Annotated in this window: 53 protein-coding genes and 1 tRNA gene; 16 read left to right on the forward strand and 38 right to left on the reverse strand. The window is 36.6% G+C overall.

From position 1 onward, the window contains the following. The 8 genes from AAC033_RS06540 to AAC033_RS06575 form a co-directional block, all read left to right on the forward strand. A partial coding sequence (locus AAC033_RS06540; protein ID WP_339736546.1) for a P-II family nitrogen regulator occupies positions 1–224 on the forward strand: 224 nt, incomplete at its 5' end. Beyond that, the gene (acpP, locus tag AAC033_RS06545; protein ID WP_339736547.1) at positions 224–466 is read left to right on the forward strand and encodes an acyl carrier protein; all 243 of its coding nucleotides are present in this window, start codon (positions 224–226) and stop codon (positions 464–466) included. The genes AAC033_RS06540 and acpP, both read left to right, overlap by 1 nt. Before the next feature lie 8 nt (positions 467–474). Then, on the forward strand, positions 475–1353 hold the full coding sequence (locus AAC033_RS06550) for a prohibitin family protein (RefSeq protein WP_339736548.1): 879 nt from the start codon (positions 475–477) through the stop codon (positions 1351–1353). 8 nt (positions 1354–1361) lie between these two features. Next, positions 1362–3542 carry a SulP family inorganic anion transporter gene (locus AAC033_RS06555; RefSeq protein ID WP_339736549.1) on the forward strand — a complete coding sequence of 727 codons (2181 nt, stop codon included), beginning with the start codon at positions 1362–1364 and terminating at the stop codon, positions 3540–3542. A 177-nt stretch (positions 3543–3719) separates the two neighbouring features. Further along, positions 3720–4136: a transcriptional repressor gene (locus AAC033_RS06560; RefSeq protein ID WP_339736550.1), complete on the forward strand. Its 417-nt coding sequence runs from the start codon at positions 3720–3722 to the stop codon at positions 4134–4136. A gap of 60 nt (positions 4137–4196) precedes the next feature. After that, positions 4197–5399, forward strand: a complete 1203-nt coding sequence (locus AAC033_RS06565) for an efflux RND transporter periplasmic adaptor subunit (protein ID WP_339736551.1) — start codon at positions 4197–4199, stop codon at positions 5397–5399. 25 nt (positions 5400–5424) lie between these two features. Next, entirely contained in the window at positions 5425–7365 is a 1941-nt protein-coding gene (locus AAC033_RS06570) for a cytochrome c/FTR1 family iron permease (RefSeq protein WP_339736552.1), read from the forward strand. Positions 7366–7377: 12 nt separating this feature from the next. Then, a complete protein-coding gene (locus AAC033_RS06575) occupies positions 7378–9303 on the forward strand; it encodes a heavy metal translocating P-type ATPase (RefSeq protein WP_339736553.1) in 1926 nt (641 codons plus the stop codon). Between the two features lie 98 nt (positions 9304–9401). Here the strand turns inward: AAC033_RS06575 and AAC033_RS06580 are convergent, their stop codons facing one another. From AAC033_RS06580 to AAC033_RS06645, 14 genes are all read right to left on the reverse strand, one after another. Beyond that, a complete protein-coding gene (locus AAC033_RS06580) occupies positions 9402–9575 on the reverse strand; it encodes a hypothetical protein (protein ID WP_339736554.1) in 174 nt (57 codons plus the stop codon). A gap of 10 nt (positions 9576–9585) precedes the next feature. Continuing rightward, entirely contained in the window at positions 9586–10044 is a 459-nt protein-coding gene (locus AAC033_RS06585) for a hypothetical protein (RefSeq protein ID WP_339736555.1), read from the reverse strand. A gap of 5 nt (positions 10045–10049) precedes the next feature. Beyond that, the gene (locus AAC033_RS06590) at positions 10050–10469 is read right to left on the reverse strand and encodes a hypothetical protein (RefSeq protein ID WP_339736556.1); all 420 of its coding nucleotides are present in this window, start codon (positions 10467–10469) and stop codon (positions 10050–10052) included. Beyond that, complete coding sequence (locus tag AAC033_RS06595; RefSeq protein ID WP_339736557.1) at positions 10469–11002, reverse strand: M15 family metallopeptidase; 534 nt, start codon at positions 11000–11002, stop codon at positions 10469–10471. Before AAC033_RS06595 ends, AAC033_RS06590 begins: the two co-directional genes overlap by 1 nt. A gap of 127 nt (positions 11003–11129) precedes the next feature. After that, entirely contained in the window at positions 11130–11483 is a 354-nt protein-coding gene (locus AAC033_RS06600) for a hypothetical protein (RefSeq protein WP_339736558.1), read from the reverse strand. 18 nt (positions 11484–11501) lie between these two features. Then, entirely contained in the window at positions 11502–12764 is a 1263-nt protein-coding gene (locus tag AAC033_RS06605) for a hypothetical protein (protein ID WP_339736559.1), read from the reverse strand. A 55-nt stretch (positions 12765–12819) separates the two neighbouring features. Further along, positions 12820–13245 carry a hypothetical protein gene (locus tag AAC033_RS06610; RefSeq protein WP_339736560.1) on the reverse strand — a complete coding sequence of 142 codons (426 nt, stop codon included), beginning with the start codon at positions 13243–13245 and terminating at the stop codon, positions 12820–12822. Between the two features lie 10 nt (positions 13246–13255). After that, positions 13256–13483, reverse strand: a complete 228-nt coding sequence (locus tag AAC033_RS06615) for a hypothetical protein (RefSeq protein WP_339736561.1) — start codon at positions 13481–13483, stop codon at positions 13256–13258. Between the two features lie 18 nt (positions 13484–13501). Continuing rightward, positions 13502–14050 (reverse strand): hypothetical protein, encoded by a 549-nt coding sequence (locus tag AAC033_RS06620; protein WP_339736562.1) that lies wholly within the window; start codon positions 14048–14050, stop codon positions 13502–13504. Positions 14051–14091: 41 nt separating this feature from the next. Next, positions 14092–14502, reverse strand: coding sequence for a hypothetical protein (locus AAC033_RS06625; RefSeq protein WP_339736563.1), 411 nt, complete (start codon positions 14500–14502; stop codon positions 14092–14094). 11 nt (positions 14503–14513) lie between these two features. Continuing rightward, a complete protein-coding gene (locus tag AAC033_RS06630; RefSeq protein WP_339736564.1) occupies positions 14514–15020 on the reverse strand; it encodes a hypothetical protein in 507 nt (168 codons plus the stop codon). Positions 15021–15120: 100 nt separating this feature from the next. Then, positions 15121–15762 carry a hypothetical protein gene (locus tag AAC033_RS06635; RefSeq protein WP_339736565.1) on the reverse strand — a complete coding sequence of 214 codons (642 nt, stop codon included), beginning with the start codon at positions 15760–15762 and terminating at the stop codon, positions 15121–15123. 136 nt (positions 15763–15898) lie between these two features. Continuing rightward, on the reverse strand, positions 15899–16771 hold the full coding sequence (locus AAC033_RS06640; RefSeq protein WP_339736566.1) for a hypothetical protein: 873 nt from the start codon (positions 16769–16771) through the stop codon (positions 15899–15901). A 60-nt stretch (positions 16772–16831) separates the two neighbouring features. After that, on the reverse strand, positions 16832–17005 hold the full coding sequence (locus tag AAC033_RS06645; RefSeq protein WP_339736567.1) for a hypothetical protein: 174 nt from the start codon (positions 17003–17005) through the stop codon (positions 16832–16834). Between the two features lie 435 nt (positions 17006–17440). Between AAC033_RS06645 and AAC033_RS06650 the strand changes: the two genes are divergently transcribed. After that, positions 17441–19885, forward strand: a complete 2445-nt coding sequence (locus tag AAC033_RS06650; protein WP_339736568.1) for a TonB-dependent receptor — start codon at positions 17441–17443, stop codon at positions 19883–19885. A 94-nt stretch (positions 19886–19979) separates the two neighbouring features. Here the strand turns inward: AAC033_RS06650 and AAC033_RS06655 are convergent, their stop codons facing one another. Further along, complete coding sequence (locus AAC033_RS06655; RefSeq protein ID WP_339736569.1) at positions 19980–20612, reverse strand: hypothetical protein; 633 nt, start codon at positions 20610–20612, stop codon at positions 19980–19982. A 40-nt stretch (positions 20613–20652) separates the two neighbouring features. Further along, entirely contained in the window at positions 20653–21501 is an 849-nt protein-coding gene (dcm, locus tag AAC033_RS06660; protein WP_339736570.1) for a DNA (cytosine-5-)-methyltransferase, read from the reverse strand. Between the two features lie 288 nt (positions 21502–21789). Between dcm and AAC033_RS06665 the strand changes: the two genes are divergently transcribed. From AAC033_RS06665 to AAC033_RS06675, 3 genes are read left to right on the forward strand one after another with little or no spacing between them, the layout of a single operon-like run. Further along, the gene (locus AAC033_RS06665; protein WP_339736571.1) at positions 21790–22560 is read left to right on the forward strand and encodes a DUF6577 family protein; all 771 of its coding nucleotides are present in this window, start codon (positions 21790–21792) and stop codon (positions 22558–22560) included. Continuing rightward, positions 22557–23639, forward strand: a complete 1083-nt coding sequence (locus tag AAC033_RS06670; RefSeq protein ID WP_339736572.1) for a nucleotidyl transferase AbiEii/AbiGii toxin family protein — start codon at positions 22557–22559, stop codon at positions 23637–23639. Before AAC033_RS06665 ends, AAC033_RS06670 begins: the two co-directional genes overlap by 4 nt. Positions 23640–23657: 18 nt before the next feature. Then, positions 23658–25199, forward strand: a complete 1542-nt coding sequence (locus AAC033_RS06675; RefSeq protein ID WP_339736573.1) for a hypothetical protein — start codon at positions 23658–23660, stop codon at positions 25197–25199. Positions 25200–25265: 66 nt separating this feature from the next. Here AAC033_RS06675 and AAC033_RS06680 read toward each other — a convergent pair whose 3' ends face one another. From AAC033_RS06680 to AAC033_RS06705, 6 genes are all read right to left on the reverse strand, one after another. Then, positions 25266–27545 (reverse strand): DEAD/DEAH box helicase, encoded by a 2280-nt coding sequence (locus AAC033_RS06680; RefSeq protein WP_339736574.1) that lies wholly within the window; start codon positions 27543–27545, stop codon positions 25266–25268. Between the two features lie 62 nt (positions 27546–27607). Continuing rightward, on the reverse strand, positions 27608–27811 hold the full coding sequence (locus AAC033_RS06685) for a hypothetical protein (RefSeq protein WP_339736575.1): 204 nt from the start codon (positions 27809–27811) through the stop codon (positions 27608–27610). Beyond that, positions 27808–28716: a DUF1837 domain-containing protein gene (locus tag AAC033_RS06690; protein WP_339736576.1), complete on the reverse strand. Its 909-nt coding sequence runs from the start codon at positions 28714–28716 to the stop codon at positions 27808–27810. Before AAC033_RS06690 ends, AAC033_RS06685 begins: the two co-directional genes overlap by 4 nt. 16 nt (positions 28717–28732) lie before the next feature. Beyond that, the gene (locus AAC033_RS06695) at positions 28733–28927 is read right to left on the reverse strand and encodes a helix-turn-helix transcriptional regulator (protein ID WP_339736577.1); all 195 of its coding nucleotides are present in this window, start codon (positions 28925–28927) and stop codon (positions 28733–28735) included. A 141-nt stretch (positions 28928–29068) separates the two neighbouring features. Continuing rightward, complete coding sequence (locus tag AAC033_RS06700) at positions 29069–29347, reverse strand: hypothetical protein (RefSeq protein WP_339736578.1); 279 nt, start codon at positions 29345–29347, stop codon at positions 29069–29071. Next, entirely contained in the window at positions 29348–29557 is a 210-nt protein-coding gene (locus AAC033_RS06705) for a hypothetical protein (RefSeq protein ID WP_339736579.1), read from the reverse strand. Between the two features lie 86 nt (positions 29558–29643). Between AAC033_RS06705 and AAC033_RS06710 the strand changes: the two genes are divergently transcribed. Beyond that, positions 29644–29991, forward strand: a complete 348-nt coding sequence (locus AAC033_RS06710; RefSeq protein ID WP_339736580.1) for a four helix bundle protein — start codon at positions 29644–29646, stop codon at positions 29989–29991. 31 nt (positions 29992–30022) lie between these two features. Here the strand turns inward: AAC033_RS06710 and AAC033_RS06715 are convergent, their stop codons facing one another. The 15 genes from AAC033_RS06715 to AAC033_RS06785 all read right to left on the reverse strand — a co-directional run bounded on the left by AAC033_RS06715 (position 30023) and on the right by AAC033_RS06785 (position 46711). After that, entirely contained in the window at positions 30023–30958 is a 936-nt protein-coding gene (locus AAC033_RS06715; protein WP_339736581.1) for a zonular occludens toxin domain-containing protein, read from the reverse strand. 15 nt (positions 30959–30973) lie between these two features. Then, on the reverse strand, positions 30974–31915 hold the full coding sequence (locus AAC033_RS06720) for a hypothetical protein (RefSeq protein WP_339736583.1): 942 nt from the start codon (positions 31913–31915) through the stop codon (positions 30974–30976). 7 nt (positions 31916–31922) lie between these two features. Beyond that, positions 31923–32387 (reverse strand): hypothetical protein, encoded by a 465-nt coding sequence (locus tag AAC033_RS06725; protein ID WP_339736584.1) that lies wholly within the window; start codon positions 32385–32387, stop codon positions 31923–31925. Positions 32388–32493: 106 nt separating this feature from the next. Further along, entirely contained in the window at positions 32494–33006 is a 513-nt protein-coding gene (locus AAC033_RS06730; RefSeq protein WP_339736585.1) for a hypothetical protein, read from the reverse strand. A 104-nt stretch (positions 33007–33110) separates the two neighbouring features. After that, positions 33111–33719 carry a hypothetical protein gene (locus AAC033_RS06735; protein ID WP_339736586.1) on the reverse strand — a complete coding sequence of 203 codons (609 nt, stop codon included), beginning with the start codon at positions 33717–33719 and terminating at the stop codon, positions 33111–33113. A gap of 29 nt (positions 33720–33748) precedes the next feature. Then, on the reverse strand, positions 33749–38098 hold the full coding sequence (locus AAC033_RS06740; protein ID WP_339736587.1) for an SNF2-related protein: 4350 nt from the start codon (positions 38096–38098) through the stop codon (positions 33749–33751). 49 nt (positions 38099–38147) lie between these two features. Continuing rightward, positions 38148–38432 (reverse strand): hypothetical protein, encoded by a 285-nt coding sequence (locus tag AAC033_RS06745; protein ID WP_339736588.1) that lies wholly within the window; start codon positions 38430–38432, stop codon positions 38148–38150. A gap of 149 nt (positions 38433–38581) precedes the next feature. Further along, positions 38582–42169 carry a DUF1249 domain-containing protein gene (locus AAC033_RS06750; RefSeq protein ID WP_339736589.1) on the reverse strand — a complete coding sequence of 1196 codons (3588 nt, stop codon included), beginning with the start codon at positions 42167–42169 and terminating at the stop codon, positions 38582–38584. 359 nt (positions 42170–42528) lie between these two features. Then, positions 42529–43698: a glycosyltransferase gene (locus AAC033_RS06755; protein ID WP_339736590.1), complete on the reverse strand. Its 1170-nt coding sequence runs from the start codon at positions 43696–43698 to the stop codon at positions 42529–42531. 10 nt (positions 43699–43708) lie between these two features. Continuing rightward, positions 43709–43993, reverse strand: a complete 285-nt coding sequence (locus AAC033_RS06760; RefSeq protein WP_339736591.1) for a hypothetical protein — start codon at positions 43991–43993, stop codon at positions 43709–43711. Further along, a complete protein-coding gene (locus AAC033_RS06765) occupies positions 43993–44478 on the reverse strand; it encodes a hypothetical protein (protein WP_339736592.1) in 486 nt (161 codons plus the stop codon). Before AAC033_RS06765 ends, AAC033_RS06760 begins: the two co-directional genes overlap by 1 nt. A gap of 10 nt (positions 44479–44488) precedes the next feature. After that, positions 44489–45781, reverse strand: coding sequence for a winged helix-turn-helix domain-containing protein (locus tag AAC033_RS06770; RefSeq protein WP_339736593.1), 1293 nt, complete (start codon positions 45779–45781; stop codon positions 44489–44491). A 7-nt stretch (positions 45782–45788) separates the two neighbouring features. Further along, a complete protein-coding gene (locus AAC033_RS06775) occupies positions 45789–46064 on the reverse strand; it encodes a hypothetical protein (RefSeq protein ID WP_339736594.1) in 276 nt (91 codons plus the stop codon). A gap of 153 nt (positions 46065–46217) precedes the next feature. Further along, positions 46218–46433, reverse strand: coding sequence for a hypothetical protein (locus tag AAC033_RS06780; RefSeq protein WP_339736595.1), 216 nt, complete (start codon positions 46431–46433; stop codon positions 46218–46220). 17 nt (positions 46434–46450) lie between these two features. Continuing rightward, complete coding sequence (locus AAC033_RS06785; protein ID WP_339736596.1) at positions 46451–46711, reverse strand: hypothetical protein; 261 nt, start codon at positions 46709–46711, stop codon at positions 46451–46453. A 146-nt stretch (positions 46712–46857) separates the two neighbouring features. On the opposite strand from AAC033_RS06785, the gene AAC033_RS06790 reads away from it, so the two are divergent. The 3 genes from AAC033_RS06790 (at position 46858) to AAC033_RS06800 (ending at position 48950) form a co-directional block, all read left to right on the forward strand. Further along, the gene (locus AAC033_RS06790; protein WP_339736597.1) at positions 46858–47454 is read left to right on the forward strand and encodes a hypothetical protein; all 597 of its coding nucleotides are present in this window, start codon (positions 46858–46860) and stop codon (positions 47452–47454) included. Positions 47455–47849: 395 nt separating this feature from the next. Then, positions 47850–48611: a hypothetical protein gene (locus tag AAC033_RS06795; protein ID WP_339736598.1), complete on the forward strand. Its 762-nt coding sequence runs from the start codon at positions 47850–47852 to the stop codon at positions 48609–48611. An 84-nt stretch (positions 48612–48695) separates the two neighbouring features. After that, on the forward strand, positions 48696–48950 hold the full coding sequence (locus AAC033_RS06800) for a hypothetical protein (protein ID WP_339736599.1): 255 nt from the start codon (positions 48696–48698) through the stop codon (positions 48948–48950). Positions 48951–50458: 1508 nt separating this feature from the next. Here AAC033_RS06800 and AAC033_RS06805 read toward each other — a convergent pair. Next, positions 50459–50535, reverse strand: a tRNA-Arg gene (locus AAC033_RS06805). Positions 50536–50598: the final 63 nt, after the last annotated feature.

The following is a 50598-nucleotide window of genomic DNA, read 5'->3' on the forward strand; positions in this document are numbered from 1 at the left end:
AAGCATCACCTTCCCTGCGGTTTCACATTACCGATAGCGAGCTTGTTAAGCTTGAGTTGGTTTGCAGAGCAAATGATGTGGACACCATCGTTCAAATTATTACACAAAACGGCAAAACAAATGAAGCGGGTGATGGAATTGTTTATGTATCCTCTGTAGAAAGGGCGATAAATATAAAAAATGGACAAGATGCCAGTTCCGATTTTAGTAAAAATACGGACTGATGGAAAATTTCAAAAAAACATTTGACAACCTCCTGATTAATACACTTGGTATTAGTCAGGAGGACATCAAATCCGAAACACATTTTACTAATGATTTAGGTGCTGATTCACTCGATTTGGTAGAATTAACGATTGAATTTGAAAAGGCATTTAATATAGTTATACCTGATAAAGATGTAGAACGGCTCCAAACAATTGGTGATGCTGAAAACTATTTAAAAAATAAGTTAAACATTAATTAGAAAAAATTATGAAAACTATAAAATTAATTTCGCTCATTGTAATAGCCAGTTGGTTATTGCAAAGCTGTGCTGTAATTCGTCCTGGAGAAGTGGGAGTTGATGTGCATTTTGGCAAAATAAAAGCAAAAACTCTTGACCCAGGTCCTCACCACTTTTTTGCTCTTTTTGGAAGAAAAATAGTGCGGTTTGACACCCGTGTTACCAATTATTCCAACAACATAAACTTTCATACCAAAGAAGGAATTGAGGTAACTTCTGAAATTACCTTACTCTATCATTTGGTTGCAAATGAAGTTGTTAATGTGTATAAAACCTTCGGAGAAAATTATCAGGAAAAAGTAGTAGAAGATAATCTTATTAGCATTCTTCGGCAAACAGGACTTCAATACAGTGCCACAGAACTCATAATAGAAAGAGCAAAAATAGAGAAAACAGTAAAGCAAAAAATGGACTCCATTGTGGGTAAATATGGTTTTGAAATGGATTTGGTGATGCTCAAACAAGTTGACCTTCCGGCTAATGTTATTGCAACCATTCAAGCAAAGTTAAATGCGGAAGAAACAGCCAAAAAAACTGTTATTGACAATGAAGTGAAAAGAAATGAACTTGACTTTCAATTGGAAAAGGATATAAAGCTCAAAGAATTGGAAATCCAAAAACAACGACTCGATATTGATTTTTACATAGAAAAGCAAAAAAAAGAGGCAGAACGTATGCTGATAGAAGCAGAAGCCATAAAAAAGCAGCAAGAAATTGTGAACTCTACACTTACCGATAAATTAATCAAACTGAAAAGTTTAGAAATAACAAGAGATTTGGTAAAATCAAACAATACCAAAATTATCATTTCTGATGGTAAATCTCCGGTTATTTTAAATGATAAATAAAAAATGAAATGAAAAATTTGAAATATGATTTACCCTCAGGGATTGTTGTTTTTATCGTGGCAATTCCGCTGTGTTTAGGAATTGCTTTGGCATCAGGTGCACCTTTAATGTCCGGAATTATTTCAGGTATTATCGGTGGAATTGTTGTTGGTATTTTGAGTGGGTCGAGTACCAGTGTTAGTGGTCCTGCTGCGGGTCTTGCAACCGTAGTTCTTGCCTCAATTTCCAAACTTGGGGCATTTGAAGTTTTTTCGATGGCATTAATTATAGCTGGTTTTTTACAACTCGTTGGAGGTTATTTCAAAGGCGGAATAATTGCCGACTACATTCCTTCAAATGTAATAAAAGGATTATTGGCAGCCATAGGAATATTGTTGATTTTAAAGCAAATCCCACATGTTGTTGGTTATGATGCAGATCATGAAGATCTATTCGCGTTTGTTCAACCCAATGGAGAAAATACGTTTACACATTTATTTAGCAGTCTGGAACATCTCAACGTTGGGGCTATTATTATTGGGTTAACTGCGTTGTTGTTGTTAATTTTTTGGGATAAAACACCGCTAAAAAAAATACGGCTGCTACCAGCCACCTTTATAGCTGTGCTATTAGGCATTGCATTAAACGAGTTATTCAAAAATTTTATTCCTTCCCTTTTTGTTGAACAGGAACATTTGGTAAATATTCCTTCAACAGGTATTATGGGACTTTTGGAAATAAAATTACCTGCATTTTCAGCCCTTTTCAATTATGATGTATGGGTTGTGGGGCTTACCATTGCCATTGTTGCCTCTTTAGAAACACTGTTAAACTTAGAAGCCGTTGATAACATTGATCCGCATAAAAGAAAATCACCACCAAATCGCGAGCTTATTGCTCAAGGTATTGGCAATATGTTCTCTGGTTTTATTGGTGGCTTACCCATTACATCGGTAATTGTAAGGGGTTCCGTAAACATTGATGCTGGCTCAAAAAGTAAAAACTCCACCATTTTTCACGGAGTGCTTTTACTTCTTTCTGTATTAACGCTAACTCCTCTTTTAAATAAAATTCCGTTGGCAACGCTGGCAGCTATACTTATAGTTATTGGATATAAACTGGCAAAAATATCATTGTTTAAAGAAATGTACAAAAAGGGCTGGGATCAGTTCATTCCATTTGCGGCTACTATTATTGGTATTATTTTTACCGATTTACTGGTAGGAATACTCATTGGGCTTACGTTTAGTATATTCTATCTACTCCGAAGCAATTTAAGAAATCCATTTAAACTGGAGAAAGAAACTGTTTACACCAATGAGACCATCCGAATTGAGTTACCAAATCAAGTCTCGTTTCTAAATAAAGCAACCATAAAAAATACTTTATGGAATATTCCTGAAAATTCAAAAGTTGTTATTGATGCAAGCAAAACCGATTATATTGATAATGATGTATTGGAAATTATAAAAGATTTTAAAGAAGTAGTTGCCCCTGAGAAAAATATTCAACTCAACAAAATTGGGTTAAAGAAAGAATACGAGCTGGTTGACCATATTGAGTTTGTAAATGTGTTGGATAAAAAAACACAACAAGAACTTACCCCCGAAAATATACTCGGTCTTCTAAAAAAAGGAAACGACAGATTTGTAAATGGAAAGTGGGTAAAAAAAGAGTTGCAGCATCAGGTAAATGCTACATCTTCAGGTCAATTTCCAATGGCAGTAGTTCTTAGCTGTATAGATTCCAGAATTACATCAGAAATGATTTTTGACACTAATCTTGGTGATTTAATTTCAATTCGTATTGCAGGTAATATTGTAAGCGATGAAATAATTGGTAGCATGGAACTTTCTCACAAAGAAATAGGAACTAAGCTTATAGTAATACTTGGACACTCCAACTGCGGAGCAATCAATGCTGCTATTTCTGGTCTGAAAGAAGGATTTATTTCGAACATCACTGAAAAAATAAGGCCCTCCTTTGAAAAGGCTTCCGCATTACAGAAAAGTGGTCAAATAGCCGATAGCATTTCAGAGAAAACTTGCCATTTGAATGTGCAGAATTCTATCACTGAAATCTTAAAAACAAGTACCTACCTGTCCGCCCAAATAACTGAGGGCAAATTAGGAATTGTTTCAGCATATTATGATACAACAACCGGAATTATTCGTTTTGATGATTTAATCACATCCACTACAAAAGAATAATATTATGCATATAAAAATAGAATTAATAATTGTTGCACAACTTTTCATAGCCTTCTTGCTGGGTGCAATTATCGGTTTGGAAAGGAATAAATATACTCTTAGCAATATCATAAACCATGTTGTTGTAAAAACGAATTCCATATTAAAGAAGTAGAACCTATTAAATTATTTATAATAATGGATTATCCTGATAAAATATTAGAAAAAAACAATGTAAAACCGACAGCCATGCGGTTACTGATTTTACGTTATCTAATTAATAATAATGTAATGGTTAGTTTAACTGATATTGAAAAACATTTTTATAAATCGGAAAGAACTACATTGTATAGAACCCTCAAAACATTTGTTGACAATAATATTGCCCATAAAGTAGAGGATGGTTCTGGAATAACAAAATATGCCATTTGTCCAGAAAATTGTCATTGTTCAATAGATTCTGATTTGCATGTGCATTTTCATTGTAATGTTTGTGGTGAAACAACTTGTTTGCCTGACAATAAAATACCATCACTTAATTTACCCAAAACATTTATTTTAGAAGAAATAAATTTAGTAGTAAAGGGTACTTGTGATAAATGTAATGAAAGATAAATGCACATACATTGCATTATGTTAGAGCGTAGTTTTGCCTAATATATTAAAAACAGACCCATGCAATTTAGAAAAATAGTATTTACAAGAGTATTAGTGATTTTATTCATTAGCTTTTTAGCTTCTTGTTCATCTAACCTTAACGTAGAAGAAAAGGAAGAAGAGGCTTCATCAGAATTTGTTTCATTAACAAGAGAACAAATGGAAGTGATTAATCTACAATTGATAGAATTTAAGCCAAGAAGTTTAACAATTGAAATACCTGTGTCAGGGAGCTTAGATTTACTCCCCCAAGATAAGGCATTTGTTAGTTCTATTGTGGGTGGTATAGTCAAAGATATTAGAGTGATTGAAGGCGATGAAGTTAGAAAAGGAGAACACTTAGCTACAATAGAACACCCTAATATCATCCAATTACAACAAGACTATATTAACCATCTTAATACGCTTAAATATTTAAAAATAGATTTTGAAAGACAAAGTATATTAAACGATGGGGGAGTTGGTGCTGATAAAAAGTTTCAAAAAATAAATGCAGATTATAAAAATCAACAATCATTAGTTAATGGACTTGAAATTAAACTAAAAATGTTAGGGCTGGATGTTACTAAAATATCAAATGGAGTTATGTTTTCTGGCATACCCATTGTGTCTCCAATTAAAGGTTCTATTAGTAAGGTTAACATTAATTTAGGAACTCATGTAGAACCGCTTAAAAAGTTGTTTGAAATTGTAAACAATGAAAAATTACATGCTGATTTTAGAATTTATGAATCAGATATTAGCAAGGTTGAAAAAGGTCAGAAAATATATTTTACAACACATGCTTCTACAAAAGAATATGTAGGTGAAATACATGCTATTAGTGCTGTTTTTGAGGAAAATCAAAAATCTCTACATGTACATGCTGATATTTCTAACAGTAAAAAAGAGCTTTTTCCTAATATGTATATTAAAGGAAAAATTATCATTGAAAGCATAGACGTATTGGCATTACCAGAAGAGGCTGTTCTTGTAGAGAATGAATTGTCTTACATCTTCGTGAAAACGGAAAAAAATGAAACAGAAGTTGATAAAGCTAGTGAAGATAATGAAGAGAAATGGACCTTTAGAAAAACTGAAATAATTAGAGGAATTAAAAGCGGAAAATATTATCAAATAAAATTGTTGACTGAAATACCAAAAAATGCCCAAATTGTTAGTTATGGAGCTTACTATTTGTTAGCAGAAATGGGTAAAGGAGAAGTGGAAGATGATGATTAATTATAAATTTATTAGCCTAAAAATTATGAAACACCATTATAAGATTATTCTGTTTACTCTGTGTCTTGTAAGTATGGCTGGATTAGCTCAGAATACTAATAAAGACTTTCAAACTACCATTCATTTATTGGATTATATTTCAAAAGATTATCAAGCAGCAGTACAAAATGGGAAGGTGATAGATGCAGGAGAGTTTTTTGAAATGCAGGAATTTAATGATAAAGTATTTACCCTCATCAAAAATAGCAATCTGCAAAACGAAGCCAAAAATCCAATTTTATCCTCTTTAAAAGACTTAACCCTACTAATTAAAAGTAAGGCTTCTCATCAAGAAATAGCTGTAGTCGCTGGTCTTATAAGACATGAAATTATTACCAGTACAGGGATAAAAACAGCTCCTCTTGTATGGCCTGACATCAAAAACGGGAAAAATTTATATGTACAGAATTGTACCTCCTGCCATGGAGTGAATGGAGGCGGAGAAGGTAGGTTGGCGGCAGGCTTAAAACCTGCTCCTACTAATTTTCTAAACGATACCTTGATGCAGGAAATATCGCCCTTTCAGGCATATAATACCATAAAACTAGGTGTAGAAGGTACAGCCATGCAAAGTTTCTCAAGCTTTTCTGATAAGGAGGCTTGGGATTTGGCATTTTATATAAAATCCCTTCGATTTGAAGGTGAATTTGTCGATCAAGCCAATATGCAGAAGGTATTTAACCAGGTGGTTGAAAAGGTTAATTTAGAAAAGGTGGCTACGTTCTCCGATATGGAATTATTAAAATACCTGAAACTTGATAGCAGTAATGCAGACCTATTTCTTACATCTCTGAGGACTATATCTCCAGAGGTTACCGAACGAAAAAACACACTTGATATCGCAAAAAATCATTTGAGAAATGCCCTACAGAATTATATTTCAGGAAAGTATTCCATTGCTCGTGAAAATGCTTTGGCAGCCTATCTTGAAGGTATTGAACCTTCGGAAGCAAGACTAAAAGCTAATGCCCCTACATTTACTGCGAGTCTGGAGCAGCAGATGTTTAAGATTCGCCAAGTAATTGAGCAAAATGCGGATAAATCCGAAGTTGAGGAAGAAATTAATAAAGGTATAACTATGATAGGTCAGGCAGAAGAAATGATGCAGGATAAAAAACTCAGTTATTGGTTGGCGTTTGTATTATCTGCATCCATTATGCTTCGAGAGGGTTTAGAAGCATTCTTAATTCTAGCCTTAGTCTTGTCTCTGATACGTTCCTCTGGAATAAAAAAAGCGTTAGTCTGGGTACATGGTGGTTGGATAACGGCAATATTATTGGGAATAGGTGGTTGGTTTTTTTCGGATTGGGTCATTGCTATTAGTGGTAAGAATCGTGAAATAATGGAAGGCACAATTTCTTTAGTTGCCGTTATTGTTCTTTCTGTTGTTGGTTTTTGGTTGCATGACCAATCGCATACGAAAAAATGGAAAATATTTATAGAAGACAGAATTGGTAAACAACTGAAGAGCGAAAAGATGTTCGGCTTAGCTTTTTTCTCTTTTATGGTCGTCTTTCGAGAAGTTTTTGAATCCATATTGTTTTTACAAGCGATTAGTCTTGATACACAATTAGGCAGTCAGTCATCTATCGGGTTAGGAGTTTTAGCTGCCTTTGGGTTGATAGTTTTATTTGCATTTCTTTTTTTGAAATATTCCAGAAAAATACCTATACGACAATTATTTCGATACTCTGCGTGGGTAATTATCCTGTTGGCATTGATTCTTATGGGAAAAGGTATTCATTCTCTGCAAGAAGCTGGTTGGTTGTCAATTACTGGTTTTCCTTTCTCAATAACCATAGATTGGTTGGGAATATTTCCTACTATTGAAACAATAGTTGCTCAACTATCACTATTGATACTTATGTCAATACTCTATTATTTAAGTAATCGTAAAAGCCAAATGGATTCTAATATTAACAAATAAACTAAAAAAATTATGAGCGAAGCCTGTTCAAAAGAAGTCTGTTTAACAGACGAAGTACAACCAAAAAAAGAAAGTTATTTTGAAAAGTATAAAGCATACTTACCTTCAATTGTAAGCCTTATTATATTATTAACCGGGGTGGCATTTAACCAGTTTGAAATGATATGGTTTAACACTTATTTTCAAGTATTTTTATTTGGAATAGCCTATTTAATAATTGGCGGACCTGTTGTCTGGAAAGCAATAACTCGCATACCTAAAGGAGATGTTTTTAATGAGTTTTTTCTAATGAGTATCGCAACCATTGGAGCTTTTTTTATTGGTGAATATGCCGAAGGTGTTGCGGTTATGTTATTTTATGCTGTTGGAGAGTTATTTCAGGATGCAGCTGTAAACAATGCGAAACGCTCTATAGAATCATTACTAAAATTACAAATAGAAGAAGTGAATGTAGTAGAAAACGGAACAACAGTAATTAAACATCCAAAAGAAGTAAAACTTGGCGAAATAATTAAAGTAAAGTCGGGAGAAAAAGTAGCTCTTGATGGAGAACTAATCACAGAAAAGGCCTCTTTTAACACCGCAGCACTCACAGGAGAATCAGTACCCGATAATAAGAAAAAAGGAGATACAGTATTGGCGGGAATGGTTAACTTAAATACCGTAGCAGAAATAAAAATAACGGCACTTTATGCAGATACTAAGCTCTCTAAAATTCTTAAAATGGTTCAAGAAGCCAGTGGTAGAAAAGCAAAAACGCAACTCTTTATTTCCAAATTTGCTAAAGTTTACACGCCTATTGTTGTATTTCTGGCGGTAGCTCTAACATTTTTACCCTATTTTATTGTAGATAATTATGTTTTTAACGATTGGCTGTATCGTGCCTTAGTATTTTTAGTTATTTCATGTCCTTGTGCTTTGGTTATTTCCATTCCGCTTGGTTATTTTGGCGGTATTGGAGCGGCATCTCGTAATGGCATTCTTTTTAAAGGCTCTGATTATTTGGATAAAATGACCGAAATAGATACTGTGGTTATGGATAAAACAGGAACACTGACCAAAGGAGTTTTTGAAGTACAAAAAGTTGTTTCAGAAAGTTTATCGGAAAAAGAATTACTCCATATTGTAGCTGCAATAGAAACCTATTCAACCCATCCAATTGCCGAAGCAATTGTAAAGTATACCGAAGTCGATTTTAAAAAGGTTGAAATAAAAAATGTGGAAGAAATTTCTGGTCATGGCTTAAAAGGTGAACTAAACAATCAAACTATTTTAGCAGGAAATAGCAGATTGCTTGAAAAATTTAATGTTACTTATGATGAAAAAATTTCGGAAATAACAGACACGATAGTTCTAATAGCCATTGCAGGAAAATTTGCCGGTTACATTACTATTGCCGACACCATAAAAGAAGACGCTGAAGAAGCCATAACAGCATTGCATCATCTTAACATACGAGAAGTGGTTATGTTATCAGGAGACAAGCAATCTGTAGTAGATAAAATAGCAAAACAATTAGGATTGGATAAAGCCTTTGGGGATTTATTACCAGAAGACAAAGTGAATGAAGTTAGTAAATTGAAAGCAGCAGATGGAAAAATAGCTTTTGTTGGTGATGGTATTAATGATGCTCCTGTAATAGCAATGTCTGATGTTGGAATGGCAATGGGTGGATTGGGTAGCGATGCTGCAATAGAAACGGCTGATGTTGTGATTCAAACCGACCATCCATCTAAAATTGCAACTGCGATCAAAATAGGTAAAGCAACCAAGCGAATTGTTTGGCAAAACATTATTTTAGCATTGGGAGTAAAGTTAATTGTTCTTGCTCTAGGTGCAGGAGGAATAGCAACAATGTGGGAAGCGGTTTTTGCTGATGTTGGGGTAGCACTTCTCGCAATTTTAAATGCGGTTAGGATTCAGAGAATGAGGTTTTAATTCATTAAACACATCGTTATTTTCTCTAATAATAGTGAATTTATCTTGGCGAAAAACAACAATAGGAAGCAAGGATTATAGCTAATTCTTCTTTCTATTTAATTCAAATAATCAAGCACTTTCTGCTTTAATCTAACATCCCCTAAACCATCAGAAAGCTCATTGTATGGAAGTAATATGAACGGCATACAAACTCCGTCTTTTGCATATTTGATCCCAACCATTTTTACACCATCTTTTTCATGGATCGACACTTTTAGAATTTCAATCATACTTTTTTCATTAGTAAACTTCTGGTAATCCTCCGGAGAGCATTACTTTAATTGTACCAACAGCTCCGTGAGGTTTTGTGGTAAGTGCCTTTGCAAATGTTCCTGGTAATCCATAAGAATAAGCGTAGCCTCTTCCTTTTACATCACCTGTGTAAATGTTATCACCAATGTTTGCAGCATACACGGTCATTTTTATATCAATGATACCTGCGTATTGGATAGTAACCATTTGGTTATTTGCTCCACCAACTTTCACTACTCCGATCACATCTTCGTTGTAATATAAATTGGTTGTAGTAACAGAAAGAGGATTGGTTTTATCAATCACTACGACATCTCCATATTCCAATGGAACTCCCGATTTATTGGTTAACTGAATGGTTCCAGCTTCAATAACGGGAGGAATACCTCCGCCATCATCAGAAGAAGCTCCACCTTTCGTAATTCTATTTCGAGTTAAATATCTCATAAAGACTACGCTTGTGAAGTTTTGTAATACTGGATTCTTAGAATATGACTTTTGCCGGCTTCAATGCCTATTACCTGAAAATTGTCAAGGCTTGTTTTACCAAAAAGCTCCAATACATCACCATCTCCAAAAGATTGCCCTGAAGTAGCGGTTGGAGCTGTGCCATTTTCTTTATATCGTAATGCCCTGGCTTTATTTGTGGCCGTGCCATCTACTTCAAAGAAAACTGAAGCTGAAATTGCTATATCGGGTACGGTTAAACCTTTGGCTTCGCTATCATCTACGGTTAAATCTTCGTAACCATTACTTGCTTCATCAATGGCAACACGTCCACGCTCACCAGAAGTCCATAACATAAGTTCTTCTAGGTAATCTTCGGTTTGTGCGAAGTTTTGATGCGGATATGGATTCTTTTTACCTGCCATTATGCTACTAAATTTCCTGTTTCTTGATATTCATTATAAAGATTTGCTAAGGTTCTACCTCCCAAATCCTGAAAGTGGGGCTTGTCTTTGAATGATCTCCAATTACCACCCCATTCTAAACCAACGGCTTCACCTAATTGTCCGATACGATCCCAATTGGAATTCGTCCAAAGTGCTTTACCATTTTTGAACTCCACAACATCTACTGCTAATTTGTAATTGTGTGAGCTTTTTCCGCATTTGGCATTGGTTACGACCTTTCCCGGAGCAGTTCTTCCTTTTGCATAGAGCTTATTTTGTTCTTCACAATTGCGTTCTGCCGAAGTAACCCGTAATTCAATACCTTCTTTTCTAGCATTAGCTAGTAGCTTCTTGACTTTCTTTCTAAATTTTGGTTCAAGAGAAAGCAATAAGTAGTCTGTTTTGTAATCAAAATGTTGGTATATCTTTTTTCGGGCGAGGAATATTCCAACACCTAAAGCCACAATTCCTGTGGCGATTCCGATATATACATGTTGCTTTTTTACTTCCATCTACTTTTTATTCTGACAAGTGCATCCTTCCTTTTTCTTTTTGGCTAGGGTGATCAGGTTAATGCTTGTAAATATGATATTCAACGTTAAAAATGTTCCCAATAAAATAGGCATCACTTTACTTTCTTTACTGTCGCTCATGCTCGTTTCTTTTTTTTATAGCGTTTAACTCCTTCAATAATTCACGGTTCTTCTTTTCCATCAGCTCTACTTTCTGTTCCAGACATTTAATCTGTTTTCGTTGTTTCTCAATTATTTCTTCCATTGCTGCTGTGTGATCTTCACTTTCCTTCACTCGTTTTTCTAATTTCTGCGACCATTGCACCCAGTTATTTACGATATTGCTGTTAGCCTGAGCGTACAGGTTGCTTGTTTCAGCACTTTTCAGTTTCTTATCTGTGCGAACCTTTATCAGAATCTCAACGAGCTTCCAAAAGCCCCCAGCTCCAACAATTATTGTTATTAGTTTCCATATTTCCATTTCCATCATATTTTAGGATTATGGAGGTGAAGCTCCGTTGTAAACCATTGGGTGTTGAGCCACATAAGGTTTGATGTTAAACATCAGTTCATCGTTTGGGTCAATAAAAGTTCCAAAGATTGATACTTTGCCATCACTATCAAATGAATAGAAAAACACCTCGCCTTTATTGCTAATCAAAGTTCCAGGGGATGAATTGGTAGGATTATTCAAGGGTTTTGGGAAGTTCAATACCCAACCACTCACTGCACCAGCACCGCCAGCTCTTTTTAATCGAACATCATTTACCAATACCATATTCCCATTCATTACAGAATAGCGGTTTCTTCCAGGAGTATGGTACATGACCGTTCCAATATGAGCTGCAGCAATGGTCAATAATGATTCACGGTTGATGTAATTATCTAGGCGTACCTTTAATTTCAATGGAGTTACCGCTTTTTGGTCGTCTGTTCCAACATTAACAATGGCTTGGGTAGCGATTTGAATCAATCCTGTTACCAGTTCAGTAGCCACCCTGTTATTAAGTAAGGTTGCTAATTTTAATGGAGTGATTACTGATGTATCATCTGTTCCTGCATTGGTTAATGCTTGCGTAGCAATTTTCATTATTCCAGCCAGACTTTCAGTAGCCTGAACCAAGTTAGATTGCATAACATTCCAATCTGCACCAACTGCAGCTTGCGTACCTCCGGCATTATCGGTTAAACAATGTATCACATCATTTGCCTGAACTTCTACACCTGCAGCACCTCCAATTTTACCAGCCACACTTACCGTGTAAGCATCTCCTGATAATCCTGCCGGATAATTGGGATTGGTAGAGCAATCAATAAAACCTTTGTTTTCCCATAAGCCAGTTACTTTATCGGCAACATAGGCAATCAAATTTTGAGGGGTAATGGCCGTAGAATTATTGGCTGGATCATTGGACTCTGCAGCGGTTGCATATTTAGTAATCCCTGCATTAGCTTCGGTTGCTTGTGATGGGTCGATTACAATTCCCGATGCTACCTGAAAACATGTGCCGTCATATATCAAAATGTAATGAACAGTGGTGTTTAAATCATTCGGATCTACATCAACCAAAGTGCCAGCTCCGGTAATTTTCATGATGGGAATTGCTCCTTTGCCATCCACATTCAATGTAGAAACGCCTGAATTTAAGTGGTTAAATTTCACCTCTAACAATAAACCGATTCTGTATGCCTGTGTTAAAGCAGGGCTTAGAACCAATTCATAATCATCCGTTCCTCCGGTAGTACTTCCTGCACCACCCATAGCCAATACGGATTCTAAAACGCTTTCTATTTGACGGTACTGGTATCACCATAATTTATTGTGCTGCAGGAGCTACTCCTTTTATCGCTTGATTCTTTTTGTATTGGCTAAATCCCCATGCAGCAACAGCAATAACTGCTATGCCACCGATGATTATCACTTCTTTAGGAATGCCTTTCTTTTGTTCCTCTTCTTCAGGATGTCCCATACCGACTTCGTAATCTTCGGGTTGTTCACCGGGTTTGAAGAAGTTCATCACATTGCCGACTGTACCTAGTATTCCTTCTGCACCACCTGCTTTCTGATAACCGCTGCCAACTTTGCCCCAAAAGGCACTGCGTTTCTCCTTGCTTGCTGCTTTCTCTTCTTCTGTTTTCTTGGGGCGTTTGTTTTTCTTCCCAAAGAGCTTTTTAAAGAAGTAATCGTATTGGTCTTCACCAGTACCTTGGCCATGTATGTATTCTAGTTCTCCTGCAATCATAATTTCGTTTTTATACAATCATCATTACCCGTAAAGTCGAGCCGTTTACAGTGAATGGAATTAGCGGATAACCTTTACCTACAAAGGGGTATGCTTTCGCTTCCCCAGGAGGTAAATCCACACCGTTTACATTGGCGGGTTGATTCCCCACATTTTTGATAGAACCAAAAAGAAACCCTTGTGGCAAATCCCCATCAACTGCATAATCTTGTTCTGTTACTTGTGCTAGTAAACTCATAGTTCATTCACCTTTTTATTAAGCTGCAGGAGCTGCTACTACCGGAGCTTGTTTGGACTTGTTCAAATAAACCAGCAGTCCAATTGCTCCTAAAACACCAACTACTACAATCAATCCTTTGCCTGCACCCATTAATCCAGCTTGTTGTTTCAGGTTTTCTTTTTTCATTTCTTCCTGTTCCACCTTCTTTTTCAAGCCTTCTACTTTTTGCTCTTCTTGGAGCGTTTTAAGCTCGTTTTGCATGGCATTGTTAATGACTTTATGCCCCTTCAAATCCTTATTGGTAATGGGATTTTTTACAGAACCTTTTGTAGCAGTAGGATCTTTTTTAACTGGTGGTTTTACCGGAGCTTCAGCGGGTGTCCGCTTTTTAACTCGAATCAATGGTCGTCTAGGTGGTTTACCTTTTTCCGCTCTTTTTGTAGCTCTTCGTTCTTTTCGTTTTTTCATCCATTTACCAATGAATTCATCGTACTCGTATTCATTGTTGTCGTCATCTACAAAATTGGATTCGCCTTGCTCGAAGTTCGAGCCGTATATTTTCATTTGTATATCGGGATCTCCCATTAGTGTTCTCATAATTTTCAATTTTAGAGTTAAACAATTTGTTATGCTGCAGCTGGCACTTTTACACCTGCTTGTTGCTTATTTTTCATGCTGTTGTATATGAATCCTCCAACCAAAAGAACCCCTACAATCATCATCATGCTATTGCCTGCAAAACCTGCTTGTTGTGGCTTTGCCTGTGCAGGAGCTACTGCTGCTGGTTGTTGAATAATAGTTGGTGCTTGTGATCGCATTATCTGGGGTGCTGCCGAACTTGGAGCTGCGATGTTTTTCATCACCGAAGTTTCTGCCCTCATGGATTCTGTTTCCGCTCTACGCTGGTCATTTTTCAATGTCCTTTTTTCCATTTTTACTTTATGACGTTCGGCTTTTCGTTGCTTACACTTTCTGGATAAGCATAGAAAATTGTCGTATGCTTCGTCTGATTGTCCTGATAGTCCGTAATTATTCATTGTTCGTATTTTTAAGTTGTTTCCGGAATTGCAACAGATTTGCCTTTGTTCATTTTCCAAATGAACAGACCACCCAAAAGGGCAACAACTGCTAGTATTCCAACTATTTTTATCACTTTGGCCTTGTTTGAATCTGATTGAACTTTTGCTGCAGCTTGATCTTTTTGGGCTTGAAATAGCATCATGCTTTGCATGGATTGTTGTCTCGCTTGATTTTTCAAGTTTTTCTGATTGCTTAACGATCCTGCGAAACTGAAAATAGAGCCAATAGCACCTGCGATAGCCGATACCGGATCAGAGCCAACGGTTACTTTGGTGTCTTTTGCAGCTCCTGCTAAATCGCCTGTGTTAAACGTGTCGTTCTCATCAGGGATAATCTGTTTAGCAAATATTTTAGCCAGGTCGGTATTGAATTGCTTATCGTTTTTGCTGATGGCATAAATAACCGCTTCCGTTAATTGGGAACTACTCGGTTTTGGATCGACATTTACACCATACTTGTACAAAAGCGTTTTCAACTCATTAGGCTGGTCCGCTACGACAATCCCTAATAACTTAAAAATGGCTTTGCCTTGATTATTCAGTTCCGTTGGAGCTTTGAGCTTTTCTTGTACGATCCTAACCATGTTGTTTGCTGCTTTTAAAGGCTGTTCCTATTAATATTCCAGCAACCAGAATTACTCCTGCAATTGCTAATTCACTTTTAATCACATGCTTGTAAAAAGAACCTTCTTCCTTTTTTTCTTCCTTTTCAGGAGCATTCATTCGTTGCCTTAATTCATTCCAGACAATCTGAACTTCATCCGCCAGTTTCATGTCCTTTGGACTTTTATTGGACTTGCTGAGAATTTCTTGGTAATAATTCTCTAATTCAGAAGTGTTCATTTCCACCAACTGATCCAAGAAATCGCCTATATCCACTTTCCCTGTATAATTACTGTGTCCACACGAACCGCAATAATTATCTTCGGGGATATAAGATGAACTGCCACAAGCACCGCAAAAACTATCTTCTTTGGATTGATTCAATCTCAGGATGATATTCTTGTCGGGGTGAATACCTAACAGGTCTTTCACCACTCTTTTTCCTTTCTTTTTGACTAAGAGCTTTACAGTTTCAGATAAGCCCTCCACATCACGGGGAGGCTCATAACCATAATTATGCACCAGTTGCTTGGCTTCTTTCGGATTCCCGAATACGATGTAGTCAATCTTGTTTGGTGTAAATCTTGACTGCCTTTTATTGTTTCTATTTCTCATTGGTAATTCATTTTTATTGGTGGAGCTACCCATTGTCGTTAACCAAAAACAGCCAAAGCGAGCGTGATACCTCTACTTTGGCTGTTTATATCCTATGGCAAAGCCTCACTAAAAGGAAACTGCTTTGTGCATTTCTCTATCGTCTTCTTCGGATCAACCTTCGAGGTCTTCTGCCCCCAACAATTCTTCGACTTGGTCTTCGCTTAACACGTTTCACAACACGTCTTTTCCTTGTTGGTTTTAAACCGAATGCTGTCGATTTCTTTTTCCTTAGAAGGTCAATTTGAGGCAGTCCAGTTGTTCTTGGAACAGTGGATAATTCAGCAACATTGTTACCTTTTAACAGGTTACCCATGTTCGCTCTTGCCTTAATTGTAAAGGTGAAAACCAATGTCACACCATCTTTTACTAAAACCCTCAACGAATCTTGACCGGTAACATTCATCTCGAAGTTATCATCGTCAATTAGCGTTTGCGTAAAGTTTTGCGGTGAAGTAGCATTCCTTGGTTGATACACCCTTTCGGTATTGCTACCGGAAGCTGTTCTTTTCACAACTTTCAGAACATTATCAAATTGCAATGGATTTGAAACGGATAGTTTCATTCCTCCCACCTTAAATGGATTTGCTTTTGATTCCTCTCTTACTTCTTTGTGAGAAGATTCCTCAACAACCACCGTTACTCCAGCTGGCTGAGCTGCTTCTTCGTTTGCTCCAAAAACAATTGCTTCTGCATCTGCTCTCGAAGCATTTTTAACAACTACGGTTAACGTCCTGTCATTAGGATCAATTCTCCCAATGGAAGACGTTTTGTAATTGTCGTAATCTTCGTCATCATCCACATCAACATATTCAACTTCTTCTTCCTCAAAGTCGTCTTCGTAATATGAATCCTCATGACCTTCAAATCCAGAGTCGAAGTCATCTTCATCGTAATCACCATCAAAGTCATCATACCTGTCTTCGGCATCATCCTCGTAGGCTAATATATCGTCATCAAAATCTCTCATGATTTCTAATTTTTATCGTTAATAAATAAGTTTCATTTTCAGGGTTTTCACCTGTGGTTGCTAACTCTTGTCAGCACCTTCGCTTTTAGGCTTGTTTTCACCGCCTTTTTTTGCCAACTTTTTTGCTTTGGCTTTATCCAATGCTGGCTTCACTACAAATGCCCCTAATACTGCTCCGGCAACTAATATTCCTAGACCAACGGGTACACATATTTTCCAATCAATGTCTTTCATCTGTATAAAATTTAATTCGCAACGGCCAGTGGAACTGACATTTCATTGCTTTCGTTTTAATGATTTTTAAATGCTTTAAAACAGCTCTTTCTCAAATGGTCTTTAAACCAAATACAGGTGCTAAAGTCTGAGCTTTTTGAAGGTATTCCGAGGTGTAAGATTGTACCTTGGTACAATGAGGTGGGGAGGTGTTATCGTGAGAAGGGAATTGAAATTGGTACAAAAGTTTTTGAAAATATTTTGGTTTTATATTTTCTTCAATCGCTCGTTTAGAACAATCTGATTTTTTGCATAAGTCTCTACCATTTGAATTAATTTGAACTTAATTAAACTTTTCCTTGCTTAATTAAGTTAAAAATACCTCTTTTACGGTATTGTTTAGCATGATTCTAAATAAGAGATTTGTCCTCGAATTTAAATTTATCTTAATTAGGCATGAAAAAAATACTTATCACTATAACGGCAATTATAGTAAGTTGCGTAGCAGTTTTCGCCCAAGAAGCAACTATCGAAGGGAATATAAAACAAATAGACAGCACAACTGCCTTGTCGGGTGTGGCGGTTTATCTCGAAAAAACCAATCTTGGGGCATCCACTAACGGCAACGGCAACTATATCATCAAAAATGTACCGACAGGAAATTATACTTTGGTGGTTTCTGCTATCGGCTACTTCACTCTCAAAAAAGAAATAAGTATTGGAGTTGGCGAAACTTTGAAGGCAGACTTTACATTAGTGGAATCCGTTACAGCCCTTTCAGAAGTAGTGATAATGACAGGAGGTAATACTGGCGTAAAAAACATACCAGGTTCAGTATATTATATATCACCGAAGGAAATTCAACGATTCAGCTATACTGACATTAATCGCACCTTACGTACCGTGCCAGGTATTAATATGCAGGAGGAAGATGGCTTTGGGCTTCGGCCTAATATAGGATTAAGAGGTACAGGTGTAGAGCGTAGCTCCAAAATAACTGTGATGGAAGATGGAGTACTAATGGCTCCTGCTCCTTATGCAGCTCCTGCTGCTTATTATTTTCCTACAATTGGTAGAATGCAAGCAGTTGAAATATTAAAAGGTAGTAGTCAAATAAAGTATGGCCCATATACTACAGGAGGAGCAATAAACCTTATTTCAACTCAAATACCCAATGAATTTGGTGGAAGAATTAACCTGTTAGGAGGAAGTTTTGGAGGCCGAAACCTACATGCCTTTGTTGGAAATTCTCACAAGAATTTTGCTTACATGGTAGAGACATTCCAATACGGATCCAACGGGTTTAAGCAATTAGATGGTGGAGGAAATACTGGATTTGACAAAAAAGATTACCTCGCAAAATTTCGTATCAACACCAATGATAGTGCGAAAATATACCAATCGCTAACATTTAAAATTGGGCAGACAACTGAAACCTCTAATCAAACCTATCTTGGTTTAACTCAAGAAGATTTTAATAACGATCCTTACCGCCTATATTCTGGTTCTCAAGTTGACCAAATGAATACTGAGCAATCGCAATTCTCATTATCTCATGTAGCAAAATTTTCAAAATTATTTGACATAAAAACTACCGCCTATCGTTCCGACTTCAAAAGAAATTGGTACAAACTCGATAAGGTGAAGGATAGTACAGGAACGAAAACGAGTATTGGGGATATATTAGAAAATCCCAATTCATATAACGATGCTTATGCTATTCTTAAAGGAACAACAAGTGCCCTTAATGATGCTTTATTTGTAAAAGCAAACAACCGTTCCTACTATGCTCAAGGCGTTCAAACAGTTCTAGGATTCAATTTCACAACCAATAAAATAACTCATGATATTGATTTAGGTTTTCGGATACATCAAGACCAGATTGACCGTTTCCAATGGAATGATGGATATGCAATGGACAACGGTGTGATGAAACTTACCAATGCCGGAATACAAGGAACCGAAAGCAACCGTATTGAAACAGCTAATGCTTTAGCAACTTATTTACAGTATAAATTGAATATCGGAAAACTCACGCTTACACCTGGCGTTCGTTATGAAAATATCACCCTCTCAAGACAAGATTATGGCAAGAATGATCCAACTAGGTTAGGGAATGATCTATCTGAAAGAAGCAATACAGTAGATGTTTTCATTCCTGGGATTGGGCTTGACTACCGCTTCAACAAACACCTGAGCACCTTTGCTGGTGTTCATAAGGGATTCTCTCCTCCTGGCTCAAAAGAAGGAACAAAACCTGAAGAAAGCATCAATTATGAACTGGGCACTAGGTATGCAAAAAATGCACTGTCAGGACAAGCAGTTATTTTCTTTAATGACTATAGCAACTTACTTGGGACTGACCTTTCTGCTGCAGGTGGTGGAGGCACAACTGATTTATTCAATGGAGGTGAAGTACAAACAAAAGGGTTGGAGTTTCAACTGACTTATGACTTGTTAGCCACTCAAAAAAAGAGCGCATTTAGCGTACCCTTAACCATAGTTTACACTTATACAGATGCTAAATTCCAAAACGATTTCGATAGCGATTTTGAAGGCTGGGGGGCAGTTGCAGCTGGAGATCAGTTTCCATACATGGCAAATAATCAGTTTTCATTTATTCTCGGATTAGAACATCGTAAGTTTAGCATCAACCTAAGTGGTAGATATATGGACGAAATGCGAACTGCTCCTGGACAAGGAGATATACCTACTAATGAAAAAACCGATTCGTATTTTGTGATAGACGCAAGTGCAAGCTATAATTTGCACAAGAACATGACCCTTTTTGCCAATGCAACCAACTTAACGAACCAAGTGTATGTTGTAGCAAGAAGACCAGCAGGTTTACGACCTGGTATGCCAAGAGCATTTAATATCGGTTTAAAAGCAAACTTTTAGCAAATGGAAGGTTGTTATAATCATTAAAAAGTGATAATTTCAAAAAATTAAAAACAACTATTGAAGAGATTAGGAGATGATTTTATTTGAACCACTATCTAGTCCAATCATGCGGATAGCCCATCAACCATTCCACCCAAACAGGATTTAGTTTTCCGTTTTCTTTTTCCTGAATCACACCATCAAGGTATCTTCTCTTTGCTCTGTGGATAGAACTTTTACTTCCTGGTTCGCCAACTCTGCCGTCATTGGCTCGTGGGGTTGGAAACATTTCTAAAAAGGCAATTTGTTCAGCTAAATTCCCTTGTGGATGTTTCAGATAGCGTTTAGCCAAGGAAGACGGCTTCATATCAGCTCGTTTGCCATCGCTTGCTTGTGGGGTAAGAAATACTTTTACCGTGTCAGCCAAGTTCAAGCTATGCGTGATTCCATTCTTGCTAATCCTTCTGAATTTATCATTCAGGACAATGTTGTTGTGTTCGTTTTCTTGTGTGGTAGGCGTTGGTAGTAGGTCAAGGTATTTCTTTGCCAACTTAGGAGCTGCATGAAGTTTCAATATGAAGTTTCCTCTTTTCGATTCCTTACTATTCCATAACAATACTCTTTGGCTGGAATGCCATTGCTTTTTTGCCAAGAATAACTTGGTAAACACCTTAGATTTTCTTTTATCGAAAGACTGCAAACATAGCTTGCCTGTTTGCTCTAAAATTGATTCTTGTTCGTTCATAGTGGTTATATAGCAACATTGGAATTGGAAAAGCAGCTAGTTACTTTTCCTTTTCTAACGTTTGGATAATAGATTCGATTTGTAGGATAGATTGAAAGAGAATGTATGCCAGTTGGGGTACGATGGAATTTCCTAATCCTTTAATTCTGTCCATCCTTTTGGAAACCCCATGAGCCACTCGACCCACGTTGGGTTCAGATTCCCAGATGTTTGAGAGACAACCATCGCTAGGTTGAGCTGTTTCCCAAGTCGGTATCGTCTTTGAATCGAAGGATTGCCCAAATGCCCCCGATTCTTCATGTCCCCAACTACCGGAATTGGGAAGAACTTCAATTTGAGATTCAACGGTTTTCCAGTATTTGTCTTGTTCTTGTTTTGTTTTTGCTCCAAATCGGTCTTTTCGGTAACTGATAATCCAAACTCGATCCCGTTTGTGCCATGCACCGATACCGCAAGCTGGTAGTACAAAAACTTCATTGTGGTAGCCTTCGTTTTCCAATGAATCGAGTACTTCATCGAGTGCCATTGTGATGATACCAGGAACATTTTCGCCAATAACATAATTTGGTTGGAGTTCCTTAATGATTCTAAGCATTTCCGGCCAGAGGTAACGGTCGTCTGTTTGTCCTTTTCTTTTTCCTGCATGACTAAATGGTTGACAAGGGAAGCCTCCACTGATAATGGAAACGGGTTTTAATACTGCTTTACCAACTTCTTTGATTTCATCAAAAAGTGGTGTTTGAGGGAAGTGCTTGTTCAATAGATCCTGACAGTATTTGTCTTTTTCTACTTGCCATAATGTTTCTATACCGCTCCAATGAGCAGCAAGGTCAAAGCCTCCAATTCCAGTAAATAAGCTCCCATGTGTTAAGTGATTTGTGTTTGGCATAAATCAATGATTTATTGCCAAAGTCTGGTATCAAATTACAGAAGCCCAGGTACGGAATTGTACCTCGGTACAAAGATTGGGATAGGTGTTATCGTGAATGGGGGATAAAAATCGAGACAAAAAAGGTTGAAATATATTTATGCTATAATTTGCCACTAATTTCGGTTTAGTGGCATAAATTGGGTTTTCAAACATTTACCAATAAAACTGAAAATAGGCATTTGTTTGTTTGCAAACATTTACCAAATTTGTGTATATTTGGCAAATGTTGGAATTAAATACGTAATCATGTTAGAGTTCTATAAAACACAATTAGTCAAATATTTCGCTAATCAACCCTATATAACTAGGGAAGAACTGTATTCATTCTATGAAAAGTATGATCCAGAACTAAAAGAGACGACTTTTAGATGGCGTATTTACGACTTAAAGAAAAAAGGCATTATTAAGCAAGTGAAAAGAGGGGTATATGCCATTTCATTCAAACCAAAGTACACTCCATTAATATCAGATCAGCTTACCAAACTCACAAAAATTGTCGCTAAAGAATATGACGATATTAATTACTGCATTTGGTCAACCGAATGGTTAAACGACTTTACCCAACATCAATTAGGAAAGTTTTTTACCATCCTGGAAGTAGAGAAAGATTTTCTTGAAAGTGTTTTTGAAAATTATAAAGAGCTAAACCAATTGCGTGTTTACCTGATGCCGGATGAATTGGCAATGGAGAGGTATATGGATGGCGAAAATACGGTGATAATAAAGCCTCTTGTGAGCCGATCACCTTGCTTAACGACTAATCAGGAAGGTAAGCCAAAAGATAAGTTCAAAATTCCTTCTTTAGAAAAAATGTTGGTCGATGTTTTTTGTGATAGCAAAACCTTTTTTGCTGTACAAGGAAAAGAAATGGAACATATCTACGAAAATGCCATTAGCAGATACAACATCAATTTTACGAAACTATTTAGTTATGCCAAAAGAAGAGGCCGAGAGGATGTGATTAAAGCATATATAACAGATAATTTCCCTGAATTAATTAACGATTTATTAGAATGATAGACCCAAAATGTTTCACAAAAGAGTGGATTGATAATTTCAAGAAACAGAAAGAGTTCAAGCGGATTAATCCACCAGTTTTAGAAAAAATGATTCATGCTCTTTCGCTGCTTCAACATTTATCAGTAAATGGATTGGAGTTTACTTTCAAAGGGGGGACTTGCCTGATTCTACTATTAAAAAATGCTCAACGGTTCTCAGTAGATATTGATATTCTTACTACCCAATCGAGAGAAGAGATTGAAAAGGTACTGGATAAGGTTATCGAGAAATCTGACTTTATTCAATGGGAATTAGACGAAAAGAGAAGTTATAAGGCTGGTGTGCCGAAGGCTCATTACGAATTTACCTATGCTTCTGACTTGAACAAATCTGCAAACTATGTGCTGCTGGACATACTTTTTGAAAAAAGTGATTACCCTGCTACCAAGGAGGTAATTGTTGATTCTGAATGGATTGAGATACGCAAAGAAGTAAAAGTTGTTGTTCCTACCGTTGAATCCAATTTAGGTGATAAACTTACCGCATTTGCTCCAAACACTACCGGAGTACCTTACAAGAAGAACAAAGAACAGGAAATCATCAAGCAGTTGTTTGATGTAGGATGTCTATTTGATGAAGTAGAACATATTGAATTGATTGCTGAAAGCTTTTCAAAAATTGTAGCCAAAGAAATCGTGTACAGATCGTTAAGTGTTCAAGCCGATGACGTACTGGAAGACATCATTCAAAGCTCCATTCTTGTTGCAAAGCGTGAGAAAAATAAGGAAGAACCACATAAATCCAATTTCAAAGAAATTCAGCAAGGAATAACCAAGTTTGACTCTTTCCTAATGAGAGGAAAGTTTAAAATTGATGAAGCCATAACCGTTGCAGGTAAAGCAGCATATATCGCTGCAAAATTGAAAGCAAAGGATTACTCTCCAATCGAGTACTTTGAGGATAATAAATTAGATGGAATCCTTATTGAAGGTGATCTAGCAAGCTTTAACAAGTTTAAGAAATTGCCCGACAAGGCTGGATTCTTTTATTGGCACAAAGTCTCGTTATTGCTAAACAAATACTTTCCAAATCGGTAAATCACGAATAACCTATTCATGGCTACAATTCACAAATATCTTAAACGATCATTCGATTTAATTAATAACGTTAATGGATCAGATCACAAGTTTATCATCAAAGTTTTTGGAACTCCGAAACATGCTTATAGTGGAAGAGAGATGTCTTTTGAAAGAAAACGGCATCAATATCATTTTAATACTACCACATTAGTAAGAAAAGGTGTTCAAACGGGTAAAGAATTGGAGTTAAAAAGAGAGAAGGAAATTGAACTGTCAAATGGATGTCTCCGTCTTTATACTCAAGGTAAAAATATTATTCCCAATCAAATTTCCTATTCAGACATTGATGAAGTTCCTCCTTTGAAAATTATCAATGGACAAATAACAGCCTTATCCACCAAAAAACAATCATTTTACAAGAGCGATCAGTATTACAGAGTAATCTTCCCTTTAAACAAAAAGGTTAGTTTATTTGGCGACTTCCGAGGTTGGACGTATTCAATAGATGAAAAACGAGTTTTAGAAACTTTAATGAAGCTTCAAATATCTGACACAGAATTTCATTTTTTCACCTATAACAAAAGCAAAAAAGAACACTACTTCGTAATAGATTCCACCTCTAAAATCCAATTAGATAATTTTTTACGAATTGCAAATTCAATCCTTCTTAGCTATGCTTTTCTAAAAGGTGATTACCACGGAAAACAGGCATATATTTTAACATATAGTTATGGTAACTTTAAAAACCCTTCCAGTTTATCTACCATGATAATGGCTGGTGAAGTGTACAATGGCTTTACTATTCATTCTACAAAACCTTTTAGTGTTGTCCAGTTACAAAAGAAAATTCGACATAAAAAAGACAGGACTGGCAGAATCATCGGTTCTGATACCGCTTGGGCAAATAAGTACATGGTTGAATTTCCTGAAGAATGTTTTGAAAAAATCTGCTCACAGATTTACTCCAATGGCGGTGTGCTGCGAGCTGTGATCCTTTATGTCAATAATCATCGAGCTACGTTGGAACTCAAAATCCCTACGTTATTTGTTGCCATTGAAAACATTACTAAAATCTTGGTGGGAGGCGATACTAAAAATCCTTCTATTATTGAAGACCATGAAATTATATCCAAAATCAAAAAGGTAATAAAATCTTCCGTCAAAGAGATAAATGCAATCAAGCGAGAGCATAAGCCTACGGGTATAAATGAAGACAAAGAGTACGAAGCAAATTTTGAAAGGATAACATCAAAGCTTCATGCTTTTAATCAAGGATCTAACAATAAGAAATTAAGCGATCCTTTTTCCGAACTTGGATATAAATTGACTGCAGAAGAAAGGGAACTTTTAATAAGGGATCGGAACAAGTTTCTACACGGAGATGACTATTCGTCCTTTGATGATAGTTTCGATAGTGAGTTCAAAGAACTTTTTCATATCAGTATGAGACTTCAAAAACTAATCGCTGTATTGCTTCTCAAACAATCTGGATATTCAGGGTATATCCTCAATAATGCCAAGATTTACGATTATATCTCGGAAAAGAATTTGAAAGAACCTTTTTTTGTGAAAATATAGTTGTTATTTCTTTGGAATGACGGCACATTAATGCGTGTTGACTATTAGAGAACTGGATTTATTCTTTTACATCCCCTCAAATTCAAATATTTCTTCTAGCTCAATTCGTTCAGGCAACCCTTCTTCTAGTTTTGATAGTAATTTCACATGGTCAAAACCTACTAAACTTCTTTCTTCAAATTTTAAACAGTCAGGATGCTTCTTTAGAATGAATATCGCCAGATGCCTTGGAATACCAATATTTTGGACTTCTATTACTTTGTAATCAGTTGTTCCGTATTCGAGAAATTCAGCCCAATTAACTCCTGAATTACTGTGTCCTAATTTACCATCAAGTAACTGGTAAAAATTCTCAAAATAATTTTTAAACTTAAATCGTAAAATATTGTCGATTTTGGTTATCAATTCAATTATAACAAAGTTAATAGCATGTGGGTTTGATGCAATAAACACTTGACTTTGATTATTGTTATCAAAATAAATCCCTTGTTTTGTGTAGTATTTAATAGCATTAGTAATCATTAAGTTTAAAGGAGTTGAATTGATCCAATTAGTCATAATGGTTGCGTAATAACCAAGACTCTTCTCTGATTTATACATAGGGTTTCTTCCACCAGACTCTTCAATATCCCACCGATAATACTTGCTAATTCTTTTTAAATTCAATAAAACAGAATCATAATCAATTTCGGAAGGAAGGATTTCATTACTTAAATTTGGGGATGTGTAAATACTATTTTGGTATTGGGCTTTAATCATAGGGGAAGATGCCAATATCTTCACGGGCACAACATTTTTCTTTTTTTCTTCCTGTAGCAGTTTCTTTGCGTTATCATTTTTAGCAATAAAGTTTGAACGTAACACCGAGTCGTCCGAACGTAATTCATGGATTAAAGTAATATTAGCATATTGAACCCAAATGTTTTTCTCATTATTTGAAGCGTTTTTTTTGGTATATGCTTTTCCAGAAAGGGCAGAACCAATGTTTTTAAAAAAATTCTCTTTCCCTGAAATTACTATTGGTTTAATGGGCTTAATGTTTTTTTCTTTCACAACATCTAAGTCTTTTGTTGGATTATCCCATCTATTTCCTTTTTGAACAACTCGTGTGCAAATAATATTTCCAGATAATTCTTTTGTTAATCGCCCAGCTCTACCTGCTAGATTCCAAAAATCTATATCAGTAAACTTGCTTAATCCAATTGCGTTACTGAGTATAAATATATTTTTAGCCGGTAGATTAACACCTTCTAGTAAAGTGGAGGTACAAAAAACGTAATCAATTATTTTATCAGTGAAAAGTAATTCTACTTTTTCTCGAATACGCTGTGGTAAGCTCCCAAAGTGAAATGCAACTCCTTTTTGCAGACACTCTATCAAAAAGTACTTCTCATGTAAATAATCCTTAATTAAATCAATAACAAGATTAATTTGTTCGTTATTCTTATCAGGGAGACTTCGTGAAAAATTTAAAGCGTAGTTTATTGTATCTTCTTTTGTGTTACAGTAAATAATGCTTTTTTGAGTTCCGGTTAGTTTTTTCAACCAATAAAAAAAGTCGTTATTACCAAGATTAATAGGAATGTTTTCTTCTGAAGAAAATTCACTTAATAAAACACATCGAGATTCAACTAAGTCAAGGAAATACCTATTTTGAGACACAGGAGAGTTTTTTATACTTATTTTTTCATCAGTACTTTTTTCAAATAGTTGAAGAAATATTTCTGGATTGGGAATATTAGGCGATGCAAAAAACAGCTTAATACTTTTCCTTTCAGCTTGTAAAATCGAATAATAATACAAAGGACTTCGGGTATCTTTTGCTGAAATAATTTTCTGAGCTTCATCAACAAATAGATAATCAATTTTAGGATTGCTCATTTCAGATAAATACGCCATTAGTCTTTCCGGTGTAAATACAAAAATATACCTAGCCCCTTCTTGTTTGTAAAATTCAGGGACAAGTGGATGTGCAAGTATTCTATAATTCTTAACGTCCTTGAAGTCTTTTTTCAACCTTAAAACTGTCTGATTGATTAACGCTCTAGTAGGTACTAATATGATGATATTATCTGTTGCTTTATGTTCTGTTATTAAAAACCGAATAAAAGCATTTATGATAAATGATTTACCTAATGATGTTGGCCCAGAAAAACTAAAGTGATTATTGTTTTTCAATAACTCAAATATCTCATATTGTGCATCGGTAAAAATAAATTCACTTTTTGGAATTTTTTGATAGATTTCTTTGATTGCTTTTTCTAATAAATATTCCGAGGAATACTTATCAAATTCATTATTGTCAGACTCAAGAAATTTAATTGCAGGGAAGTTCCCCAATTTCATTAATATAGAGCTAGTGAAAAATTTATACGTAGGGTCTGTTCTGTAATCGCCAACTAGTAAGCTTACAACTTTGTATGCTTTGTTTTTAGCTTCTGAATTGATAAAATGTCTGCAAATCGAAGAAGATCAATAAACTCTTTTTTATTTAGGCTTTCTTTATCTAAATGGAAAAAATTAAAAGCTTCATTTTTTTCAACTTTTAAAAAAAGCTCTTTGAAGTATTGGTCTGCTAGAACCTTTGTCGCTGATTCTGATATAAATCTCATTTCACTATCTTTTCTAGAATTTCATTTCTACTAGCATCCAAATTTGTGAAAGGAAGTACATATAGATAAAAATTATGTCCAGATAGCTTATAGTCAGATATTTTCTTACCAATGTGAGTAAATCTTCCTTGAATTTCTGTTTTGATTTGATCTTTTATTTTCTTCCTAAAATCCGCATTGGCAAGTTTCATGTCTTCATTTGAAATAGTGATTTCATATCCTACGAAAATCCCAAAAGCGTTATCTACCTCAAACTCATTTTCTTTTTTTGGATATATAATCCTTTCAAGAAATATTTTTTCTTCTTCACTAAAAGTTTCTTTCTCCAAGTGGTCACTAATTAAGCTTTTTTCATAAGGAAGCCCACTTTTAGTGTTTCCTTTAGAGTTTATTTCATTTTTAAACTCGTGGATAGATTTGAAGGCTTCTGAAATTGCTGAAGTTAAGTCCGCAACAGTTTTTGATTCACCAAAAATCAATTGGTAATTACCATCATTCAGTTTTAAAAAATGAACTCCATCCGAACCATTAACATAGTGACTGGTTGATGTTTTAAGTTCTAATTTTGATAAAATTTTTGGAGCATTAAGATGCGATTCCAAAAATGAATACAGTAATAGCTCACCTAGTTCTCCTTTGTTTTTTAAATGTTCTATGAACTTTTCCCGTGCTTTTTTTGAAAGATGACCAGGCTTAGATTTGTATTTTTCTCTTACTTTTCTTGAAAGAGAGTAATTTATCATGGGTTCAATTAAATTATCTTGCAATTGGTCGTAATCAAACTCATTGGCATTCGTTTTTAGAATGAATAAATTCAATACATTTTTCTTATTATCATCCAGTTTAAATGTCCCCTGATGGTCAAAAGCATCCAAAAAATCAAAATCACCAATACTCAATTTCATCTATCTGATATTTTTATTACTTCATTTCTTCGTTAATCAAATCTTTTACTTCAACATCCAATAATTTGGCTATCTCAAAAAGGACTTCCAGTTTTGGTTGTCTTCGGTTTTTCACATACCCGTTCACCATGTTGTAGCTTTTGCCCAACTGATCGGCTAACCAAGTTTGTTTAATCCCCTTTTTATCAAGAACCTCTTTAATTCTGTTCATAACATTGTTTTTAGAACAAGATTTTTTTTGAAGGCAGAAAGATACTTAAAATGATTGATAACTATATCGAATAATGATATATATATTAATGAGATTTGGAAAGAATTATGATAGGCAAAGGAGGGAGTGTACTTGCAGCGTTTAGTAATTCCTAATTTGAGCAACTATTTTCTGTTGCCGAACTTTATTGGTAATTCCCAATTGCAACATCGCAATTTTATGGCCGGAACGGAAGGAGTCAGGGCTTTCTTCCACCAATGCACCATTGCAGTAGTCAATGCTTCCGTTTTCGTAAATGGGATAGAAAAGTAATCGACCTTTGTACACTCGGTACGCTGCACTATGACTGTTTATAGTGTACGTTTTGAAAGGAGCTTTGTAGGGACGTTTTCTTGGAGTTTGTCTGGTACGCTTTGCCATTTACCCCTTGAAGTTTTTCATTTTTGCTTTGGAGATATTTCCTTGTTTGTCGAGGAAATACAAAAAGCCTTTTTGCTTTTGGATATTGGTATTGGCGACCACAACTTTATGGGTAGATTTTGGTTTTACTTCCGCTAAATTCCCATCTCTATTGATGAAATAGAGCATTCCCTTTTTTCTTTTGAAGTTGAGCGTTTTGACTAATTCCATGTTTGAAATTTTAAATGTTGGATTTTGAATTATAAATTTTTGGAATTAGGCTTTCAATAAGCTGTTGAACTATTAATTTTAACCTCATGAAAAAGGATAATCTAATAGTTGATAAAAGTTTTGAGTTTGCCTTAAATTCAATTGAGCTGTACAAAGCTTTAGTAGCAGAAAAAGAATACGTTTTATCAAAACAATTTCTCCGAAGTTCAACAAGCATTGGAGCAAATGTGGAAGAAGCAATTGCTGGTGAATCTCGAAAAGACTTTATACATAAAATGGCTATTGCAGCTAAAGAAGCTCGTGAATCAAGGTATTGGCTAAGATTACTTGATAAAAGTTCATTGGTAAATACAGATGTAACTATCCAATTAAACGGCATTGAAGAAATTATCAATATTCTTACGGCTATTGTAAAAACTACGTCTGGTAAATAATTCAAAATTTCTAATCTAAAATTCATAATTCCTAAAATGCGGTATTGGGTTTTTCTTCGTGATGCCGGAGGTATTTTGTAATCAAATGAACAACGGCCTGACTTCGGTTGTTGAATTTGGGTGTATCGTTCATGTTCATTTCTTGCAGCATCATTTTGATTTTTTTCGCCTCATGAGTGTCGATGTACTTTTTTGCTGCTCTGATAAAGGCTTCACGGCTTACTCCACGTAATCTCAGTCTTCGCATATCCACATACACATAGAAGCTTTTTCGTTTTTTGTATTCGTCCTGACTGATACTGCCATCTGCATAAGCTCCATTGGCTAAATCGTACTGCTCATCTACAATAAAAGTAGCTATGCGTACCAAAAAGTAATTGGGAATCCGGGTTTCGTATCGGCTTATATCATCTACTTGATGGTGCAGACGTAACCAGGTACAGTTTTGCCATTCGGTTGTGGTGATTTTCGCAACAGATTGATGGCTGATCATAATATCCAATCCATTGTGCCGATTGGTGGTCAGCAAGCCAACTACGGTCTGTCCTTTAGCACCTACCATGTATTTGTCTAAATCTTCCAAAACCAGTAAGCCATTTTTAAAACGATTGACCATTTGCTCTACAACGCCTCGCTTTTCTTCAATGGTCATATTCATTCCCTGGGGAGAGATGGGACGAATTCGTCTGGCATTGATTGCGGTTAGGTTTTGAATCAGATTGACTTTTACCGTTTTAAACTGTGGGTAATCATCGTCATTTACATCAAAGGCAAGTACCTTTCTGCCTTTACGGCCATTACTGGCATCGTCTTTCATGTAGCGATGGATCTCAATAAGGTTGCGGTAAGTTTTTCCAACACCTGTTTCGCCACACACCAGTACAAGCATAGGCTGCCTTTCCAAATCTTCTTTGGAATAAGCAATCTTCTTTCTACCCTTGGTCGATTTTTTATTTTCTACTGCCATACAACGTACCGTTTCTTACTTTTTGTCGGAACTGTTGTTTTCGTCTTCGGCAACTTCCATGATGGCATTTTTGAGCGGATTGACTTCTTCCTGCTCAACTTCAACTTCCTCAATTTCTTCTTCTGGTTCAGCAACTACTACTTTCTTGGGTTCTGGTTTTGGGGGTTCAGGAGTAGGTTCAGGTTCTTCTTCGTCCAAATCCTGATCGGAATAGCCTTTTTCTTCCCGGATAACATCCAATATCCGTTCAACCAGAATTTCATTTTCAGCTTTTATCTCCATGACTACCTGTGCTTTTTTCATCAGGATAGAAAGTACAGCTCCCAATAATTGTTGTTCGGGAGTGAGTTTTTTCGCTTTGCGTTTCAGCATGGAAATAAGAAGCGGACGAAGCAATATTTTATCTTCTTCATCAAGTTTTAACCGCCTGATGTTCTTTTCGTTCTGCTCTTCAATTACTTGAATGACTTCTTCAAAGTCGTAAAACTCCTTGTGTTTCTTGATTTTGATGAAAAAGCCTCCACCAACCGCCATGATATTGTCGGTCATTCCAAGAATGGTATCTGCAGCTTGTCGGGCATGGCCGGAAGGCAACTCAAAGTTTTCGCCTTCATCATTCGATAATTCTTCTTCTAGCTGTTCGTTGTAAGTGCTGGAACCAATTTCTTGTTCAGGTACATTGTCGGTTTCGTTGTCTTTAAAGTTGAGTTCCTCTTCTTTGGTTGGATTTGCCTCTTCTTCCTCAATTTCTTGTACTGCAGCTACTGGCTCTTTCGCTTTTGGAACAGCTTCTTTTACTGATTCCTTTTTGGATTCAGGCTTGGTATGGCCAATCTCATTCTCAACAACAGGTTGATTCAGTGGACTACTTTGAGGATCTAACGGTTCTTCAAATTCTACCTTATCGGTAGTTTGGTTCAGTACCTCCTGAACTTCTTCTTCTATGGATTTTGACATGCTTGCTTCAATTTAGTTTTCCGATAAATTCAATGGTGTATTTGTCGAGTTGCTCATGCTTTTCGACAAACGTCCGGTAGAATTGAGGAACACTTAGAAGCTCTCTACACTTTTGGCAGAAATACAGGACGTTGCGTTTTTTTCGTCCGAATACCTCTCCAATTTTAGCGTAGCTGCATTTGGTGTAAATGTGGAGGATGTGATAACAAGCCATGCGAGCTTCCCGATATTCTCGAATTTCGCTGGTGTAGAATTCACTTTCTTCCAAATTGAAAATAGATATGCTTTGCGAAATAATGAAAGCGGTTAGAAGTTTAACCTTTTCAACTTCATCCATGTTTAAAGATGTGTTGTTGTCAAAACTCTCCAATAATAGCACCGTCTTTTCCATACCCAATTTACCCACAACACGCTCCAATACTACTTGGAGTTGCTGCAAGTTGGTTACCGATATGTTTTGACTTTCATTCATTTTTCTGCAATATAAAGTTACTGTTTTCGTCTTCAAGTTGCTAAGTTAGCAACCTTAAATACACTTTAATTCAATGCCTAAGTTGTTCGTTCAATTCAATTTTTCTTTATTTCCCTTTTACAGGAGTGATGTAATAGGTGTAGCTAAACAGTGCTTTTTTTAGCTTGTAATTGCCCACTAGGTGTTCTTTGTCGTCCAGTTTCCCTGTGTAACCCAATGCTCTTAAATCAGAACGTCCGATGCTCTTTTCTCCTTTTTTAAGTAATCCCTCAATAATTTCAACATCTTTTGATTTTACAGGAGCTACGGGAATTGGCCTTGGAGCAGGTTCAGGTTTCTTCTCTGGTTTCGGAGCTGGTGTTTTCTTTTCTTCTTCCTCAATGTCTTCATTGTTCTCCAACCATTGCTCGTATTCATCATACAGGTCTTCCTCAATTTCAATGTCGAGCTTGGTAATTCGAGCTTCCATTTTTACCTGATCTTCTTCAACGGCATGTTCGTAATCTTCTACCAATTCATCAAAACCAACAATCCGCTTTTTCAATAAGGGGGATAAAGTAGCGACATCAATGTTGTTGTCTTTCAAAAATACTTTATGCTTGAATGTTCTATTTTTCATGTGTTTATATTTTGATTTTTAATGGTCACATGGAATACGCCATGTGAATATTTATTCGTTTTTGTGCAAGTTTGGTGCATGGCTATTTCATAATTCTTGTTGTTTTATTCGGTTACTGCTTTTTCTTTGAGCTGATCGAACTTCTCTTTAAGCTCTTCCTCAATGGGTTTGATCTTGTTCATTCCCCATATACATTTCAGATCACTCAGAAATATTTGAACGGCATGTTCAGTACGGGTAATTTTCTGCTCATCTTCTTTTACCGCTTTGGGCATCATGCCAATGATTTTCTTCATGCTGTCTTTGAGCTTGGTAGTCAGCTTCCTTTTTACAGGGGTTTTAATCTCACCCGTTTCCTGTTTCCGTTTTCTTTCCTCACGAAGTTTTAACCGGCATTCGGCTAGATAGTCCATTGTTTTATCAGCCTTCTCTACCACCTTTTTTGATTGAGCTTTTTTGATGCGTTTCTTTTCAGTCTCCTGGACTTCATCTTTAAGACCTGCGTTAATTTGTTCAACATCTTCGCTCAATACCTCGATAGCAGCTTTACCAATTTTTTCAGCCATCTCCATTAAGGATTTGTCTTTGGGAAATTCATTTAAACCATCAATGGTTTCATCATAAATCTCCAAAGCCTCCTTGGTTTTATCAGATAGCAGATTCTTGGCAACTCCTGATTCCTTTAATAATTTGTATGGATCGTTTTTTATCATTTCTTCAAATTTTAAGTGTTTATAAATCGCTATGCAGCTTGCAAGGCTTGTATTCGTTTTAACCTTCCTTGCATGGACTTAAATGCCTCCTGCAGTTTTCTGATTTTATCTAATCCATCTGCAGAACTTTCCAGAGCTGCTCCTTTTTTGGCTTGCTTTGCTGTTTTTACTTTTGCTTCCTCACTACCATCATAGACCATGAGTTCCGTTAAAAGTTTTTCATTCAAAGCGGTAAAATCAGTCACTCGTTCGGCAACAGATTTAGGCTTGTAACCTTTGGCAATTCTTTCTTTGATGATTTGCTCTGCTTTTTCGTTTACAGCCGTAGCACCTGTTCTTTCTTCTAAAACCTTCTCATTTTCCTCAATCTCTTTGGCTATTTTCCCTACCACTTTATTGTAATCGAAGTTGATGTCGAAGCCTTTGGGTTCTAACACCTGTTCCAATCCACGTTTTATGATGGCATTGGCTTTTCTTACTGTGTCATACAATGTTTGGTCACGGTAAGTAGTTTCAGTTTGCTCATCATCCAAATAATCTTTGTAAATCTTAAAAATGGTGTCCAGCGTTCGGGCTTTTACCTTGATGGTATTGCCGTCTTTATCGGTGGTTTTTTGAGGTTTGTAGCGATTCACCTCTTGTTTAATATGCTCGATATTGGCGTTAAAATCATCTCTCGCTTTGTTGATGTCTTCCAGTACCGTTTGCTGATTTCTCAAGCTATTAATGGTGTCCTGCAGTTGCTCCCGTTCTTCCATCAGGATCAGTTCTGCCAATGCGTTAGGATCGGTAATCAATCCAGTTTTGAGTTCCGAAGGATTAAACTCTTCCAAATTCAAAGCATTGGTTTTTCCGGCTCTGTACCATATCTCATTGATACGGCTTGTTTTTTCTTCGAGCTTTTGGAAGATGAAAGTATCTACGCTGTCTTCCATTAGCGGATTGACAATACGCACATTGGCATATCTATTTCCAAATCGCCAGATTCTACCTTCCAATTGCTTCATGTCGGTTGGATTCCAGTCTAACCAGCAATTGTACAATACCGTTGTTCTATTTTGCAGGTTGATTCCCTCTTTAATGGTGGCACTTCCAATGATTATTTTTATCGTTCCGGCTAAGAATCGTTCTTTTACACCTTCTTTTTTAGCAGCACTTAACCCACTTTTGATGATGCCGATTTCCTTTTCATCGTAACCGATTTTCTTTACCAAGTATTCTTTGATAAGTGAAAAGAAATGTACCCCTGCATTCATGTAAATTACCTGACCAGACACCTCTTCATTTTGTTTTTCATGGAAGCGTTTCACGCTCTCAATACAGCCCATCACATATTTGAGTTTGGGAGAGCTATCTATGTACTGCTCATACGTTGGGTTCTTATTTGGATTACAAGCATACAGATAGGGGCTAAGAGCCAATTGTCTTGCAAAAGATAAACCTCTTAAAATTCTAGCTCCTTCCTGTTCGTCATCAGACATATTACTTTCTTCCAGGGCTTCGCCTTTACTTTCATCAGTAACATCTTCCTGACCCATTGGGTTGACACAAAAGTTCACCAAACTCGTTTGCCCTGTTACATAGGATTCCACATCCTTCATGTAGTCGGCTTGAGTTGCTGTCATGGGTAAGTTGGTGCTGATTTGCTTTTCAACAGGAAGAGCAATTATTTTGTCACCCACTTTCTCACTCATCATCGGCAACACAATCTTGTTGGGACGTTGAATATTGGCATCTTCACCTGTTTTGTAGGTGATAAATTTGAATATCAAGGATTGCAAAGCAATTAGGTTGGCAAAACCCATGATTATTTCTTTCCGTTCGGGTTTTAGCTTGGCATTAATTACCAATTGCAAACTGGTTTTGATGTAGGTATCGAAAAACTCCTTGATGTTTTTAACGCCTGATTTTTCCAGTTGCTGGTACCCAATCAGTGCCAATATGGAATAAATCTCCAATGGACTATTGGTAAAGGGTGTAGCAGTAAGCAGCAGCACGTTCCGCATTTTGTTGTTGCGAAGAATATATTGACTAATCATAAACCCTCGAAGTGCGGTCATAGAAGGTTGCCCGGATTTTATCTCGTAGGGTGCTTTGTCTCTTTTTCCATCATCACCTTTTTGTTCCCCTTTAACCTGCGTAAATGATTTTTTCATGGCATGAGCTTCATCAGTTACCATGTAATCAAATCCTATGTCTTCAATATTTACCGAAGCCCCTTTGATGCCTTTACCCATCATTTCTTCAATCTTCTCAAAGAGCTTGGCTTTGTCTCGTTCTTCTTCTGTTCCCTGGTTGAGAATATCAAATAGCTCTGAACCTATCTCTCCCCACGTTTCATCGTTAAATGCCAATCGGTTAAACCCTTCGTAAGTGAGTACCGAAATAGAGTATTCCGGAACAGCCCCGATATTGCCATTATCATCTCGAAGCTGGTTCACATAACTTTCGCCTAAGTTGTACAAGTCCATTACCTGATATTGAGGCAACACGCCTGTAAGAGAAACTTTACCGTTGTGGATCACACCTTGAAGTTCGCCTAACCAGTTTTTATAGGTTTGGTTGGGAACGACAATAAATGGTCGTTTACATTGTCCACTTTCCAATGCTTGTGCAATGGATAAGATTGCCGTCATGGTTTTACCAACCCCCACATCATAGGCAATACAGCCCGAACCATGCACGCTGATAAATCCGATTCCTTCCCGTTGAGCCGGACGAATGAACAGCGGTTTATTCTTGAAAGTAGCACTAGAAGTAAAAGCAACAGGTACTTTGAAATAGTTAATTTCTACATAGCCGTTGTAGCGTTGATTCCATAGTTGCTCTATGACTAACTGATCTTCTCTTGTCAAACCTTCCGCTAAAAACTTCACAAAAAAGGAATCGCCTTCTTGCTTGGCGTTTTGCTTCATTCTGAGCTTCTCTTCTTTATCGTAGTGGCGAGGTGGAGTTCTGTTTTCTAAATAATACTGAATGATGTTCCAATCACTCGATTTTTTAAAGTCGTCCTTGGGTTGGTTTTTGAGCCATTCTTTAAACCCATTCACCAATCCGGCTTTTCCAGTTTCCCATTTTCCTGTACCGGAATTGTACTCATTAAAAGTTGTACCATCTGTCAAATTCCCAATGCTTATTTCTCCTGCAAAAGAAGATGTTGGCTTAATAAACAATCGGTTTTCCTTTGTCGGATCTGATAAGGTAAGTTTAGGTGGCTTCACATTTTGAAGTCCTTCCCATTGGCGGTCGTATTGTTGCTGACCATGATTGTCAATGATGGCACTTTTTTCTTTTAAGAGTACTTGCTCTCGTTTGTAAATGTTTTCCGCATAGTAGAGAACGCTTGGCATGAATCCACCTTTGTAAGAACAGATTACACCTTCTTTTAACCATCTTTCGGTATGTTTAGCAACTTCACCTAGCGGGATCACATACTTTGACCATCCATTTTTTGCATTTAGAATAACCGTTTCATCATTGTAGCCGTCTGTTTTTCGTTTGTACCACACCCAGGCTTTAATCTCATCTTCGGTAATACCTTTGTTGTATTGCTGCATGATCTCATCAAAGCTGAACTTGGCATCAAGTGGAGTAACTTCCGTTTCTCCATAAGCCTTTTTTAATTGCTTTTGGGCTTGTTCTTTTCGAGTAGCTTTTAAAACAGATTCTACATTTTCTTGGTGAATTTCTTCGCTAACAAATTGTTCCAACGGCTCTTTAATATTGGATTCAAGGGCTTCTACATGATTTTTAGGAATATCTACCGTTGGCACATCTATTCCCTGCAGGGCATCATCCATTTTGCCTTTTACTTTGGTAACTGGCTTATTGAATCGGTTGGTGGTTTCGTATTCTTCGCCTAATATTTTAGAAGGATTGTCTTTGAACCATTGGTCGGCTACCAGTGGCATTTTATTTTGTGTTGCTGTTATCTCTTTTTTAGATGCTTCTGTTTGTTTTGTGGATGAAGGTATTTCTGTTGTAGGAATCCGTTTCCAAAGAGCTTCTACCTTTTCTTTGATACGTTCCGGTTCAGCAAAAGCAATTTCATGGAAGTAATTATTGCTGCCTCCTGAATAATCCTTCATGTTCGCAATGGTGCGGTATAAAGCTTTGTCCTGAAAACCATCCTTATTGTAAGAAATGTAAATGCCACGATCAGCATCAAGCATACCCATCAGGGTTAAATCACCACTAACAGCAACACCGGCTTTATTAAAATTGACTTTGTATTCACTTAGACCTAAGTATTCAGCCAATTCCTTGAACGCCCTTTTTCCTAACCGACCGAATTGATCTTTTACTTTTCCGTCTTCCATGTCGCCATCTATGGTGGAATGTTTTCCTAAAAAATTGGCGAATTGCTTGAGTATATTCATGCTTACTTGCTTTTCTTGTTTTGAATGGGTGCTATGTTTATCGTTTCACTCATTCTTCAATATGTGTCATTTCTTGTTCTATCAATGCAATGGCCGAACCGATAGGCATGGCTTCTTTAGCCACGTAGCGGATTATCATTTCTTCAATGCGAGCATAGCCCTTTTCGGTGCTTTGCATTTCACATACAAAGGGCCATTTCTTAGCATCACAATCCTGTAATTCAATCTTTATCAGTTGGCGTAATTCCTTGATATTCTCTTTAGCTGTTGCCATATTATTTCCTTTTTTGTGGTACATCGCACCTGTTCCTTTTAAATATCTTGTTACCATCATTTACCATTTCGCTAGTGGACATTCCTGCGTTCTTATTCGCACCTTCAAAGGCATAAAGCACCAGCATATTTTGCATTGCCTGGTTGACGGTCTAAAATCAGCACATCGCTTACAGGATCGGTATCTTTCCCTTGGTGTTAGTGGTCTGTTCATGCTGATTTCCGTTTAAATACCACAATGTCAGTTCCGATGTCCGTTGTTTTAAATACTCGTTGAGGCATTCTGTAAGCATCAATCAAATCCGCTTTTGCAGCTATTTTCTCTTTGAGTTTGTTGTATTTCGATTCGTTGGATAAAAATGAGCTGGGGACAATGAAAATCAACAACCCGTTTTCATGGAGCAAGTCCAAGCCTCTAGTAATGAAATACTGGTCGTACTCGGTAGCTCCCGTCCATTTCTTTTCTCCCATTCCTGCCCATTTGCCGGAAAATTCTCCATAAGGAGGATTGCCTATGACCAAATCGAATTTATCCCCTGAATAATCACCTTTTAAATGCACATTCCCTGCAAAAAAGAGTGTTTCAAATGGCTGTTGGTAGATGGTGGCTTGGGGATAAAGAATTTCAGCGATTCGATTGGAATAGGGGTTGATTTCATACCCAACAACCTTTGCTGATGGTGGAGCGTATTTGATGAAATTGCCTATACCACAAGCAGGTTCTAGTACATCTCCATTGGTATAGCCGTACTTTATGGCCAGTCCCCACATCTTTTGTACAATGGCATCCGGAGTGAAATATTCGTATAATATGCCTTTCCCTGTTGCTCCCTGCTTGATTAATCCTCCGCCTCCTGTGTACCCGGAAATGTAGTTTTTATCCTCTTCGGTGTAAAGGTGATCTTCATGGTCTTTTTCTACGATAAAATCCTCAATCATTACATTGAGTTCGTAACTGTTTTCTTTTTTGGTAGTCGTTGCCATTTCCTTTGATTTAGTTGGTTTGTCCACCAGTTTGTCAGCCGATTCAAATAATTGAGCTATGAGCCAAGCCATTACACCATCCACCGAACTGGCTTCGCCATCTGTAATTTTTAACTGCCATAAATCATTGTCGATAATGATGTCATCAACATAGGATCGAATGTTCTCTTTTTCTTTCTTTACTTCCGATTTACTTAGGGTATCAGAAGGCTTTCCGATGCCGGAAAAAGGTCTTCGTTCTTTGAATAATTGAGATAAACTCTGAATCAAATCCAATTGAACATTTAGTGGTAGCCCATTTAATTTTACAAGCAGTAATTCTCTCAATCTACTTTGATTATAGGCTATACCTTTAATCACCACTTGATTCACCGGATATTCATTATCCGATTCCTGCCAAAGTGCTGCATCCAAATCTTTTATGATTTGGGCATTTTCAACGACTTGCTGTTCTCCCAAGTGTTCAGGATGTTTAACCATGTGCTGGATGGCCTTCTTTAATTTCGTTTTCGGGATCGTACTGCCTCCATAGGTTACTGTATCAGCAAATGGAGTTAGGCTACTAATAAGCATGGTTTTATCATCATACACTTGAAAGCCAATGCGGTCTTTATCTGAACTGATACTTGCAGAAACGACTTTGCCTTTCTCATCATCTTCCGTTTTGAGGTTAAGTTTTTCTGGATGCTTATCAATGAGTTTTTGGAAAGTGGCGATGGTTTCCTCATCTAAGTTGGTCCAGCCTTGTCCGATTCGGTAATGTGTGTTTGCTTTTTCTTCCGTTACGGTTTCTTGACTTTCTTCTTGAAAAATGGGTTCAATGTCCTGCTGAATGGCATAACTTTTAATGGCTTCAAAAGCTGCCATTAATTGCTTGTTCTTCTTTTCTTCATTGTTAAGAATGGAGTCCGTTCTTTGAATCAAAGCGGTAATGCGAATAAGCAAATCGCCCAAAGCGACCGCCAAAGCGTAGTCTCTTGTTTTATAGGTTTTATCCGTATTGTTGGGAAGAAAGCTACCCCCACTAGCATCGCCAAATTCTTTTCTATTGCTTAACCCAAATCGGTATTGGCCATCTTCATCTTTAACCAAATAGATACTAGCGGAATACTTGGCACTTTGAGGTATTGGAATTGCAATGGTTTCAAAATTAGCTCCTGCTGTTTCTTCGGTGTAAACACCAACGTCATTTGTGAGTTTATTAGCTGTTTCGGGAGTATCAATTTCATTCCAAACAATTTTATGCTTGGTATTGATTAAGTTGGTTAACCACCCGGAAAGGAACTTGTTTTGCTCCTTTTTCTGACGGGTATCTACCAATCTCTTGCCGTCTTTCTCATGGTACACTTGCTGAAAACCAAGGGCATTTTGAAAGGTAAGAGCCTCTGCAGTTTCCATTTTAAAGTCAATGCGGATTTCCATGTCAGGATCAGCAACGGAATCACCATTCTGTCTATAATAATGTGATAGAGCAATCACAAATCGTCCCTTTTCATCTTCGGATAGAACGTCCAGGTTTAAATCCATTAAAGCGGATTTTTCACCAAATGTTGATTTACCGGCCATGAAACCTTTCTTTAGGTTTTCTTCTAAATCAGGAATGATCTTATTGAGCTTGTTGAATATGGAACTGTACGGTTGAAGTTTTTTCCCTTTAGATAGGTCATCAATTTTCTTGCTGCCTTCTTTGATTTTTTCAATGTAGTCAGCGTAATAGGCGGTGATTCCTTCTTTGTCTGCATCGGAAATATTCGCATAATTTTCTTCCAGCCATTTACGGAACGCTTCTAATAAAGCCGAACCAGTAATTTGTCCAACTTCTGCTTTGGCGTAAGCACTAAATCGAGTAAAAAACAAACGATAATCGCTTTCAGGAATTTGTGGTTGTTCAGAATCTGGATTTAAAATACCTTGAACAGCTTCATATTCCTCCCAAATACTGTTGTTTTGTTCCGCTAATTCAGGATGATTAGCACGTAACCAGCTTTTGAATTGAATAGGTATTTCGTGTTCTTCAATGACAACCTCTGGAAATTCAGCTTTTCTTTTTTCGTGAAACTTCCCGAATTCAGTAAGTATTTTGAGTTTGTCCTTTTTGGTTAGAGGATTGCTATCTGTTTCAGTTACTTGCTTATCCCAAAGTTGGTAGGCTTCTTTAGTCGGCATTTGCCTAATGCTCATTTTATCCCGACTAAATTCAGGTCGCCTTTGGATGTACTCGTTTGCTTTTTGTTCAGAAATTTGAAGGCTGTCAATTTTACCTGTACTTGAATAAACCACCCATACCGTTTCAGTTTCTGCCGATTTATGGGAAGATCCTGTTCCTTTAATTATTTTTCCTGCAGCGAGTAGTTTTCTTGCTTCACGAACATAATTACGGGGGTAAACATCAACTCTGTCAAAGCGTTCGCCATGTGTGTTTTTACCAAATTGAGTAGCAATATCAATCGCTAAATTCTTGGAGGGTTCAAACAGCACATATTTCTCATTTTCACTTTTTCCATTCTCATCTAAGAACCAAAGTGTAACGTAAGAGAATTTTCTATGCTTGATGTTTTCTTCGGAAGGGGCATGAGAAGGTTGAATTTCAATTGAAACGTTCTCAGGAATTTGTTCACCGGACAACGTTTCTTTCAGTTTTTCTGCAAACTCAACCCTTTGTTTTGTTTTTTTTGCCCACCATAAGTTTTTCGCTCGGCTATAACGAAAGCCCATTTTTGTTTTAACCTCTGCAATAATACTAGGGGATGGCTTTTCGGAAAAGTGAAGTTCTAAACCGTTTAATTCATCGTTGTAAGAAATATCTACCTTCATATAAAGAGGTTGCTTTTTTTATGATTAAAAAACATACCTCTTTAAAGGCAGTACCTTTTTTAAAGAAAAAAACGTGATTCCCTATATAAGGAAGTGGCTTTTTTTAAGTCGATCCCTTTATAAGAGATGGCTTTTTCTTTTCAAAACGTGTGGTAAAAGTATCTTGAATAGCGTAATATTCCTTGGTTCAAAATTGTACCTCGGTACGAAGGTGGTCTATTGAATTTATACGGCTTTACATCAAATACCTGATTTAATACCATTTGCAATTTACCCTATGGGTAATTAAAGTAAGGTGAAGCGGTACATTTTTTCTTAATCAATTTTGGAAACGGTTTTATATTCAAAGTACATGATGATTATATGAAAATATCAGTCAGTATTTTAATGCTTCGTGCCGTGTAGCTGTAATTACGCCAAGTGTTTTTAAGGGCAGCTTTACCAAGTGTATGTCGATACTCAGCATCTTCAATGAGCGATTCTACTTTACTTGTCCATTCTTCAGTAGTGGAAGCCAGCATACCTGTATCTTCATCATCAATAACTTCACGGTATGGAGTTGCATTTGATGCTACAACCGGAATTGCAAATGCCGATAGCTCTAAATACTTTATAAAGGACTTTCCTTTTGTGTTAAAATCAATACTGGTAGAGGGAAGTAAAGCAATATCAATAACCAGGTCATTCAATTTAGAATAGTAATCCAAAAAGCTAACCGATTTTTCAAAAACAAAGTCGAAATCTTTAAATGGTTCTTCATTTTTTGAATGCTTACCGTTCCAACCAAAAAAGATGAATTGAACCTTATCTTTGTATTTTTCCTTTATCTGGAATAGTGCTTCTTTCATGGATAGCGTATCATAATAGCTTCCGTAGTTACCCACAATTCCTATTCTGAGTTTACCACTGTCGTTTTGCTTAATCGCCTCTAATTCCTGGAACCCGAAGTTGGAAATAAGATTGGGTTGATATTCCAAAACAACGTTGGAAGTTGGATGTTTCTTCTCAATTCTACTGTCATAAGCTTGTAACAAACTTTCCGAAGCTCCTGTGAGAATATCCATCTGAGCAATATTGCTAAGTAATATCGCTCCATGTTGCTTGGTGAATTTCTTGTAATTCGGGTGTTCCTTGGGATAAGCATGATAATTACAATCCATGTCCATTACAAATTGCAAGTCAGGATTAATTTCGAGCAATGATTTTAATACATAGCTTACATCGGAAAATATCGCAGGAAGTACAACATAATCAGCCCATTCAATTAATCGCTTATCGAGGGGGTTGTCGTAGTCGTCAAACTGTTTGGAGAAACTCCATTTGTGAATCGTAGAAACAATAGCTACATGTGTCCCTGTTTTATTGAGTTCCAACATGGGCAGGATCATACGGTAAAATCCAGTTCCATTGATACAGGGAGCTACGTAAAGCACATGTACTTTTCCATCATCTTCCTGATAGAAAGGGTACTTTTCTTCAAATTCATATTTGCCATTCAATACGTGATAAAGTTCTTTTACATTTCTCATGCTTTCAATTTTATTGTTCGTCATCATTAGGTTGTACTTCCGTTCCTTCAAAAAACTTAGCGATACGGCTGCCGGAAGTCTTGTCGTATATTTCTGCAGTATCAGCTTTGTTGCCCCATTCGGATAACTTTTTTCGCAACCTCGCAAGCCCTATGTTCTGGTCTCTTTGTTTAGAATAGCGATGTTTCCAGTCGATTGAGTAAAAGGTGCGGACATTGCCATCTTTAAACCAGACTATTAATTTTGAAAAGGAATCTCTAATAAGTTTCCATCCTCCTTTGGGTACTTCATTCATTATTTAAAATATTTTATTAGTTCTTTTAAAGGGATGTTCTCCAAGCTTTCAGTGTGCCTGCACATCATTATCGCTATGGAATCAGAAGGCTTAGAAACACGAACATTTAAGAGGTTAATCGGAATGTTGCTTTTGCTGGAATACTGAGAGATGTAGTTCCAAATATTTTGCTGGACCTTTCTTTCTAAGTCAAAAAAATCAACTGATGCCTGACCCATGAAAAATTCAACCAGTTCCCTGAATGTAGCAGGTCTGATTTTTCGATCGAAATGATAGATTAGGGTTTCTAAGACTTGGTTAGGGTAGGCGATTCGGATATTTATTCCGGCTTCCGACAAGTTGTTTTCATTAGAAAGGGTGAATAAATACCTTTTGATGTTATCCGTCACTTTCTTTTCATGACCAAAGACATCAATGCTTACATCATCCATGTATTCCTTTATCTTGGCTCGTAAGCCAAGTTTTGTTCGTTGTTTTCTTATCATATTTGAGTTGTTAATTTGCATAAAGTGTCCGATTGACTGTTGGATTGAGTACCGCTGAATGAAATTGTTCGAGTAATACCGGATCTCCCAATTTTCCTATCCTCTGTTCGCAATCTCGGTACAGTTCTAAGGGTGGTTTTCGTTTAGAAGCTACCTTCATTTCATTATTCAGAAAACGCTTAATTTGAGCATGTACAATAAGTTTCACCTGTACTTCTCGCTGTCGTTGCTGGTGGATTTTGTGCCATTTTTTAGTACCCGTAAAGCCATTGGAGTTGTAGGGGTCAAAATATCTATTGGGGAGTTGTACAAACCGTTTTTGAGGATCTTTTTCAATGTATTTCCTCACTAAATCTATACGCTCAACATAGTGTTGGTGAACATTAGCCAGGTTGGCAGTACTGACCGGTTCATACCATCTGTAAAGCAATTTTTGGGCAATCTCAACTTGTCTGTCTGTGAGGTAAACCCCTCGATACAGAACATTTTGAGCCAATGTCCAGAGCATCTTCACGTAAAAATTAAGGGAAGTGCAACGAGTCTCAGCCTGTTTTCGGGCTTTCAAGTCCGATTTTTTGTCGGCCTCGGCTCGCTTTTCTTGCACTTTCCCTCCTGTATCTTGATTTTTTTCTTGGACTTTCCCTCCTGTGTATCCTGTTGAAACGTTGCCAGTTGAAACATTTAAGTCGTTCTGCTTTTTTGCAGAACTCCTTTTTGAAGAGTTTCCAATATCGTAGCCTGCAGATTGTAAAATGCTCCCAATGGACAAGTTATCTACATCCTTTATTACATTATTAGTTTTGTAACTATTGTTTCTAGTATCTGTATGAGGACAAAATGTCCTACTTGTATTTTCAACCTCTTGTTTGTTAGTGCTTTGCAGAATTGGATTTAATTTCAATTCTAAGGCCATTTTAGCTTCATTAACACTTAATCTACATGTTGCTAACAGGATTTTTTCGTTTATAAACAGTTCAAAACTGGCGTTTGAACCATGAAATATTTTCTCTGTAATAATCCCTGCCTCCAACAATCTTTTAATGTGCCTTTGGATGGTTCGGGTACTCGCTTGGGTTCTTTTTGCCAATTGACAATTATTGGTTTTTAAAGAAGGGAGATTGGACTTGTCTATTGTCTGAATGCTATTGGCTTTTGCTAGAGATACCCCGTAGATTTTAATCAACTCCTGGGCTGTGAGTATCATACTAGGCTTAACCGTTTGGTTTCGCTCTACTTCCTTATTGTAGCATTGGATATAGCCGTTAAGAGCCTTAAAAGCGGTTGAATAATTTATTACAATCATATTTCTTCTAGTTTTCGTGCTTAATTAAGCCAAGGGCATATGTGTTAAAATGTTCCTGAGCCATCATTTTGGCATTATCAAAATCCCGGATAACCAGTTTCCTTATCCCGTCTAAATTGGATTTCATTAAATACTTGTCATTGTCTAATTCATGCAGCTCAAATCGTACATTGGAGCTATCAGATAGCTCACCAATCCATATTTTTTCTTGATTGCATGAGTATTTCCAGTGCAACGTTTTTGGTATCACCATTTGGTTGCATTTAACCGTGTTACCTTCCATCGCCAGAAATATTTGGTATGAATAGCCTTTACGCCTTGCTTTGTGTAGTTGGTAGTAGCCTCAATATCCACCCAGGCATCATGAGAGGTAGAAAATTTCTTTTTGGATCTTCGTAACCATTTACTTGTATTTTTCGCCATGCTCAATTGTGCTTTATGATTTGTTCTGCAGCTTTAATTTTAGAAAGCTGGTTTTGTCAAACTGTTTATTCCCAAATAGCTCATGTAGAGCCAGCTCCACTTGATCCAAGTTCTTTTCAATCGTCTTTTCCTTGCCCTTTAGCTTTTTCGCATTTTTGTTCACGCTACTTTCTAGCCTCTCAACCAATAGGGCATATTCATCATCATGTTCAATAGCAAAAACACTCATGTAAGAATTTGTTAGAATTAAATATTCAAGGACTGCTGTTGTTCTTTTGTCATCAGTTTTCGGATCTTTAGCTTGCGTTCCTCCATCTTTTCCTGATGTTCTTGGATGATTTCTAATGCTGCATCATAAATTGTCTCCGCATTATGCTGACGAATTGGAACAGAACCAAAAAACCTTGCTATGGTAGGTATAGACAGCTCTGTTTTCTTACTAATCAGCTCTCTGTACCTTGGAGGCAGTTGATTTCTAATCAATTCAATTTCTTTCTTGTCAAACATTTCTATAAAAGTTTTGTATCAGTTTCATATCAGTTCTAAATCTTTTTAGTATATTTGTCATCAATAACAACAAATCGTCAGCAATATTAATAAATAATGATGACAATTTGGAATTTAATAGATGAAATTTTTAAAGAAATTTTGCTATGGCAGAGAAAAACAAGAAGAAAAACAGTTCGAAAAGAGAGTTAAACGCAGTAGATAGGCGGTATTTGAAAGCTGCTGACATATTGGTAGAAACAGGTCGGGCTAAAAGTCATTCGGAAATATGTATTTCCATCGGAATTGACAGAAGTATCATTTCAAAAATGAAAAGTGAAGGGCGTTCTGTTACCATGCAGCAGCTTGAAGCAACCATCACTACTTATGGCTTAAATAGTGAATACTTCTTTTATGATGCTAAGTCTTTATTTGAACAGGTGGAAGCCAATAGATCTTCGGGAATAGCTACCAATGGGGACAACAACAAAGTGTTTAATGTTGGACAGGGTAACATAGAAGGGAATGTACTTTACGAGCAAATTGCTCATCAGATTATTAATGAAGCTCCACCAGAATTGCATAACAAAATCACAACATTGGTTCAGGAAACGGACAAAATAAAAAAAGCCGCTTCTGATTTCAAAGAGCAAGTAGCAGTTCTAAAGGCTGAGAAAAGCGTGGTTGAAGCTCGATTGCAAAAATCGAATGAAGAGCTACATGCCGTTAAAGACGAACTTTTAAGCGTATTCAGAAACAGATAAAAACAATGGATGCTTCTTCATTTACTGAAAAAAATATCATAAGTCGCCAGTTTGTAAGGGCAGCAAGACAACTTATCGCAGATAAGATAATTCTTGACCAGAAGGAATTATGCACCAAGTACAACTATGACAAGTCCTTCTTTAGTAAGATAGCAAAGGGAGAACAAAGTGTTCCTTATGATGTTCTCTATCAATTTGTATTAGACTTCAAATTGAATCCTTCTTATTTCTTTCCCAGCCAAAATAAGACTGAAAGCCTCTATTTACAGTAAACAGGATATCTACGCTATCTTTACCTAACTTACTACATAGTAAGTTTATTAATTTATTCTAGTTACTATAAAGAAAGTTTACTAAATTTGTGTCAGTATTAATTCTAACAACAATTTTGGTAGATGAATCAAGCCATAGAAGACTTTTTCACAAGCGAAATAAACCAAACAATCAGTAGTACGATTAACGAGAAGGTTTTAACCAATCAATATACCGATACTGGGGCTAGAGTAATGAACCTTTGGATTAAGGACGGCTTATTGGATGATGACAGATCAGCATCACAGACTAGGCATAAATTTTCGATGGTTGAAGCTGTTTGGGTAAGCATCATAGAAGAGCTTCGGGATATAGGCTTAGAAAAGGAGAAGATTAAAAAAGTTAAAACGCAATTATTGGTTTCAATTGATGGTGTTGATTCGAGATACCCTTATCTTGAATTTCACTTAATCTGCTCCATTTTATACAAACGGCCATTTTTCATCTTGATAGATAAAGAGGGAAACTCAAATATTGTAGGGCTTGATAACTATGTAGCCATTCTTCAAACAGAGAATTTATCCGGCCATATTGTATTTAGCTTAGAAACTCTTTTTCAAAAACTGATCTCCAAAATTGACCAATCCAAATGGACGTTTACCGAGATATTCAGACTATCAAAGGAAGAGTTAGAGTTATTGGCTTTTATAAAAATGAATAATTTCCAGACCGTTAAAATTGTTAGAAGAAATGGGGAGATTGACAGATTGGAAGGAGTTGAAAAAATCAACTCAGAAAAAAGAATCGTTGATATTCTTAATGAGGGAGATTACCAAAATATTGAATTAAAACAGGAGGACGGTAAAGTGGTATGTATTCACCGAACCGTAAAAAGAAAACTATAACGCTATGATTAACATTCAGGCAGACATAAACGCACATTCATATTCCTTACTGAAAAATTCGTGGGAGTATAGAATCAGGCTAAAATGCTTTCAATTGAACATTGTAGGAACGAACAAGAAAAAAATGGTAATGAAATTACCAATGCACAAACAGGAAAAGATGAATTAAGGGTAATTACTATTGATGAGCTACGGCAATTTGAAGGATTGGATCACTTATCCGATGAACAAGCTTTAAATGTCATTACAACTCTAAAGGAATTATCATTAATCACTTATAACATAGTAAGTAATTATGAGCAACCTCAATCAGTTTCAGAGCTTCGCAAAGCGAAATGAACAAAAGATAGCCAATAACAATAAGGCTGTTATTTACACAAGGGTGTCTGACGCTAAGCAGCAAGATAATACAAGTCTTGAAAGCCAACGGAAATATTGTACAGAATATGCCATAAATCGAAATTTTGATATTTGTGGTTATTATGGTGGTACGGTTGCCAGTGCAAAAACGGATGACCGGAAGGCTTTTCAAGAAATGCTCACTGATGTTAGGAGAAAGAAAATATCGAACATTATTGTTTACAGTATTGACCGTTTTTCAAGAGCTGGTGCCAGTGCCATTTCAACAGTTGAGCAATTAAATCGAAAAGGTATTAATGTATTATCGGTAACCCAACCGGTAGATACTGAATCATCAACTGGAACATTTTTTCAAAATATAAATTTGCTGTTTAGCAAATATGATAATGACCAAAGAAGGGAAAAGACGATTACCGGAATGAGACAACGTCTTTTAAGTGGCTATTGGATGGGGGTTGCACCTTTGGGATATGAAAACACTCGAAATGAACAAAACATTCCCATAATAGTACCCGGTGATAAAGCAAAAATAATTCGGAATGCTTTTCTTTGGAAAGCAAATGAAGGTATTTCCAATGTTGACATTGTTAAGCGATTAAAAACTCACGGAGTCAAAATCTACAAACAGCATCTAACCAGGTTATTTAGAAACCCAGTTTATTGTGGGTTGATTTCACACAGTTTACTTGACGGAGAGATTATTCAAGGAGTGCATAAGGCAATTGTTTCTAAAGAACTCTTTCTTAAAGTAAATGGAATACAGGCTAAAAACAGTCATGGCTACAAGCAGAACAAAGTGAACGACAACTTACCGTTAAAAGGATTTGCAAAATGTGAAGGCTGTGGAAGTCCGCTAACGGGTTTTCTTGTCAAAAAGAAGGGATTGTATTACTACAAGTGCAAAACAATTGGTTGTTCTTGCAATAGAAGTACAAAAGCTATTCATCAACAATTTGAACAGTTATTAAGCAAATATGAAATAACTGAAAAAATGATTGCCCCTGTAAAAACGCAAATGAAGTACACTTTTGAATACTATAATCAATCCAAAAAGGATCAGGAAGCAACCCTAAAATACAGCCTAAAAGCAATTGAAGAAAAAATAGAAAAGGTTCAGGAGAGATATGTGATTGGAGAAATTAACGATGATCTCTTTCAAAAATTCAATAAGAAGTTCGTTGCCGAAAAAGAAGAAATTGAGAACGAATTGAATAAAGGTGGAATAAATAGTTCAAACCTTGATTTTTACATAAATGAATCACTCGAATTATTCGGTAATCTCAACAGTATATGGGCTTCTAGCGATTATACACGAAAACAAAAAATACAGAATGTGCTGTTTCCAGACGGAATAGTATATAACCGTCAAAAGGACAAAGTTCAAACCTCAAAAATAAATTCTGTAATGGAGTTAGCTCGTTGTTTATCAATGAGTTTGAACGAAAATAAAAAGGGACAAAAAGCAGATTTTGCTAATTTGTCCCCTTTGGTGAGCCCGAAAGGATTCGAACCTTTGACCGCCTCCTTAGAAGGGAGGTGCTCTATCCAGCTGAGCTACGAGCCCTCACTAATCTTTTTTTGTAAGTGCTCTATTCACTCCGATAGCTATCGGAGTACGAGCCCTCAC

The organism is uncultured Sunxiuqinia sp., assembly GCF_963974515.1.
In the GTDB taxonomy this organism is placed as follows: Bacteria; Bacteroidota; Bacteroidia; order Bacteroidales; family Prolixibacteraceae; genus Sunxiuqinia.

Coding starts and splice junctions, on each gene's coding strand:
- acpP (WP_339736547.1), top strand. CDS start 224: ATGGAAAATTTCAAAAAAACATTTGACAACCTCCTGATTAATACACTT.
- AAC033_RS06550 (WP_339736548.1), top strand. CDS start 475: ATGAAAACTATAAAATTAATTTCGCTCATTGTAATAGCCAGTTGGTTA.
- AAC033_RS06555 (WP_339736549.1), top strand. CDS start 1,362: ATGAAAAATTTGAAATATGATTTACCCTCAGGGATTGTTGTTTTTATC.
- AAC033_RS06560 (WP_339736550.1), top strand. CDS start 3,720: ATGGATTATCCTGATAAAATATTAGAAAAAAACAATGTAAAACCGACA.
- AAC033_RS06565 (WP_339736551.1), top strand. CDS start 4,197: ATGCAATTTAGAAAAATAGTATTTACAAGAGTATTAGTGATTTTATTC.
- AAC033_RS06570 (WP_339736552.1), top strand. CDS start 5,425: ATGAAACACCATTATAAGATTATTCTGTTTACTCTGTGTCTTGTAAGT.
- AAC033_RS06575 (WP_339736553.1), top strand. CDS start 7,378: ATGAGCGAAGCCTGTTCAAAAGAAGTCTGTTTAACAGACGAAGTACAA.
- AAC033_RS06580 (WP_339736554.1), bottom strand. CDS start 9,575: ATGATTGAAATTCTAAAAGTGTCGATCCATGAAAAAGATGGTGTAAAA.
- AAC033_RS06585 (WP_339736555.1), bottom strand. CDS start 10,044: ATGAGATATTTAACTCGAAATAGAATTACGAAAGGTGGAGCTTCTTCT.
- AAC033_RS06590 (WP_339736556.1), bottom strand. CDS start 10,469: ATGGCAGGTAAAAAGAATCCATATCCGCATCAAAACTTCGCACAAACC.
- AAC033_RS06595 (WP_339736557.1), bottom strand. CDS start 11,002: ATGGAAGTAAAAAAGCAACATGTATATATCGGAATCGCCACAGGAATT.
- AAC033_RS06600 (WP_339736558.1), bottom strand. CDS start 11,483: ATGGAAATATGGAAACTAATAACAATAATTGTTGGAGCTGGGGGCTTT.
- AAC033_RS06605 (WP_339736559.1), bottom strand. CDS start 12,764: ATGGGTGGTGCAGGAAGTACTACCGGAGGAACGGATGATTATGAATTG.
- AAC033_RS06610 (WP_339736560.1), bottom strand. CDS start 13,245: ATGATTGCAGGAGAACTAGAATACATACATGGCCAAGGTACTGGTGAA.
- AAC033_RS06615 (WP_339736561.1), bottom strand. CDS start 13,483: ATGAGTTTACTAGCACAAGTAACAGAACAAGATTATGCAGTTGATGGG.
- AAC033_RS06620 (WP_339736562.1), bottom strand. CDS start 14,050: ATGGGAGATCCCGATATACAAATGAAAATATACGGCTCGAACTTCGAG.
- AAC033_RS06625 (WP_339736563.1), bottom strand. CDS start 14,502: ATGAATAATTACGGACTATCAGGACAATCAGACGAAGCATACGACAAT.
- AAC033_RS06635 (WP_339736565.1), bottom strand. CDS start 15,762: ATGAGAAATAGAAACAATAAAAGGCAGTCAAGATTTACACCAAACAAG.
- AAC033_RS06640 (WP_339736566.1), bottom strand. CDS start 16,771: ATGAGAGATTTTGATGACGATATATTAGCCTACGAGGATGATGCCGAA.
- AAC033_RS06645 (WP_339736567.1), bottom strand. CDS start 17,005: ATGAAAGACATTGATTGGAAAATATGTGTACCCGTTGGTCTAGGAATA.
- AAC033_RS06650 (WP_339736568.1), top strand. CDS start 17,441: ATGAAAAAAATACTTATCACTATAACGGCAATTATAGTAAGTTGCGTA.
- AAC033_RS06655 (WP_339736569.1), bottom strand. CDS start 20,612: ATGAACGAACAAGAATCAATTTTAGAGCAAACAGGCAAGCTATGTTTG.
- dcm (WP_339736570.1), bottom strand. CDS start 21,501: ATGCCAAACACAAATCACTTAACACATGGGAGCTTATTTACTGGAATT.
- AAC033_RS06665 (WP_339736571.1), top strand. CDS start 21,790: ATGTTAGAGTTCTATAAAACACAATTAGTCAAATATTTCGCTAATCAA.
- AAC033_RS06670 (WP_339736572.1), top strand. CDS start 22,557: ATGATAGACCCAAAATGTTTCACAAAAGAGTGGATTGATAATTTCAAG.
- AAC033_RS06675 (WP_339736573.1), top strand. CDS start 23,658: ATGGCTACAATTCACAAATATCTTAAACGATCATTCGATTTAATTAAT.
- AAC033_RS06680 (WP_339736574.1), bottom strand. CDS start 27,545: ATGAAATTGGGGAACTTCCCTGCAATTAAATTTCTTGAGTCTGACAAT.
- AAC033_RS06685 (WP_339736575.1), bottom strand. CDS start 27,811: ATGAGATTTATATCAGAATCAGCGACAAAGGTTCTAGCAGACCAATAC.
- AAC033_RS06690 (WP_339736576.1), bottom strand. CDS start 28,716: ATGAAATTGAGTATTGGTGATTTTGATTTTTTGGATGCTTTTGACCAT.
- AAC033_RS06695 (WP_339736577.1), bottom strand. CDS start 28,927: ATGAACAGAATTAAAGAGGTTCTTGATAAAAAGGGGATTAAACAAACT.
- AAC033_RS06700 (WP_339736578.1), bottom strand. CDS start 29,347: ATGGCAAAGCGTACCAGACAAACTCCAAGAAAACGTCCCTACAAAGCT.
- AAC033_RS06705 (WP_339736579.1), bottom strand. CDS start 29,557: ATGGAATTAGTCAAAACGCTCAACTTCAAAAGAAAAAAGGGAATGCTC.
- AAC033_RS06710 (WP_339736580.1), top strand. CDS start 29,644: ATGAAAAAGGATAATCTAATAGTTGATAAAAGTTTTGAGTTTGCCTTA.
- AAC033_RS06715 (WP_339736581.1), bottom strand. CDS start 30,958: ATGGCAGTAGAAAATAAAAAATCGACCAAGGGTAGAAAGAAGATTGCT.
- AAC033_RS06720 (WP_339736583.1), bottom strand. CDS start 31,915: ATGTCAAAATCCATAGAAGAAGAAGTTCAGGAGGTACTGAACCAAACT.
- AAC033_RS06725 (WP_339736584.1), bottom strand. CDS start 32,387: ATGAATGAAAGTCAAAACATATCGGTAACCAACTTGCAGCAACTCCAA.
- AAC033_RS06730 (WP_339736585.1), bottom strand. CDS start 33,006: ATGAAAAATAGAACATTCAAGCATAAAGTATTTTTGAAAGACAACAAC.
- AAC033_RS06735 (WP_339736586.1), bottom strand. CDS start 33,719: ATGATAAAAAACGATCCATACAAATTATTAAAGGAATCAGGAGTTGCC.
- AAC033_RS06740 (WP_339736587.1), bottom strand. CDS start 38,098: ATGAATATACTCAAGCAATTCGCCAATTTTTTAGGAAAACATTCCACC.
- AAC033_RS06745 (WP_339736588.1), bottom strand. CDS start 38,432: ATGATGGTAACAAGATATTTAAAAGGAACAGGTGCGATGTACCACAAA.
- AAC033_RS06750 (WP_339736589.1), bottom strand. CDS start 42,169: ATGAAGGTAGATATTTCTTACAACGATGAATTAAACGGTTTAGAACTT.
- AAC033_RS06755 (WP_339736590.1), bottom strand. CDS start 43,698: ATGAGAAATGTAAAAGAACTTTATCACGTATTGAATGGCAAATATGAA.
- AAC033_RS06760 (WP_339736591.1), bottom strand. CDS start 43,993: ATGAATGAAGTACCCAAAGGAGGATGGAAACTTATTAGAGATTCCTTT.
- AAC033_RS06765 (WP_339736592.1), bottom strand. CDS start 44,478: ATGATAAGAAAACAACGAACAAAACTTGGCTTACGAGCCAAGATAAAG.
- AAC033_RS06770 (WP_339736593.1), bottom strand. CDS start 45,781: ATGATTGTAATAAATTATTCAACCGCTTTTAAGGCTCTTAACGGCTAT.
- AAC033_RS06775 (WP_339736594.1), bottom strand. CDS start 46,064: ATGGAAGGTAACACGGTTAAATGCAACCAAATGGTGATACCAAAAACG.
- AAC033_RS06780 (WP_339736595.1), bottom strand. CDS start 46,433: ATGAGTGTTTTTGCTATTGAACATGATGATGAATATGCCCTATTGGTT.
- AAC033_RS06785 (WP_339736596.1), bottom strand. CDS start 46,711: ATGTTTGACAAGAAAGAAATTGAATTGATTAGAAATCAACTGCCTCCA.
- AAC033_RS06790 (WP_339736597.1), top strand. CDS start 46,858: ATGGCAGAGAAAAACAAGAAGAAAAACAGTTCGAAAAGAGAGTTAAAC.
- AAC033_RS06795 (WP_339736598.1), top strand. CDS start 47,850: ATGAATCAAGCCATAGAAGACTTTTTCACAAGCGAAATAAACCAAACA.
- AAC033_RS06800 (WP_339736599.1), top strand. CDS start 48,696: ATGCTTTCAATTGAACATTGTAGGAACGAACAAGAAAAAAATGGTAAT.